General features: G+C 62.3%; 44 protein-coding genes and 1 pseudogene (2 of these 45 cut by a window edge). 18 read left to right on the top strand and 27 right to left on the bottom strand.

Annotated features, from left to right (window positions below):
- From G3N61_RS03600 to G3N61_RS03590, 3 genes are all read right to left on the bottom strand, one after another.
- On the bottom strand, positions 1–1,392 hold the 5' portion of the coding sequence (locus G3N61_RS03600; RefSeq protein ID WP_043185755.1) for a HAMP domain-containing sensor histidine kinase. The gene continues 114 nt to the left of window position 1, outside the view; 1,392 of the gene's 1,506 nt are visible here — the first part of the coding sequence; it begins with the start codon at positions 1,390–1,392; its stop codon lies off the left edge, out of view.
- Positions 1,392–2,111: a response regulator transcription factor gene (locus tag G3N61_RS03595; protein ID WP_039353478.1), complete on the bottom strand. Its 720-nt coding sequence runs from the start codon at positions 2,109–2,111 to the stop codon at positions 1,392–1,394. Before G3N61_RS03595 ends, G3N61_RS03600 begins: the two co-directional genes overlap by 1 nt.
- A 628-nt stretch (positions 2,112–2,739) precedes the next feature.
- On the bottom strand, positions 2,740–3,297 hold the full coding sequence (locus G3N61_RS03590; RefSeq protein ID WP_346778543.1) for a TetR/AcrR family transcriptional regulator: 558 nt from the start codon (positions 3,295–3,297) through the stop codon (positions 2,740–2,742).
- A gap of 163 nt (positions 3,298–3,460) precedes the next feature.
- Between G3N61_RS03590 and G3N61_RS03585 the strand changes: the two genes are divergently transcribed.
- The 7 genes from G3N61_RS03585 (at position 3,461) to G3N61_RS03555 (ending at position 13,216) form a co-directional block, all read left to right on the top strand.
- On the top strand, positions 3,461–6,652 hold the full coding sequence (locus G3N61_RS03585; protein ID WP_205821579.1) for a cytochrome P450: 3,192 nt from the start codon (positions 3,461–3,463) through the stop codon (positions 6,650–6,652).
- Between the two features lie 991 nt (positions 6,653–7,643).
- Complete coding sequence (locus tag G3N61_RS03580; RefSeq protein WP_205821578.1) at positions 7,644–8,519, top strand: phytanoyl-CoA dioxygenase family protein; 876 nt, start codon at positions 7,644–7,646, stop codon at positions 8,517–8,519.
- Positions 8,520–8,624: 105 nt separating this feature from the next.
- Positions 8,625–8,882 (top strand): hypothetical protein, encoded by a 258-nt coding sequence (locus G3N61_RS03575; RefSeq protein WP_205821577.1) that lies wholly within the window; start codon positions 8,625–8,627, stop codon positions 8,880–8,882.
- Positions 8,875–9,162, top strand: coding sequence for a hypothetical protein (locus G3N61_RS03570; RefSeq protein WP_155291988.1), 288 nt, complete (start codon positions 8,875–8,877; stop codon positions 9,160–9,162). The genes G3N61_RS03575 and G3N61_RS03570 overlap by 8 nt, the downstream gene beginning before the upstream one ends.
- Positions 9,163–10,493: 1,331 nt before the next feature.
- Entirely contained in the window at positions 10,494–11,762 is a 1,269-nt protein-coding gene (locus G3N61_RS03565) for an aminotransferase class III-fold pyridoxal phosphate-dependent enzyme (RefSeq protein WP_205821576.1), read from the top strand.
- A 335-nt stretch (positions 11,763–12,097) separates the two neighbouring features.
- Positions 12,098–12,277 (top strand): hypothetical protein, encoded by a 180-nt coding sequence (locus G3N61_RS03560; protein WP_205821575.1) that lies wholly within the window; start codon positions 12,098–12,100, stop codon positions 12,275–12,277.
- Between the two features lie 33 nt (positions 12,278–12,310).
- On the top strand, positions 12,311–13,216 hold the full coding sequence (locus G3N61_RS03555) for an NAD(P)-binding domain-containing protein (RefSeq protein ID WP_205821574.1): 906 nt from the start codon (positions 12,311–12,313) through the stop codon (positions 13,214–13,216).
- A 290-nt stretch (positions 13,217–13,506) separates the two neighbouring features.
- Here G3N61_RS03555 and G3N61_RS03550 read toward each other — a convergent pair whose 3' ends face one another.
- The 4 genes from G3N61_RS03550 to G3N61_RS03535 all read right to left on the bottom strand — a co-directional run bounded on the left by G3N61_RS03550 (position 13,507) and on the right by G3N61_RS03535 (position 17,550).
- Entirely contained in the window at positions 13,507–14,196 is a 690-nt protein-coding gene (locus tag G3N61_RS03550; protein WP_205821573.1) for a hypothetical protein, read from the bottom strand.
- Positions 14,197–14,399: 203 nt separating this feature from the next.
- Positions 14,400–15,548, bottom strand: a complete 1,149-nt coding sequence (locus G3N61_RS03545; RefSeq protein WP_346778542.1) for an MFS transporter — start codon at positions 15,546–15,548, stop codon at positions 14,400–14,402.
- A 244-nt stretch (positions 15,549–15,792) separates the two neighbouring features.
- Positions 15,793–16,671 carry a phytanoyl-CoA dioxygenase family protein gene (locus G3N61_RS03540; protein WP_205821572.1) on the bottom strand — a complete coding sequence of 293 codons (879 nt, stop codon included), beginning with the start codon at positions 16,669–16,671 and terminating at the stop codon, positions 15,793–15,795.
- A 21-nt stretch (positions 16,672–16,692) separates the two neighbouring features.
- On the bottom strand, positions 16,693–17,550 hold the full coding sequence (locus tag G3N61_RS03535) for an NAD(P)-binding domain-containing protein (protein WP_241017544.1): 858 nt from the start codon (positions 17,548–17,550) through the stop codon (positions 16,693–16,695).
- A gap of 778 nt (positions 17,551–18,328) precedes the next feature.
- Between G3N61_RS03535 and G3N61_RS03530 the strand changes: the two genes are divergently transcribed.
- Positions 18,329–18,958 (top strand): TetR/AcrR family transcriptional regulator, encoded by a 630-nt coding sequence (locus G3N61_RS03530; protein ID WP_043185732.1) that lies wholly within the window; start codon positions 18,329–18,331, stop codon positions 18,956–18,958.
- Positions 18,959–19,510: 552 nt separating this feature from the next.
- Positions 19,511–20,110, top strand: a complete 600-nt coding sequence (locus G3N61_RS03525; RefSeq protein WP_089454227.1) for a TetR/AcrR family transcriptional regulator — start codon at positions 19,511–19,513, stop codon at positions 20,108–20,110.
- A 175-nt stretch (positions 20,111–20,285) separates the two neighbouring features.
- Here the strand turns inward: G3N61_RS03525 and G3N61_RS03520 are convergent, their stop codons facing one another.
- Positions 20,286–21,746, bottom strand: a complete 1,461-nt coding sequence (locus G3N61_RS03520; protein WP_205821571.1) for an aldehyde dehydrogenase family protein — start codon at positions 21,744–21,746, stop codon at positions 20,286–20,288.
- Positions 21,747–22,315: 569 nt separating this feature from the next.
- Here G3N61_RS03520 and G3N61_RS03515 point away from each other — a divergent pair.
- The 5 genes from G3N61_RS03515 to G3N61_RS03495 all read left to right on the top strand — a co-directional run bounded on the left by G3N61_RS03515 (position 22,316) and on the right by G3N61_RS03495 (position 30,119).
- Positions 22,316–23,296, top strand: coding sequence for an aminotransferase class IV (locus tag G3N61_RS03515; RefSeq protein ID WP_089454225.1), 981 nt, complete (start codon positions 22,316–22,318; stop codon positions 23,294–23,296).
- 244 nt (positions 23,297–23,540) lie between these two features.
- Positions 23,541–24,998 carry a DUF1329 domain-containing protein gene (locus G3N61_RS03510; RefSeq protein WP_241017543.1) on the top strand — a complete coding sequence of 486 codons (1,458 nt, stop codon included), beginning with the start codon at positions 23,541–23,543 and terminating at the stop codon, positions 24,996–24,998.
- 16 nt (positions 24,999–25,014) lie between these two features.
- Positions 25,015–26,721 carry a DUF1302 family protein gene (locus G3N61_RS03505; RefSeq protein WP_051890094.1) on the top strand — a complete coding sequence of 569 codons (1,707 nt, stop codon included), beginning with the start codon at positions 25,015–25,017 and terminating at the stop codon, positions 26,719–26,721.
- A 7-nt stretch (positions 26,722–26,728) separates the two neighbouring features.
- Positions 26,729–29,128, top strand: a complete 2,400-nt coding sequence (locus G3N61_RS03500) for an MMPL family transporter (RefSeq protein WP_043185723.1) — start codon at positions 26,729–26,731, stop codon at positions 29,126–29,128.
- Between the two features lie 16 nt (positions 29,129–29,144).
- Positions 29,145–30,119: a YCF48-related protein gene (locus G3N61_RS03495; RefSeq protein WP_241017542.1), complete on the top strand. Its 975-nt coding sequence runs from the start codon at positions 29,145–29,147 to the stop codon at positions 30,117–30,119.
- A 124-nt stretch (positions 30,120–30,243) separates the two neighbouring features.
- Here G3N61_RS03495 and G3N61_RS03490 read toward each other — a convergent pair whose 3' ends face one another.
- The 13 genes and pseudogenes from G3N61_RS03490 to G3N61_RS03430 all read right to left on the bottom strand — a co-directional run bounded on the left by G3N61_RS03490 (position 30,244) and on the right by G3N61_RS03430 (position 48,220).
- Positions 30,244–30,933 carry a response regulator transcription factor gene (locus G3N61_RS03490; RefSeq protein WP_205821570.1) on the bottom strand — a complete coding sequence of 230 codons (690 nt, stop codon included), beginning with the start codon at positions 30,931–30,933 and terminating at the stop codon, positions 30,244–30,246.
- A 607-nt stretch (positions 30,934–31,540) separates the two neighbouring features.
- Positions 31,541–33,160, bottom strand: coding sequence for a GMC family oxidoreductase N-terminal domain-containing protein (locus G3N61_RS03485; RefSeq protein WP_205821569.1), 1,620 nt, complete (start codon positions 33,158–33,160; stop codon positions 31,541–31,543).
- 222 nt (positions 33,161–33,382) lie between these two features.
- Positions 33,383–34,333, bottom strand: coding sequence for an alpha/beta hydrolase (locus tag G3N61_RS03480; protein ID WP_205821568.1), 951 nt, complete (start codon positions 34,331–34,333; stop codon positions 33,383–33,385).
- Positions 34,334–34,366: 33 nt separating this feature from the next.
- Positions 34,367–35,857, bottom strand: coding sequence for an NAD(P)/FAD-dependent oxidoreductase (locus tag G3N61_RS03475; protein WP_205821567.1), 1,491 nt, complete (start codon positions 35,855–35,857; stop codon positions 34,367–34,369).
- A gap of 581 nt (positions 35,858–36,438) precedes the next feature.
- Positions 36,439–38,061, bottom strand: coding sequence for an AMP-binding protein (locus G3N61_RS03470; protein WP_205821566.1), 1,623 nt, complete (start codon positions 38,059–38,061; stop codon positions 36,439–36,441).
- Positions 38,062–38,228: 167 nt separating this feature from the next.
- A complete protein-coding gene (locus tag G3N61_RS03465; RefSeq protein WP_205821565.1) occupies positions 38,229–39,212 on the bottom strand; it encodes an alpha/beta hydrolase in 984 nt (327 codons plus the stop codon).
- 12 nt (positions 39,213–39,224) lie between these two features.
- On the bottom strand, positions 39,225–40,688 hold the full coding sequence (locus G3N61_RS03460; protein WP_205821564.1) for an NAD(P)/FAD-dependent oxidoreductase: 1,464 nt from the start codon (positions 40,686–40,688) through the stop codon (positions 39,225–39,227).
- A 52-nt stretch (positions 40,689–40,740) separates the two neighbouring features.
- The gene (locus G3N61_RS03455; protein WP_205821563.1) at positions 40,741–41,907 is read right to left on the bottom strand and encodes an iron-containing alcohol dehydrogenase; all 1,167 of its coding nucleotides are present in this window, start codon (positions 41,905–41,907) and stop codon (positions 40,741–40,743) included.
- 29 nt (positions 41,908–41,936) lie between these two features.
- Positions 41,937–43,430, bottom strand: a complete 1,494-nt coding sequence (locus G3N61_RS03450) for an NAD-dependent succinate-semialdehyde dehydrogenase (protein ID WP_241017552.1) — start codon at positions 43,428–43,430, stop codon at positions 41,937–41,939.
- A gap of 759 nt (positions 43,431–44,189) precedes the next feature.
- Positions 44,190–44,429: pseudogene (locus G3N61_RS03445) on the bottom strand (pyridoxamine 5'-phosphate oxidase family protein); the annotation flags it as partial.
- Positions 44,430–44,589: 160 nt separating this feature from the next.
- Positions 44,590–46,146 carry a long-chain-fatty-acid--CoA ligase gene (locus tag G3N61_RS03440; RefSeq protein WP_089454215.1) on the bottom strand — a complete coding sequence of 519 codons (1,557 nt, stop codon included), beginning with the start codon at positions 46,144–46,146 and terminating at the stop codon, positions 44,590–44,592.
- A 47-nt stretch (positions 46,147–46,193) separates the two neighbouring features.
- A complete protein-coding gene (locus G3N61_RS03435; protein WP_089454214.1) occupies positions 46,194–47,378 on the bottom strand; it encodes an acetyl-CoA C-acyltransferase family protein in 1,185 nt (394 codons plus the stop codon).
- Positions 47,379–47,407: 29 nt separating this feature from the next.
- Positions 47,408–48,220 (bottom strand): enoyl-CoA hydratase-related protein, encoded by an 813-nt coding sequence (locus tag G3N61_RS03430; RefSeq protein WP_089454267.1) that lies wholly within the window; start codon positions 48,218–48,220, stop codon positions 47,408–47,410.
- Positions 48,221–48,575: 355 nt separating this feature from the next.
- Here G3N61_RS03430 and G3N61_RS03425 point away from each other — a divergent pair, with 355 nt between their 5' ends.
- Positions 48,576–49,247: a TetR/AcrR family transcriptional regulator gene (locus G3N61_RS03425; protein WP_089454213.1), complete on the top strand. Its 672-nt coding sequence runs from the start codon at positions 48,576–48,578 to the stop codon at positions 49,245–49,247.
- 236 nt (positions 49,248–49,483) lie between these two features.
- Here G3N61_RS03425 and G3N61_RS03420 read toward each other — a convergent pair whose 3' ends face one another.
- On the bottom strand, positions 49,484–50,617 hold the full coding sequence (locus G3N61_RS03420) for a TIGR03364 family FAD-dependent oxidoreductase (protein WP_346778541.1): 1,134 nt from the start codon (positions 50,615–50,617) through the stop codon (positions 49,484–49,486).
- Between the two features lie 647 nt (positions 50,618–51,264).
- On the opposite strand from G3N61_RS03420, the gene G3N61_RS03415 reads away from it, so the two are divergent.
- The 3 genes from G3N61_RS03415 (at position 51,265) to G3N61_RS03405 (ending at position 53,821) form a co-directional block, all read left to right on the top strand.
- Complete coding sequence (locus G3N61_RS03415; RefSeq protein ID WP_043185706.1) at positions 51,265–52,434, top strand: porin; 1,170 nt, start codon at positions 51,265–51,267, stop codon at positions 52,432–52,434.
- 209 nt (positions 52,435–52,643) lie between these two features.
- Positions 52,644–52,814: a hypothetical protein gene (locus G3N61_RS39395; protein WP_241017540.1), complete on the top strand. Its 171-nt coding sequence runs from the start codon at positions 52,644–52,646 to the stop codon at positions 52,812–52,814.
- A gap of 356 nt (positions 52,815–53,170) precedes the next feature.
- Positions 53,171–53,821: a response regulator gene (locus G3N61_RS03405; RefSeq protein ID WP_051890081.1), complete on the top strand. Its 651-nt coding sequence runs from the start codon at positions 53,171–53,173 to the stop codon at positions 53,819–53,821.
- Positions 53,822–53,881: 60 nt separating this feature from the next.
- Here the strand turns inward: G3N61_RS03405 and G3N61_RS03400 are convergent, their stop codons facing one another.
- From G3N61_RS03400 to G3N61_RS03380, 5 genes are all read right to left on the bottom strand, one after another.
- Entirely contained in the window at positions 53,882–55,312 is a 1,431-nt protein-coding gene (locus tag G3N61_RS03400; RefSeq protein WP_205821561.1) for a cytosine permease, read from the bottom strand.
- Between the two features lie 17 nt (positions 55,313–55,329).
- Entirely contained in the window at positions 55,330–56,403 is a 1,074-nt protein-coding gene (locus G3N61_RS03395; RefSeq protein WP_244912163.1) for a porin, read from the bottom strand.
- A gap of 303 nt (positions 56,404–56,706) precedes the next feature.
- Positions 56,707–57,198, bottom strand: coding sequence for a nuclear transport factor 2 family protein (locus G3N61_RS03390; RefSeq protein WP_051890079.1), 492 nt, complete (start codon positions 57,196–57,198; stop codon positions 56,707–56,709).
- Between the two features lie 73 nt (positions 57,199–57,271).
- Positions 57,272–57,613 (bottom strand): hypothetical protein, encoded by a 342-nt coding sequence (locus tag G3N61_RS03385; RefSeq protein WP_205821560.1) that lies wholly within the window; start codon positions 57,611–57,613, stop codon positions 57,272–57,274.
- A 14-nt stretch (positions 57,614–57,627) separates the two neighbouring features.
- Positions 57,628–57,671, bottom strand: partial view of an aromatic ring-hydroxylating dioxygenase subunit alpha gene (locus G3N61_RS03380; protein WP_205821559.1) — the end only. The gene runs 1,159 nt beyond the window's last position; only the last 44 of its 1,203 coding nucleotides appear in the window; its start codon lies off the right edge, out of view; it ends in the stop codon at positions 57,628–57,630.

Here is a 57,671-nt window from a genome sequence, read left to right as displayed (position 1 = left end):
GTGCACGATCAGCAGCCCGAGCCCGCCGCTCGTCACCGCACCGCCGCTCATCGGCCGCTGCGGCCGCTGGAACAGCCCTTCGCGCCGCGCCGCCGGAATCCCTTCCCCGGTATCGGCCACGGTCACGACCACGCGGTCGCCGCGCGGCTCCAGCGCGACCTCCACCTCGCCGTGCGCAGGCGTGTGCCGCAACGCGTTGTCGAGCAGGTTGGTCAGCACGCGCTCGATCATCCCGAGATCGGCCGACACGACCGGCACCCGCGCCGGGATCCGCGCATGCAGCGCGACGCCGCGCGCCTGCGCGGTCAGCTCGAATTTCTGGAACACGTCCTGCACGAGATCGACGAGCGAGAACGGCTCGCGTTCGGCCTGCACGCCACCCGATTCGAGCCGCGCGAGCTCGAACAGCGCCTGCGCGAGCCGGCCGACCTTCGCGCTCTGCGCGAGCGCGATCGACAGGTAACGCCGCCGTTCGGTCTCGGCGAGCGTGTCGGCCTTCAGCGACAGCGTCTCCAGGTAGCCGTGCAGCGACGTCAGCGGCGTGCGCAGATCGTGCGAGATGTTCGTGATCAGTTCGCGCCGCTGCTGGTCCTGGTGCGTCAGCGCACGCCACTGGTCGCCGATCCGGTCGGCCATCTGCGCGAACGCGGATTCGAGCACGACGATGTCGTCGCCGCGCCGGCCGGGCCGCGAACGCGGCACCGGCGGCTGCGTGTCGGGCGTGCCATTCGCGTCGAAGCGGCGCATCGCGTCCGTCAGCCGGCGCAGCGGGCGCGTGATGAAGCTGAACGCGGTAAGGCCCGCGAGCAGGCCGAGCAGCGCGACCAGCGCCATCGACCACAGCGTCGTGCGCAGCACGTTGCCGGCGTCGACGCGCGCGGCCAGCCGGTCGTGCGCCTCGCCGAGCAGCACCACGTAGATGTAGCCCGACGGCGGCTGCCCCGCGCGCTGCAGCGGCGCGGCGCTGAACACCTTGCGTGCATCGGGGCTGCGCGGGTCGTCGCCGAGGATCGGCAGCGGCTCGCCCGCGATGAAGCGTTGCACGGGCGCGAGATCGACGCGGTCGCGCTTCACGTGGCCCGGCGGTGCATCGTCGCCCTTGATGCGGCCCGCGTTGTCGAGCAGATAGACCTCGACACTCGGGTTCACGCCCATCAACTGGCCGAACAACGTGCGCACGGCGTCCGGGCGCAGCCCGTTCGCGTCCATCAGCGGTGCGCTGTGGGTCACGCTGTCGACGATATTGGCGGCCAGGTCGCGCGACAGCCCCTGCACGACTTCCTGCTCGCGCATGTCGTTCGCTCGGATCTGCAGCCACGCGGACGCGCCCGAACACGCGAGCAGCAGCACCGAGAACACGAGCGACAGCCGCTGGGTGAGCGTGAGCTTCATCATGCGTCCCGCTGGCCCGGCGCGGCGAGCTTGTAGCCGCGGCCCCACACGGTGAGGATTCGCACGGGCTCGGCCGGATCGGCCTCGATCTTCGCGCGCAGCCGGTTGATGTGGGTGTTGACCGTGTGCTCGTAGCCTTCGTGCTGGTAGCCCCACACGGCATTGAGCAGATCCATCCGCGAGAACACCTTGCCCGGGTGCCGCGCGAAGAAATACAGCAGGTCGAACTCGCGTGGCGTGAGGTCGATGCGCGCACCGTCCACGCTCGCCTCGCGCGCGATCGGGTCGATCGCCAGCCCCGCGACGTCGAGCGTGCCCGCGTCGATCCGCGAATCGCGCGCGAGCGCATCGACGCGCCGCAGCAGCGCCTTCACACGTGCGACGAGTTCCAGCACCGAGAACGGCTTGGCCAGATAGTCGTCGGCACCGAGTTCGAGGCCGAGGATCCGGTGCACCTCGCTCGAGCGCGCGCTCGTGATGATGATCGGTGTGTAGCGCGTCATCGCGCGCGCGCGCCGGCAGATTTCGAGGCCGTCGACGCCCGGCAGCATCAGGTCGAGGATCAGCGCATCCCAGCCGCCCTGTTCGAGCAGGCGCAACCCCTCGGCACCGTCCGCGCTGTGCACGACCTCGTAGCGCTCGTCGCGCAGGTGCAGGCTCAGCACGTCGGCGATGTCGGCATCGTCTTCGACGATCAGGATGCGTTTCGGTTGGTCCATGGCGGCGGGCGGCGGCACGTCAGTGCCGTGGTCGGGTATCGGTTCGGGCCGGCCCCGGTCCGGCTGGCCGGGGTGCCGGGGGCGAATCGCGGCAACGGGCCGCGCTGCCGCCATTGTGCAAAATTTTGCGGCGGCGAGTGATCACATTTCATTTAACTTTGGCTGATGCGCGTGCCGGGAGTCAATACTGGCATGGCTCTCCGATCCAGCCCTTGAATGGCGATTTGTATCAGACGGTGCGAACGCTGCATAGACACAAAAAGCGGAAGCGATGAAGCGGAAATCGGTGAGCGCGGGCGACAGTGGGTGCAATGCCACGGCATGCCAGGCATGCAGCGCAAACGTGTCCTGCCATCTATCCCTTGCAGAGGATATAGAAGCGGCTCGATGACCTGTCGCATCCATCACGTCTACCACAAGTAGTCCAAACTACTTTTTGGACGTGAAGATCGCGCGCGACTGAGCGTCGCGACCATTGGCATGGGTCAATATCGATTGGCTGGCGACGCGACTTACGCCGGCATTCCTGCGGAGCGAGTTCGCACGCGTCACCCACGATGAGCGTTCGATTCGGCACATGAGGGAGGCACGACGAGAAAGCTGGCTAATTCCCCAGCCTCCCCTCCCGCTACGCCGAACCCGCCTGCGCGAACCCGAGCGTAAGACCGAAAGCGTCGAGGATCGTCGCCGCAGTCTTGGCCATCCGCTTCGCCATGACCTCCGAGGTCTCGCGCGTGGCGCCCTGGCGAAGCCAGTGCACCGCCGTCCACACCAATCCGCCGCCCAGCACCGTCAGGCAATCCTGCTCTGCTTCCGTGCGAACGCCTTCATAGGGTGGAAGGATGCGGCCGGCGACGAACGTAACCAGTTCATCGAAAAACGCCGATGTCGCCGCGTCATTGAATACGGTCAGATAGAAAGACTGATGCGCACGCAGATGCTCGAGAATCAGCCCGGTTTCCACCTCCATTGACGTGACGAAAGTGGCACTCGGCGGGTTCAGCAGTTTGCCCTGCTCCTCGACGAATGCGAACGCGTTGTCGAGCCTGACCAACGCCGCCCGCTGAGCGGCGGCCTGAAGATCGGGAAAGTGCTGATAGAACGTGGGACGCGCGACGCCCGCGCGCTGCACCAGTTGAGCAATGCTGAGTTTGTTCAGGGGCGCCTCGTCGAGCAGGTCGGTCACCGCGCGAACGAGAGCGTCGTAACTCCGTTGAAAGCGAGGATCGGCGGGATTAGGGCTTACATCAGGGGGCATAAAAAGCTCTGGACACGTGGTTTTGTCTATTTTACATTCGTTCAATAGATTGAGATGCGATGCGCCGACATACCTCTGAAAGGCTATTGAAATGAAATCCTCATCCCTCGTCCCCCAGCCGCCCCTGAAACCCGTCATCGGTCACTTGATGGAGGTCCTCGGGCCGTCTCCACTTGCAAAGATGATGGATCTCGCGCGCACTTATGGGCCGGTCTATTGGTTCGAGGTGTTCGGGCAAGGTTACTACGTTGTCAGCGGACAAACACTGGTGAATGAAGTGTGTGATGAAAGCAGATTTCAGAAGTGTGTCCACCAATCGCTGCTCGAACTTAGACCCGCGATCGGCGACGGGCTATTTACGGCATTCGGTGACGAACCGAACTGGGCCAAAGCGCATCGTGTGCTGATGCAGGCGTTCGGCCCGCTCAGTATCTGGTCGATGTTTGACAAAATGGTCGACATCGCCGACCAGATGTTTCTCCATTGGGAGCGGTTCGGCCCGGAGACGCCGGTCGATGTATCCGATCACATGACTCGACTGACGCTCGACACGATTGCCCTTTGTGCGTTTGATTGTCGTTTCAACAGCTTCTACCGTGAAGATCAGCATCCGTTTGTCGATGCCATGGTCAACACCCTCAGCGAGGCCGGAAAGCGCGAGCTGCGACCAAAACTTGTTTCGAAGTTGATGGTCAACCGCAGTCGAAAGTTCGACGCGGACATCGAAGTCATGCGGTCGCTCGCGACGAAAATGATCGAGGACCGGCGGAAGAACCCGCACGACAACGAAGCGTCGATGGACCTGTTGGACCGAATGCTGAACGGCATCGATCCGGTGACGGGAGAAAAACTTGATGATGAGAACATCGTCTTCCAGATGATTACATTTCTCATCGCCGGACATGAAACGACAAGCGGGCTCCTGTCCTTTGCCACCTATTTCCTCCTCAAAAACCCGGACATTCTGCAAAAGGCACGGGACATGGTCGACGAGGTCGTTGGCAGCGAGACACCCCGGATCGAGCATCTCGCACGACTTCGTTACATCGAACAAATCCTCATGGAGACGTTGCGAATCTGGCCGACAGCGCCGGCATTCGCCGTGTCACCGCTCGCTGACACCACGTTCGGCGGGAAATACGCCGTTTCTCCCGACGACATCATCATGATCCTGACTCCGATGTTGCATCGGGATGTGAGCGTCTGGGGCGAGGACGTCGAGGCGTTTCGTCCGGAGCGATTTGCACCGGAGAATGCGGAGCAACTCCCTCCCAATTCATGGAAGCCCTTCGGCAATGGTGCACGTGCCTGTATCGGCCGCCCTTTTGCCATGCAGGAAGCCCATCTCGTTCTGATCATGCTGCTTCAGCGATTCGATTTCTCTTTCGCAGATCCCGACTACGAACTGGACGTCGCCGAAACGCTTACGCTGAAGCCAACCGGTTTCCGGGTGAACGTGAAACCGCGGGCCCGAGGTGCGCTTAAAGTGCCCGATACGGCCGCTCACGCCCGCTCGAGCGCTCAAAGCCCCCGCGTCGCTCCCGTTCAGTCGATCCCTACCAGCGAAGATGCGTCGGATATGCTCGTCCTCTTCGGGGGCAATACGGGCTCCGCCGAATCCTTTGCAAGACGCATTGCAGGGGACGCAAGTCGTCACGGATTTCACGCCACCTGCGCGCCCCTCGACGACTTCGCAGGGAAACTCGACGGATATCCTGCAATCGTGATCGTCACCGCTTCCTACGAAGGACAGCCGCCAGACAACGCAAAATCATTCGTCCCGTATGTCGAGGCACTGGGCGTGGGTGCGCTGGACGGCGTCAATTTTTCGGTTCTTGGGTGCGGCAACAAACAATGGGCACGGACATACCAGGCGATTCCCAAGCGCGTCGATGAAGCGCTCGAGAAGGCCGGTGCTACGCGAGTGCACTTCAGAGGCGAGCTTGATTCCGGTGGCGACTTTTTTGGTGAATTTGACCGTTGGTACACCGAAATGTGGAATCGCTTTGCAACTAGTGCCGGTAAGGAAATCTCGGTTGTGCCACATGGCGACACCGCACTGAAAGTCAGTTTCGCCGAGAATACCCGTGAAAAATTGCTGAATTTCGGCGACATGGCGCACGCGTCCATCGTCGACAATAGAGAGCTGGTTGACATTAGCGTGGCTGGCAGCCGCTCGAAAAAGCATATTGAATTGAAACTTCCGGAAGCGATGACTTATCGATCGGGAGATTACCTGGCCGTTCTGCCCCGCAACTCGAAAAACAACGTCGATCGCGTCTTGCGCCGGTTTCGCGTGAGCTGGGACACTCAGGTCGTGATTGAAGGAACGTCAAGCAATCCACGCCTTCCGCTCGGCCAGGCAATGGGTTGTGGTGAACTGTTTTCGAGCTATGTTGAACTCGCCGTCCCCGCGACTCGATCACAAGTGTCCAGCCTGGCCGCTGCCACGCGCTGCCCACCCGAGAAGGTCGAGCTTGAACGCCTGAGCGCCGACGATTTCGAACGCGAGATTCTGGGAAAGCGGACAACCGTCATGGATCTGCTCGAACGCTTCGGGTCCGTCGATCTGTCGCTCGACAAGTTCCTCGATATGCTGCCCGCGCTGAAAGCACGCCAGTATTCGATCTCGTCTTCCCCGCTTTGGAAAGCAGACCATGTCACGCTGACGGTAGCAGTGGTCGATGCACCGGCGCTCTCCGGCAATGGTCGTCATGAGGGGGTGGCATCGTCGTATCTCGCGCGACTCAACACGGGCGACAGCTTGTCCGTTGCAGTCAGGCCATCGAATGCACGCTTTCGGCCACCAGCCGAACCCGGTCTTCCAATGATTCTCATCTGCGCCGGTTCCGGTATCGCCCCATTCCGTGGCTTTCTGCAAGAGCGCGCATTACAGAAACAGCTGGGGGAGAACGTCGGCACGTCGTTGCTCTTCTTCGGGATCGATGACCCCGACGTTGACTTTCTCTATCGCGACGAACTCGACGAATGGGCAAGCTGCGGTGTGGTCGAAGTGTTGCCGGCTTATTCAAACCGCCCGGAGGAAGGTGCTCGCTTCGTTCAAGACAAAGTCTGGCTGGAACGCGAGAAAATCGCCGCGCTGTTTGCGCAAGGTGCCACCGTCTTTGTCTGCGGGGATGGAAAGAATATGGCGCCCGCCGTACGTGCCACGCTTGGCCGTATTTATCAGGATGCAACCGGCGAGAACGATGAAAACGCCAGCGCATGGATCGACACGATGGAGCGGGAGCATGGCAGATATGTTGCCGACGTATTTGCATGACGGTGACAAGATTCATGCCGCTCCTGGTTGCTTCGGCGAACCAAAAGAAGTCTTGACCTGCCCCGCCACCGCGCGCTGGAACACGCTCGACTGATTCTTCGATTCCGTGCTGCGCCCTCGTGTCCTCGCTGCCTTCAATCCGGTTCCTGCCGATTTCCGGCCGGAACCGGATTGCTGTTTCCGCTCGATTCGAAAGGGCGCGCCTTGACGGTAAGGTGGCGTGTGAGCATGGCAATGAAGCCGCACGAAACATCAGGTTCCGATTCATAAAGCGATCAGAATTTCCATAAGAGCTGATCCGGCTCCATCGCTCGTCCCTGCCCCACTCTGCAACGCGTCGGTTTCCATCACCGCATCCGGATATTCAACGTTCCGCCCTGGATAAGCTGTTGTCGCGTCTGGTTGTCTCAAGAGTAAACGAGACGACAACGACCCACTCAGCACCCCTGCAGGAATCGCAGACGTCGCCTGGTCCACCAAGCTTCGCTCACACGCATCCGTCCAGGTCGAATTGCGTGCTTCACGCGATACGTCTGTCGACCCTGGTCCACGCCTCGCTTTTCAACTCACGGGGCGACCACATTTTCCTCATCCACGTCAGAACGGCCACGCGTCTTTCAAGACGCTACACCGTTCGGAAAGCGAACGGGTTAACCATGATCGACCGTCAAAAAACGCCATGTTAACTTCCTCGGTCATACGACTTGGTCATTTGACCTGATTCGTAACGAATACGTCAGCTCACCGGAAACCCCGGCGAGCGACTCCGCCCCTTCCGCCTCGGGAAACAGGTACTGGATCAGCCGGAGGCCGCAACAACGGCGGGAAGAACGTGCTCATTTCGTCAACTGGGTGAAAGGAATGGATGACAGAAAGCGAAACCATACGCGGTCATTTGACTCAGTCAAACATTCAACTTGATATCTGTATCCCCCGAATCAGAACGTGACGCCGCTTCTGATTCACCCGTCCACGCAACTTCGAGGCAAACATGAACGCAAACATTCAGAACATTCAGGGCTCCCTCCCCACCGTCTCCAAGCAGACCAGCGCACAAGAGATCGTGTCGCTCATGAATCAATACGGTGGAGTCCGGATCAAGAATTATCTGACCCAGGAGCAAGTCGCGAACATCAACCGCGAGGTCGATGCTCCGCTCGAGCGGCTTCGCGAGGGGTCGTCGCACGAAAACGAACTGATCAAGGAATTCCACGGCACCTATACCAAGCGCCTGACGAACATGGTCACGCACAGCAAGACGTTCGGGGACGTGCTGGACGACGAACTCTTTCATGAACTCGGCGAGGTGCTCTACCGGGAAGAGTCCGGCGACTGGTGGCTGTCGACCGCGCAGGTCATCGACATCGGCCCGGGCAACACAGCACAGATGCTGCATCGCGACGTCGGCAATTTTCCGCCCCTGTGCGCGCTCGGGATCAACGGGCCGACGGTGTTCACCAACCTCATGATTGCCCTGACGCGCTTCACCGAGGAAAACGGTGCCACCCGAATCATCCCGGGTAGCCAGAACTGGGATGAGGACTACTTCGACAGCAAGGGTACGCCGGAGATGACCATTGCCGCCGAGATGGATGCCGGCGACGCGTTGCTGTTCAGCGGAAAAGTGATCCACGGTGGCGGCGCGAACGTGACGAAGAACGAGCGCCGGCGCGGGCTCACGATTCCGATGCAGCCGTCCTACCTGACTCCGGAGGAAGCGTATCCCTTCATCGTCGACATGGACACCGTGCGACGCCTGTCGCACCGCGTTCAGCGAATCATCGGCTTCCGCTCGCAATACCCCGCTGGCACGCCGGGCCTGTGGCAAGTCGACTACGACGATATCGCCACGCACCTCGGCCTTTAAGCCGGGAACAGAAGCCTGCGGCGGTCCGGGATGCGGCAATGCCCGCCCGGATTCCGCCATGCACATTCGCAGGCCACGACAGCAACACCCGCAACGAGACAACCCATGAAGATCGACCTGACGAATCGCGTTGCGATCGTGCCCGGCGCCGGTGCCGGGCTCGGGCGCGAGCATGCGCAGTTGCTTGTCCGCATCCATCTCGGGACCGGCGACCAGGTCGCTCACCAGCTCGCCCAACACCTCGGCGAGGCGGCAAACCACAGCGGCGAGACGGTTCCCGTTTCCGGCGTTGCCCAGGGCGATCTCGAGATCAAGAAGGCCCGTATCGCCTCTGCGAACGCGAAGGAGCATTCCGATGCGTGACGAATTCGGGGCTGTGGCACGCAAACCCGAGCGCGATCCGAGCCGCTACTCGGCCGACGGGCAGCGCCATGCATGTACCCCGCTCGCGCAATCCCGGCAATCGGCTCTCGTCGGCCAGGCGCTGCGCGTGTCCGAATGGCGCCCCATCGACCGGCCTTCGATCAACGCATTTGCAGGCCGCACGGCTGACCGCCAATCGAACGCGGGGATCGCGCGCCTTTCCGCGGATGGCCCCCAAGAATCGACTTTCTATTGCACCTCATCCAACTCAGGAGCGTGATCATGGTGAAGCGTTTATTTGTCGCAATCTCTCTCGTTGCCGGAATCCTTCTTGTATTGAGCCCGGGATTCATGGTTCTGTACCACATTGAGCACTACGACTCGTCCCAATAGGCTCCACCCGGAAAGATCGAACATGCCGGCGTAGCCTTGCGCGGATCGTGTCGAACACGATCCGCGTCGTGCCTCGCTCGCGCTTCGGTCGGCGGGTTTCGGTCTTGAACCGGCCCGACAGTCTGCCGGTTCATGTGTCGATGACGCGCGAGCCCGCGCGCTTCGGCTACGGCTGCCTGCATCGATCAGTCTGCCCCTGCCATGCACGTACCTCGCGTCTGAACACGCCCGTACGCACCACGATCTCCCGTGGCGAAACCTTCTGGCGGAAATGCACCGCCGGACCCCAGTCCGCCTCCCCACCTTGATCGCCCCTGTATCCCTGCTCTAAGGATGAGCGGGGATTTCCATTATGCGGATCAGATGTCGACGAAACGCGACCCGCGTGAGCGGGACAAGTCTGGGTGAACGCCACCCATCAAAAACTGCGTTTCACTCGCGCGGCATCGGCGGGTGATGGCCGAAATCATGATCCCGCCCGCGCCTTCCAGGTGATCAGTGGAAGACGCTTGCCAGAAAGAAGCAGCGAGGATGGGTGCGACAGCTGTCCGCGGCCTTGCCCCGAACGGCGTTCCGCTCGCGCGCGTATTCGTCATCTTGAACCGCGTCCAGGTTTGACGAGAAGTCGCCGTGCGCGGGGTGGATCTCCTCACCACGGCAACGTGAGATCTCCCGGCTGTCGCTGCGCAACGACCTTCAATGACCATGCGTCTGACGCGCGGCCGCGTCGATCGCCGCGAGGTCGACATACGCCATCGACTCGCCCTCCAGCAAGTACCGCGCGTGCTTCCACGATCCTTGCCTTCCTGCAGTCCGAGTACGCAACCGTCGACGCCACACGGCGCACGCCGGCGAACGCCGCTGCTCAACTCGCCTCCTCCCCCACCGCCGTGGCATGCCTAGCGTGACGTTGATCCATTGCTGTGCGGGGCTAGTGGAAAACGCCAATGTCCGTCTGGACAACATTTGTAGACACTAGACTTGGTCAATTGACCAATTCGCATGAAGCGACGACAGACGCCCAAGTGCGTGACGCAGCGAGGCTGCATTCGCGACGCGGGGCTAGACCGCGCGTCGATCCAACGGCGAGACGCGATATTTCGGAAGCTGCATTCCCCCCAAAACGCTGGGATCCGATTAATTGGTCAAATGACTCAGTCAAAAGAATTGATATCGGATCTGACGTTCCGAGAACGAATTTTTCACAAGGAGTCGAGCATGGACAGGCTGGCAAAGAAGAACGAGTGGTTCGCAAGAGCCGAAAAGGTCATCCCGGGCGGGATGTACGGTCACCAGAGCGTCAAGTATTTGACGGAAGACTTCCCGCTGTACTTTGCAAAAGCGAAAGGTACCCATCTCTGGGATGTCGACGGCAACAAGTACATCGACTATGTGTGTGGTTACGGCACGAATCTGTTCGGCTACGGGAACGAGCGGATCGAACAAGCCGCAGCCCTCCAGTTGCAGAAGATCGACACGGCCACGGGCCCCAGCGAGGTGATGGTTCAGCTTGCCGAGGCGCTCACTCAACAGGTCAGCCACGCCGACTGGGCGATGTTCTGCAAGAACGGCTCGGACGCCACTTCCATGGCCATGGTGATCTCGCGCGCTTATCGTGAGAAGCGCAAGATTCTTGTTGCGCGAGGCACGTACCATGGCGCGTCTCCGTGGAACGTGCCCTATACGACGGGGATTACCAAGGAGGACCGCGCTCACGTCGTCTACTTCGAGTACAACGACATCGAGAGTCTCAATGCCGCCGTCAAGAGCGTCGAAGGTGACGTAGCGGCGATCTACGCAACGCCCTTCCGGCACGAAGTACTCTACGATCAGTTCTTCCCGTCGATCGAGTACGCGAAGGAATGCCGTCGCCTCGCGGATGAGCAGGAAGCGCTTCTGGTCGTCGATGAGGTCCGCACGGGGCTGCGCCTGTCGCGTGATTGCTCATGGTCGGACTGGGGTGTGCACCCGGATCTCAGCTGCTGGGGCAAGGCCATCGGCGGCGGCTATGCGATCGCTGCCGTGCTCGGTTCGGACAAGGCACGAGAGGCGGCGACGAACATTTTCGTCACGGGCTCCTACTGGCTCTCGGCTGTGCCGATGGCCGCGGCCATCGAAACGCTGCGCCTGGTAAAAGAAACGGACTACCTCGAACACACCAAGCGGTTGGCGGACAAGCTGCGCGCCGGCATCGCCGAGCAAGCCGAGCGGCATGGCTTCGAACTCAAGCAGACCGGGCCGAGCGTCATGCCCCAGATGCTTTTCGCCGGTGACGACGAGCTCGTGTCGCGTGGCCGGGCGTGGACCTCGGAAGTCATTAAAAATGGCGCCTATCTCCACCCGTGGCACAACATGTTCTTCACGGCGAGCCACACGGACGAAGACATCGTGCGTACGCTCGAGGCGACCGAAGCGGCGTTTGGCGCGATCAAGCAGAAGGCGATTGCAGTGAGCCGCCTGGATATTCTGGACACCGTGCAGCGTTAGTGCCGGATGCTCTTGATCGGCGTGGGTTTTCCACGCCAATCCAGAGCGAGTTTTACAGCGTTTCAGATCCGTCCGGCCCCGGCCAAGGCACCAGCTGACGAGCGAATTCGGCTGGTGCCTCCTCTTTGAGAGAACAGCCGGAATAACGCTCGTTGTATGTCACTCAGGGGCCGCGCCTCGACGATCGCCTTGGCTCCATCCACCGTCTCGAACCAATGTCGGTTAAAGCATTCGTCGCGGAATGATCCATTGTTGCCCGACGTCCACGGCCGGCGGCTCTTTCGTGAATACATCCCGGATCTACCGCATCCGCCAACGCGATCGAACCAGGCTTCATGGGCACCAAGACGACCGATGCGATGCGGGAAACCGACTATGGCAAGGTGCTGATCGCGCTCATCCCGACGCGGCAGCCGGGCAAACCGGAAGGGCGAAACGACAGGTTCCTGCCGCGTGCGATCGATGGCGGTCGACGGCCCCCTATTCCTCGCTGTGCAAAGCGAGTCCTCTTCTGATGTTTCGCATACCAGATTCGAAGGAGGTTTGTGATGGCAGATACCGTAACGGCGCAGGCAATATCCGTCATTGGGCTCGGCGCAATGGGAGCGGCCCTGGCCAAGGCCTTGCTTGCCGCCAATCATCGCGTCACTGTCTGGAACCGCACGGCGAGCAAGTCCGTGGCGCTTGGCGAGGTTGGCGCGCGGGTCGCGCATTCAGTCGCGGAGGCGATCGATGCGAGCCAGGTCGTGGTCGTCTGCGTGCTCGATTATGGCGCGTCCGACTCGTTGCTGCGCTCTGCGGACGTCGCGGCCCGTCTCAAAGGCAAAACGATCATCCAGCTCACGACGGGCACACCGGAGGACGCGCGAGATACTTCGGAGTGGGCCACGGAACACGGCGTGGCTTACCTCGACGGCACCATCGGCTGCTACCCCAAGGATATCGGCACGCCGGATGGATCGATTCTCTATGCCGGCTCGCGCTCGACCTTCGACACCCTGCGACCTACCTTGGCGAGCCTGAGTGGACATGCGTTGTTCGTTGGAGAGGGATTCGCGAATGCCGCTATTCTCGACGGCGCTGTGGTGGGTTCGTATTCCCTGGGGGCCGCGCTCGGGTTTCTCTACGGCGCCGCCGTGTGCGACGCCGAAGGCATCTCCCTCGACACCTACTTGTCGCTTGCCTTGGCACGTCGTCCCTTCGTTGAGGATACGCTTCAGACGTGCGTACAGATGATCCAGAAAGGGAATTACTCAGGGTCGCAGGCCACCCTGGACAGTTGGGCCGCGGGTATCGGACAGCTTGTGGCGTTCAGCCAGGAAAGTGGCACGGACAGCCGCTACCCGCAAGAAGTACTGGCGCGACTCCAGCAGGCCGTCGCCATGGGCCACGGTCAACACGAGCTGGCCGCCATGTTTGAATGTTTCAGGAAGCCGCTCGCGGACCGGAGTTAGATACAACCCGACTCGTCTCCCGTTCCGCCATTAACGGACCTCTATTCACGTAGCAGGCTGACGCCAACGGAACGGGAGACGTCAGCTTGACGATCGGACGACCGAAGGCAGAACGGGGGCCGAGCGAAGGCCAAACTCGCCCCACGCCACCCGTACAAGCGAGGCGTGGGTTGCGAGATAGTCCTGGCGATCAAATGCCTCGCCCTCTACAGCGGGATAGCTCACGATCGAAGTAGCCATATCCGCTCTCTTGCATGAAGATCCAGGGGCATTCCGGCGGGGCGGGGCAATCACTGCGGATTTCGTTCCAGGCTGCCGAGGGCGAAACCTCGATTGCGGTTCATTGCCTTTTCCTGCGCGCGCTCCAACGCACAATAGGCGTAGTACAACGAAACAGACATGTAAGACCACGACAGCAAAGCGAAGATGTAAAAGATCATATGATCGCTGTCGCCGGGTATATGGTAGAAGTCGTAGGTGCTCGCAATAATCTGCGTGGACACCAGCGCCAGGATCACGCTCACGGCGTTACGCTTCTCTCCAGCGCTCAGCAACCGCTTGACCACGTACGCAAGGTAGACCGAGAACAACGACCACATCACCAGATAGAAATAGGGCTTGGGTTCGATCATGAAATCCGCTGTCCACACGACAGCGGTTGCCGCCAGTGCGCCCACCGCATAAGCGACATCAGAGACAACCGACGGCTTGTATCGATGCGTAACAGCCATCATGCCGACGATGGTGATGACCGGCACGCCGAAGCCTCTGGAAAATGCATCGCAGAACAGCGAGACACTGAGAAAGACGTGCTCGCCGGTCAATGCATTGATCATCAGATTCGATGCCGAGAACGTCGTAACCAGCCACTCGAACCCGAGGAGGCCGTTGCGTTTCCTGAGAAGCTTCACGCCATAGACGAGTGAAGTCGTGATCAACGCGAGGTCGGCAAGACAATAAAGATAAAATTTGAGTTCCATGACAGATTCCAGTGATCGTCAAGAATTTGAGTCGCCATCACGCTTGCCCACGCAATATCCAACCTTGCGCCACCTCTCGACCTGAGATGGCGCTACCGATACAGGCTGGTTTTGCGCTGGCATGTCAGGCGGCCGGCACCGCCCCGGCACCCGCAAGGGCCGGGGCGCGTTCGCACAGCAAGCTGATCGCTTCGCCTCACGCGTCACGCGATAGCTGCTTCGGAATGTCGCGACTTGAACTGCCGGATCGCCACGCTGGTCAGAAAGATCGGCACCACCAGCAACCCGACGGACAGCCAGCCGACCGCGCGCAAACCGGCCACGCTGAACACCGTGCCGGCAATCGCGGGGCCCACTGCCAGGCCAAGATTGATTGCCGACGCACAGGTCGCGGTGCTTCTCCCGCTGGAATCCATCTGTGAAAGTGCCCCCACCATATAAGGGGCAACCAGCGTCGCACCGGCACTGACGAGGGCCGTCGACACGAGAAACGCCCACCTGCCGCCCACGCAATACATGCCCAGGCTGCATGCGATCAACACCGCAAGCCCAAACGCGATCGGCTTGAACAAGCCAAAACGATCACCCAGCCAGGTCACCGCTACCCCCACCGGCAACTGGAAGGCCGCATTGACCATGAACAGCATGCCGAGTTGCTCTGCTTCGACGCCCCGGGTTGCAGCGACCTCGGCGGCGAATCCCATGAGCGCCGTTTGCGAAACGTAGATGAAAAATGCGCTGGCCAGAATCCCTCGGACGCCACTGGATTTGATGGCATCCTTCGCGACTTCTTCCTCGCTTGCGTTGACGGCAGGATGCATGAATGCGCCGAAAAACAGTGCCGCCACGACAACGGCGAGCTGGACGGCATCCACACCGATATTGCCCAACTTCACATTCACGATCGGTACGACGTACATCGCACAGGAAAATATGATGGCCATCGCCACAGCGACTTGAGCAGCGACCTTCTCCGGGTGCTTGACGTGTGAAATCACCCCGTACGCGCAAACACAGCTGACGCCCAAGGCGACGCCGAGAACCAGTTTCGCGGCCACGAATACATAAAAATTATTTGAAAACATCGCGCACGTCGACAGAACGGCAAGCGCTGCTGCACCAAGCGCGCCCGTTCTCTTGTTCAACGTCGCCATGTGACGACCGAAAATGATGATGGAAAGCGACAGACAGAGAAGTACCGCGGATGCGAGCCATCCGGCGGTGCTTTCGGACAGCCCGAACCGCGCCATCGATTCTTCGATGTTGAATGGAAGCAGGTACGTTGGAGTCCAGACCACCGCCCCTGTATAAAGCAGGGCGATTTTTCGGATTCCCTTGATTTCGTAATTCACGATCGACTCCTTGTCGTTTGCACGCATGCGAGATCGCGACGAGGCATCGAATCGCCCTCTTGCTCGCATCCATACTGGCACTGTTTCGAAGACTGCTTCATCCAACCGAAAAATCGCAATTTCAAAATGGCTCGCTCGTCACCGACCTGACGTATCCCGTCGATCGACTACGATGCCGTCAGGTGATGGAATCGCCCGATTTCCACGTGAAAACCGGGCCGCGATCCATCACACATCCCGTCCGTTAATCGAAATGCCCGACCTCGAGGAAGTCCTTCATTTTCAGCAGGTCGTTCGGATCCGACATTTGACCGTTACGCTCGACAAAGCCGGCAAAGGTCGTGCCGTACGTCCAGCCGAGCAAGCGCTGCAGCTCTTCCGGGTAGCGCTTCACGCGTTCAATGGGCAACGTGAGGTACTGGTTTTCTTCCTGCCGGAGAATGGCCAGGTCAAACGACATCGTCAGGCCGGTTCTCGGTGCGTCGCTGGTGTTCTGCCCGCCGCCGTGATAAGTGGAGCCGATGAAGAACAGCGCATCGCCGGCGGACATGACCGCGGGAATGGCTTCCTCCTGCTTGGGCATACGCTCGTCGTCCCACTTGTGGCTCCCCGGAATGACGACCGTGGCACCGTTTGCCTCCGTGAAGTCGGATACCGCCACCATCACCTGGAACCGGGCCTCACGCCCATAGCTCGGGTGCCGCCAGAGCCATACGGAGTCGTCGCGATGCAACGGCTGCTGGCCTTGGCCCGGTCGAATCTGAATGGCTTGCGTCACCCCCACCTGGATATCCGGAGCGATATCGATCTGGTTTTCGCCGCTCCAGATCTTGATCGGCGTCTGCAGAATGCTGCGCGCCGCGCCCAGGTAGAGCGGATGCAACGCAACCTCGGCCATCCAGTCGGTACGCGCGAAGAGGCGTGAGACGCGACGCGTCTGTGTACCGGCGAAGTAGTCGTCTACGCCATTCGGAGCGGTCTCGAGCGTGTCGAAGAGCGTACGCTGGATCCGCGCGAGCAGGTCGGAACCGAGAAAGTTCTTGACGATCGCGCCACCGTCCTGCCGAACCGCGTTCGCAAGATCTTCAGGAGTGCTATTACTTGAAAGGCGTTGCAATGACATGGTGATTCCTCCAACAGGTTGTCAATGATTGAAAAGTGCCGCGTATCCTCGGTCACCACTGCCTTCCGCAATGGATGACAGGATCCGCTCGCGGAGTGCCTTCAGAATTCGGGGCGGCTGACCGATATCTTCCTGCGCCTGCTGGAACAGCCCGGTCGCTCGCGCGTAGATGTCCAGGTCTGCGCCCCTTGGTTGATAGTCTGACGCCGCCACGGATTCGAACAGGCCTTCGATGAAGTGAGTCTGACCGGCGATGTAAGTTGGGATCAGGTCGCGAATCTCGTCGATCGAAATGCCCGAATTCACCACGAATCTGAGACCTTCCAGGAAGGCTGCACCAGCACCAAACACGAAGGTGCCCGTCAAGCCGGCATCGAGCACGTTCGGCACGTCAGGTCTTGCACTGACGTAGGTGGATTGCGGCGCAATCTTTCGAAGCAGGGGCTCAACTTCGTTCCAGATCTTCTCGTCGGCACCCAAAAGGATGACGGCGCTCTCGCGGCCGATATCGGGCGGGAAGCACTGGATTGTTCCGCTGATGAATTTTGCGCCGGCGCCGCTCACGATCTGATCCAGCTTCTGGACCTCGGACGGCCGCCCCGTGGTCAGATTGACCACCGTTTTCCCTTTCAGGCGCTCGCCGAGCGCCTCGAAGTCTGCCGCGAGGTCAATCGGTGTTGCCGTCACGACGACGATGACGTCCGCCTGATCGCAAGCTGCCATGGCACTATCGGCAACGTGTGCGCCGAGCTCACGGATGCGCCGCGCCTTCTCCGCTTTTCTGTTCCAGACGACGACCTGCTCGCCATCCTCAATCAGGGAGGTGGCAATTGCAGATCCCATCGCCCCCAGGCCCAAGACAGCAATCAATTTGCTCATTCGCATTCCCTATCGTTGTCGTTGACCACATCACCAAGAGATATCCATCGCTCAAACCAACACACCAAATCACCCGACTTGGTCATATGACTACGTAGCAAAGCACATACCACCCGGATCCAGGCGTTTGCCTCCCCTGCATTGCGGCTGACACGCCCGGTGGCGAGACCCATGCCCCGAGGCTGGGAATCAGCCGCACCAAGTGATGCTCACAGTCACGTTTGCGGTGCAGACAAGCTGACTTGATCAAATGACCATGTAGCTACAGGCACGAATCTTATGCCTCGACAGGACATTTGGAATACGGAGTTTCCATTAGCCACCTCATGAGAGCACCGTACCAACCAACGCAGTGGCGCCCGTCCACGACACGCATGGGTGCTTTCTCGTGCACGCACGTCGGCCGCCGTATCTGCGCATCTCCGGGAACACATCATCGAAGCAGGAACGCAAGCACCGCTCGACAAACGGAGCGCCGCTTGATGAGGCGGGCCGATGCGTGATGAATGAGTGCGCCCCGTGATTCCCGAAGCATGCTGCCGAATCGCATCGGCATCGTGAAGTTTGACTGGCACCACGACGCACCGGCGCAGCGATCACGCCTCGCACATACCTGCGAACGGCATTTTTCGGGCCGCCATAGCGGCGCAACATCCGTGCAGGACAATGTCTTGCGTTGCTGTCGAAATGCCGTCCATCGTCATGCTAATATCCGAGGATTCGACTACCCTGCACGGGTAGCACCTTTGGACGAAGACATAAAACGGAGCTCTGGCCTATGCAGAGAGTACGGGCTGAAGTCCGCCGCCAGGACCTCGTAGCGGCGACTGTCGCGGTGATTGCAGAGCACGGTGTGAAGGGTGCCACGACCCGTCGCATCGCCGAGGCTGCAGGATGCCCACTGGCTTCCCTGCACTATGTCTTTCATTCAAAGGACGAGCTGTTATTCGCGGTCTACGAGTCCTTGATCGACTTGATCCGCTCGGATAGCCCGGAGGCGCCGGAGCACGGCACCCTGTCGGATCTGGCGGAGTTCAACCTGCGCTCCGTGATGGCCTGGTTCGAAGCAAACCCGACCTACGCGAAGACCCAGTCGGAATTGTTTACCTGGGCACTCAGACATCAGCCCGACGTGGCCATTGGCGCCTTTCGCATCTCCCTGGAAGGCGCCCGCGGCAACCTGTCCTCCGCCGAGCCTCGTGCTGACGCCAAGGCGCTGGATGCCATCGCACGGCTGACCATTATCCTGATCGACGGGCTGCTTTTCTCGTGGTTTGCCCAGGAAGACCCGAAACGTCTGGCGGCTGATGTGGACCACGCCAGCAAGATGCTGGCCTCCTATGCGGCGACGCTTTCGGAAGCTCGCCCTGCCGCCAAGACCGCTCGCAAGTCGGTACGGAAGCAGTAAGTTTCGCCACCTGCCCCGAGGCACCGGCTCCCCCGGTGCCTTCGCAGCGGCAGCGTCGCATCGCCTCTTCAAGAGGACCTCACGGCTCGCGGCGCATGACGTCTCCAACTTCGTCCCATGCGCGGCCCTGCTCGCCAGCGCTGCTCAACGGTGCTTTCAGGAACCATCGTTCGCGCCCGACCTCGACTCGGGCGACACAACGTAACGGGCACCGCCGAAACGCCACACAGGCTGCGACCTGGCATCCCGTTTCCATTCCCATGGAGACCTGACACTCCCGGCACGCAACCCTCGGTCTTAAGGTGCAGCGCTCACGGGTTTACCTCCATCGACAGCACACCTCTGTCTGCTTAACGTTGACCGATCATTTGATCAAGTCACACGATCATATTCCCCGGAATCGACTCGATCAAGTGAACTGGATAGTCGGGGCACCCGTGGCCCGGCCTGTCCATGGACAAACTTTCAAGAAGCCGACATAATTCACGAGCGTTATGGTCACTTGACCATGTATCACGAAGAAAAAGGGTTTTCGGGTACCGGAGTTTACCAATGACAAGAGTTCGCGCTGCGTTGCGGCGACAGGATTTTGTTGACGCCGCCGTTGAGGTGATCGCCGCGCACGGCGTCGCTGGAGCCACCACGCGGCGAATCGCCGAAGCCGCAGGCTGCCCTCTGGCATCGCTGCACTATGTATTCCATACCAAGGACGATCTGTTCGACGCGGTTTACGAATCCCTGTTTGATCTGCTCGCGACGAATGCCCCCGCCAATACTGAATTCCAGTCTTTCGGCGAACTCGCCGGATGGCAGCTGCGCAAGATGGTCGAATGGCTCGTGCAGCATCCCTCCTACGCTCGGGCACAGTCCGAACTGATCCAGTGGGCAGAGCGTCATCGCCCCGATTTCGCGTTGAAAACCTATGCGCAGACTATCGAGCGTACGATCGCTTACTTCGACAAGTGCGCGCCACAAGTCAACCATGACATGATTGAACCCGTCGCCAGAATGAGCATCATCCTGATCGACGGATTGCTGAACAGCTGGCACGCGGACACGAATATCCGCCAGCTCAGGGCGAACCTGGATAACGCAAGTTCAGCTTTGGAAGCGTTTGCCACCTCCGTCTCGAATTCGACGGTACAGATTTGAAAATCGATGCGGCGCGCCATTGCGCCAAAAGCCGGCAACCTCCCCGAGCCCATGCAATGCATGCTCGCTCAGCAACCCGCCCCATGCGAGGCTTCGCTCTTGTCATCGTTCCGTAGATGAACGACCACATACTGCCGGGCACCCACCCGAGATGGGCGCCCGGCGTCGCTTCCAGCTAGCTGGCGGCACCCGGCGCCGCACCGAACATGGATTTCGTCTCCAGGAACTCCTCGATACCGGCGTAGCCCCACTCTCGGCCATTGCCGGACTGCTTGTACCCACCGAACGGTGCCGCGATATCGACGGCCGCACCGTTCAAATGCACCATCCCGGTCCGCAATCTTCTTGCGACACGCTCCGCCTGTTCGATCGAGTCTCCATAGACGTAGCCGGACAAGCCGTACGGCGAGTCGTTGGCGATGGCGACGGCGTCTGATTCGTCCTGATACGGGATGATCACCAGGACGGGGCCGAAAATCTCCTCGGTTGCGATCTTCATGCGATTGTTCACGCGGCTGAAGACCGTCGGCTTGACGTAGTAGCCTCGTTCAAGCCCGGGAGGATTGCCCAGCCCGCCCGACAGGAGCACTGCGCCCTCGTCGAGGCCAACCCGGATCATGTCCTGCACCTTTTGATGCTGGCGCTGGTTCGCCATCGGCCCCATGGTGGTACCGGGATCGCGCGGATCGCCGACGACGACCTGCCCACACGCAGCGGCAGCAATCTTTTCCGCTTCTTCGAGCCGGTGCGCCGGCACCAGCATTCGCGATGGCGCGGTGCATGTCTGACCGGAATTGGCCATCATCTGCAGCACCCCATGCGTGACGCCTTGCTGAAAGTTTTCGCTATCGAGAATGATGTTCGCCGATTTTCCGCCCAGTTCCAGCGTCACCCGCTTGATCGTCGTCGCTGCCGCCTGAGCAACCTCTACCCCGGCGCTCGTCGAACCCGTCAGCGATACCATGTCGATCAGCGGGCTGGCAGCAATTGCCCTTCCCAGGCGCTGCCCGGCGCCCTGTACGAGATTGAATACACCAGGAGGGACGCCAGCCTTCTCAAGAATCTCGGCGAGAACAATGGCCGAGTACGGCGCATTCTGACTGGGCTTCAACACGATCGTGCAACCCGCCACCAGTGCCGGCGCGACCTTGCACATGACCTGGTTCATCGGCCAGTTCCAGGGCGTGATCAACCCGCACACCCCAACCGGCTCCTTCACGATCCGCGACGTGCCCTGGGTTCGCTCGAACGGGTACTGCCTTGCAACTTCCAGGGTCGTATGGAGGTGCCAGAGCCCCAGCGCCGCCTGAAGCGGACGGGAAATGGCATCCATCGGCGCGCCCATCTCGAGCGTGATGGCGTCCGCCATGTCCTGCAACCGCTCGGTGTATGCACCGATCACGCGCTCGAGCATCTTGAGCCGCTCAACCAGCGGCGTATTCGAGAATGCGGCGAAGGCTTCGCTCGCCGCCTTCGCCGCCAGATTCACATCCGCTTCGTCAGAGAACAGCAACACCCCGGAGACTTCGCCAGTCGCCGGATTGATGATCTCGTGCTCAACACCACCGTTCGCCGGCTCCACCCATCGCCCGCCGATGAACGCGCGGCGGAGATGATCTGCTTCAAAAATCGGCATCAGCTCGCTCCATGTCAGTTGGTCTCGAGGGCGAGTCTTCAGCCGCGGAATCGCCCTGGAAGATCCATACTATCGCCTTTTTTGATCATTTGGCCAAGTCACGTGACTCAGTAATAATCAGTATTGCCACCGGCACTTCAAAGTAAGACGCTCCAGGAAACGAATCGCAATGCTGTTGCAGAAAAGGTCTGCACTGCGTGCCACCGAACAGCAATGAAGACCGGGCCACAACGCGACTTCCCGTGATGCTCGCGACGCGACGGGCCACTTTTCCCGGACCGATCGGATGCATCTGGCGGCGCGAACGTTCGGCAATCAGTGGACGGCGATGACAGGTCTGCTCGCCGTCCGCGTACTCAAACGGGCATCACAGAGGGTTAACCTTCATCGACAAGGAATTTTTCGAGCAATATTTTTCTACTACACGGTCATTTGATCCAGTCACGTGACAGAATTCACGCCGGATAGCCAGGAAGTAAGCAATCCGCAAAGTAGCGCACCGCGATCCGGACGCTTTTTGACGTCACCGTCGAACGACAACTCTCCTTCAGGAGCGAAAGGTAATTACCATGGCAATCATTCAAGTCCAGCAGATCATGCATGAGAACCCGCTGCATGCTCGCGCTCCGCATGAACCCCGCTACGAAGATGGCAGTGCTTTCTGCGACGGCAACTATGTGCCCATCACCGAAGCGACCGTCCCGCTGGTCGACGCGGGATTCCTGCACGCCGACGCGGCCTACGATGTCGTCACCGTCTCGCGAGGCAACTTCTTCCGGCTCGACGATCACCTCAGCCGCATGGAAGAGTCGTCGGCCAAGTTCTTCCTCGAGAATCCGTTCAATCGCGAGCAGGTCAAGGAGATTCTCCACAACCTCGTGCGAAACGCCGGCCTGAAGGACGCGTACGTCTGGTGGTGCGTCACCCGCGGCCCGCTGAGCGTCGATCGCCGCGACCGCAGCGCAATGAAGAACGCGATGTTTGCCTTCGCCGTGCCGTTCTTCTTCCAGGCGGACGACGAGGTCCGCACGCGCGGCTCGAACCTGCTGATCAGCAAGCGGTACAACCGGATTTCCGCGAAGGCAGTCGATCCCACGGCCAAGAACTTCCACTGGATGGACATGAAGCTCGCGCTCTTCGAAGCCATGACGCAGGAAAAGGACTGGGCGATTCTCGTCGATGAAGACGACAACCTCACCGAAGCAGCCGGTGCGAACGTGTTTTTCATCAAGAACGGAGAGCTCCATACCCCCGCCGAAGGCTGCCTGCTCGGCATCACGCGCCAGAGCGTCTTCGATATCGCCACCGAGCTCGGCATCAAGGTGAACATCGGCAAGTACACCGCGACCCAGCTGCGCCAGGCCGACGAAGCGTTCACCTCGTCGTCGGCAGGCGGGATCATGCCGATCAGCTCCGTCGACGACCAGCCGCTTGGCAACCGCAACGGCCCCGGCCCGATCTCCGAAAAGATTCACAACCTCTATTGGGAGAAACGCTGGGCAGGATGGCACGCGCAGCCGGCTGAATACTTCTCGTCGGTCCCCGCATAAGCCGGACCTCACTCAAAAGCGGCGCGCGTATGGAGTCGGTCCGGCTTCGTCGAGTGCCCAGTAGCTTCATGTATTAGAAAGCCGTCCGGCACGCCACCAGCGTGCCGGGCAATACGAACGCCAGCGTAACGACGATGACCTGGCATTCGTCGATTCAAGAAAACAACATCAATAACGCACCTTCATTCATTTCGCATAGCTAACAAACGGACAGAACTTCCAGACCGTTCATCCGCATTCGCTCATGCACAACCCTTTGGCGGGCGCACGTTACCTGGTCAAGGTCAAGGAGATAGCCGTGGTCAAGACTCATGCTTTCAAGAAATCTGCTTCGCTCATCCGATCGGCAGCGAAATTGTCCGTCATCGCTTCCGCGGTCGCGATGACTTTGACCGGTGCGCTGGCGGAAGGTACGGATTCGGCTCATACGCCGTCGGGCGCCGAAGTCGCCGGCGCCGCGAGCGGGATTCCCGCATGGACGCCCGTCGGTAACGTCGGGGCGGGCTGGACTTACGGCAAGCGCCGCGCGGACTTCTTCAAATACAAGGCCGACAAGCCCTTGTACACGATCGACGCCAGCAATGTCGACAAATACGCGGACAAGCTCAACCCGGGTCAAATTGCGCTGCTGAAGAACCTGAAGGGCTTCACGATGCCGGTCTATCCGTCCCGGCGCACGTGTGGCGTCCCCGATTTCGTCGCGGAGAATACGAAGAACAACGTGGGCTTCGCCAAGATGTCTGCGGACGGATCGGAACTCGCCGATGCCCATCTCCCGGGCTACCCCTTCCCCGCACCCAAGACCGGCGCGGAGGTGATGTGGAACGCGAAGCTGCACTACCGAGGCGCCGGCGTCGAGATGCGCGACATCATCACCGTCGTCTCACCGCGCAAGGGCTCGTCCGACTGGATCAAGAACGTTTCCGACGCGTGGATCTACCAGCCGTGGGGTGACAAAGCCGGCACGACGTTCGAGAAGGTCAATCAGATCGAAGGCAACGCCTATTACGCCTACAAGTCCCCGGCGGCCATTGCGGGCCAGGCCGCGATCTTTACGACCTACGCCGGCAAGCCGACCGAAGTCTTCTACTACTTCCCGGGGCAGCGCCGCACCCGCCGCATGCCGTCGTACGCCTACGATGCCCCCCAGATTGGATTCGACAACCAGTACAACATGGATGAAGCGCTGGTCTTCTCCGGACAGACCGACCGCTTCTCCTGGAAGTTGCTGGGCAAAAAGGAAATGATCGTTACCTATAACGACCTGGGCATGTACGACTTCTCGGACAAATTCGAAGGCGCGTATGGCCCCGACTTCGTGAATCCGTCGAAGCGCCGCTACGAACTGCATCGCGTGTGGGTCGTGGAAGCCACGGTCAAGCAGGGGATGCGCCATACGGCTCCCAAGCGCTTGTTCTACGTCGATGAAGACAGCTGGAGCTACCTCGGCGCGGTGGACTACGACGCACAGGGCAACATCTCGAAGGTCCGCGAGGGTTACATCATTCCGGTGTATGAGACGGGCAGCTGCGACACGCTTGCATTCGCTCAATACAACCTCGTCGATGGCCGGTACCTCGTCGACGGTTCGATGCTCGCGGCCGGACGGGACGCGAAGTGGTCGGTCGACTCGTCGGCGGACCAACACTACAAGCCGAGCTTCTACAACGCCGATAATCTCCGTGCGTTGAGCGAGCGTTGACAGGTGCCGAAACCAAATGGCTACCACCTCCTCATTTCAGCCCCGATCCAGTGTGGCTTTCGTGCGCGCGGCGATCTCGGCGCTTGTCGCCCTCGGGTGCGGCAGCGCGCACGCCTTCACCTTCACGATCGGGAATGTCGAAGGTAGTTTCGACTCGACGGTGTCGGCGGGCGTCGGGATTCGAACCGCCTCGCCCAGCAGCAACCTCGTATCGCCGACCTACAACCAGGCTACCGGTGCGCAGACCGGTGGCGGCCGACTCGGTCAATTGAGTGGCCTCTCCGATCAGGGCGACATCAACTACGGCAAGGGAGATCCGTTCACGAGCTATCTCAAGGGCAGCCACGAGCTGCTCCTGAAGATGCCGTCCCAGGGGCTGACGTTCATGGCACGTGGCACCTGGCAATACGACTACTCGGGTACCCACACGACAGGTGCATCCAGCGGACAGGACCTTTTCTACAACCCTTCGCCGAACCTGAGCGGCGGGCTCACGTCCGACGCCCAGAAAAACATCCGCTTCAAGCCGCGCTTGCTGGACCTGTGGGTGAGCAAGCAGTTCAACGTAGGCGACCAGATTGCACGCATCCGTGTGGGTAATCAGGTCGTCAGTTGGGGCGAAAGTATCTGGGAAGTCGGGGGGGTCAATGCAACGAACGCGATCGACGTGAATCGCGCCTCGCAACCAGGCGCGCAGGTCAAGGAATTCATCCTGCCCGCACCGATACTGAGTGTCGCGTCTGGCGTGGGCCACGGCGTGAACGTCGAAGGGTACATCCAAAGCAACTGGAATCAGAATTACCTTCCGCCGGTTGGCAGCTATTGGTCCAATCAGATCGTGGGACCCGGCAACAACGCGTATGGCGTCGCGACCATCCATCCGAAAAACGGCGGGCAGTATGGTTTTTCCATTCGCTACCAGCCGGCGGGCACGGACCTGAATCTCGGTTTCTACACGATCGCGTACCACGACAAGTTCCCGCAAGTCTCGCTGAGTTCAACGGGTGGGACCGTCTTCAGATTTCCGGAAGACCGTCACATGATCGGTGTCAGCGCCAACTTCCCCGTAGGCGACTGGGCAATCGGCACCGAGCTCTCGTACCGCCCGCGCGATGCCGTTCCGCTGAATCCGGCCAGCGGATGCGTCGCGCAAGGCGGAAACTGCTGGGTCGACGAGAAGCGATTCCAGTGGCACCTGACTACCCTCTACTCGCTCCAGCCGGGCAATTCCGGCGCGTTCCTCAAGCTGCTCGGCGCGCAGACCGCCACGCTGACGACCGAGACGGTGATCATCGGTTATCCCGGGCTTCACAAGAGCTATGGCGGGTCGCCGATCTCTCCGGGTGCGCTTCTGTGGGGGAATGAGTTCAATGATCTGTTCGCGACCGGCGCACTCAACTCGCCGGGTAGTGCACAGGGGACGAAATACTCCGGCGGGATCGACGTCGATTTCAACTGGGTTTATGACGGCACCGTCATTCCCGGGTGGCAGGTCAATCCGGGGATATACGTCCGCTACGGCCTGTTCGGCAATACGCCGGACGTGAATGCCCAGTTCATGCGCGGCGTGACGGCCATGAACCTGTATGTGAATTTCATACAGAACCCGGCGAACTGGCAGGTCGCTTTGAACTACACCCGCTTCATGGGCCCGACCAACCCTCTGGCCAACCCGCTACGTGACAGGGACTTCGTGGCAATCGTCGCATCTCGAAATTTCTGAGGTCAATATGAATCAAACGCCTGTTTCCGACGCAGCCCGACCCAGCAAGCTGCTAAGAATTCTTCATTCGCTGGAAAACACGCTGTTCGGTCACAGGCGTCTCGTTCTGGGACTTCTGGTTATCTTCACGGTCGTCATGGCCTGCTTCGCGGTCAAGCTCCGCATGGATGCGGGGTTTGAGAAACAGCTTCCGCTTGGCCACGAATATACCCAGACATTCAATGAGTATCGCGGCGATCTGCTCGGCGCCAATCGCTTGATCGTCGTCGTCAAGGCCCGCAAGGGCAGCATCTGGACGCCCGCCGCGTTGAAGCGCCTGTATGACGTCACCCAGGCGGTCACGTTTCTGCCGAATGTGTCTCGCAGCAGCGTTCAATCACTCTGGACTCCGAATTCATTCGTCAACGAGATTACCGAAGACGGATTCCGGGCCGACCCGCTCATTCCCGGCACCGTGACGCCCGATCAGCTCGACAGCAACACGGTCGGTGCCATTTCGCGCTCGACCGCCCAGGGTGGTTTCGTCGGCAGTCTCGTGTCTCGCGACCAGAGCAGTGCCATGGTCACCGCCGACCTCAACGAGCTGGATGCGAAAGGCGAACGGGTCGACTACGTGGCATTCGATCAGGCGCTCGAATCGCAACTGCGATCCAAGTTCGAGGATTCGAACTATGAGATCCAGATCATCGGCTTCGCGAAACAGATCGGCGATATCGCCAACGGCGCGTCATCCGTCCTGAAGTTCTGCGCGATCGCCCTGCTCCTGACCGCGTTGGCTGTCTACTGGTATTGCCGCTCCGTCCGCCTGACGATTCTGCCGCTGACGTGTTCGCTACTCTCGCTCGTCTGGCAGTTTGGTACGCTGCACCTCCTCGGCTACGGGCTCGACCCGTTGGGCGTGCTGGTTCCGTTCCTGGTGTTCGCGATCGGCGTTTCGCACGGCGTCCAGCAGATCAATTTCATCGTGCGTGAAATCTCTCACGGGAAGTCGGTGGAGCAAGCCGCGCGATCCAGCTTCAGCGGGCTCCTGATTCCCGGGACGCTTGCCCTGGTGACCGCTTTCGTTTCGTTCGTCACGCTGATCCTGATTCCGATTCCGATGGTCCGCGAGCTCGCGATCACCGCTTCGCTCGGCGTGGCATACAAGATCGTCACGAACCTGGTGATGCTTCCGTTGGCGGCGTCCTTGCTCAAGGTCGACGGCAATTATGCAAAGAATGCCGAGCTGCATGCCGCTCGTCGTGGCCGTGTGCTCCGCGTTCTCGCCAAAGTCGCCATTCCGCGCAATGCCGCGATCATCCTGCTGGCGGCCGTCGTGGTGTTCTGCGTGGCGGCCTGGGAAAGCCGGGATCGCGTCGTCGGCACGCTGCAGGCCGGCGCCCCCGAGCTTCGTGCCGATGCCCGGTTCAACAAGGATTCGGTGTCCATTGCGTCGAGCTACGACGTCGGCCTGGACTGGATTTCCATCGTCTTCGAAGCGCCTCCCCAGTCTTGCAACAACGTGGAAGTCGGCGCCTATCAGGATCGCTTCGTCTGGTCGATGCGCGCCGTTCCCGGCGTACTGTCGGTCGTTTCGTTCTCGTCGTTGCTGCGGCAATACAACGAAGGCTACAACGAAGGGAATCCCAAGATGTCGGCGATCCCCATCGATCCCGACAACTATTCGTCGCTGGCCGGCGAGGTGGCCCGCACGCCCGGCGTCATGCGCAAGGACTGCAGCATGACCGCGGTGAACATCTATCTGGCGGACCACAAGGCGACCACGATCACCCAGGTGATCAACGCCGCGAAGCACTTCCGCGATACGAACAAACTGCCTGGCGTGAAGATCCGGCTCGCGTCCGGAAACGCCGGCGTGCTGGCCGCGGTCAACGACGAAATCGAGCGCAGCGAACTGCCGATGATGCTTTACGTCTATACGACGATCGTGTTGCTCGTCCTCGTCACGTACCGTGACCTGCGCGCCGTCCTCGCATGCTGCCTGCCGCTGACGATCGGCACGTTCATCGGGTATTGGTTCATGAAGGAGCTGCAGATCGGCCTGACCGTCGCCACATTACCCGTGATGGTGCTGGCAGTGGGCATCGGTGTCGACTATGCGTTCTACATCTACAACCGCCTGCAGCTGCATCTCGCGAATGGCGTGGGCATCGTCAAGGCGCTCGAACAATCGATCCTCGAGATCGGGACGGCCACCATCTTTACGGCGATCACGCTCGCGATCGGCGTCGCCACCTGGTCATTCTCCGAGCTCAAGTTCCAGGCTGATATGGGCAAGCTCCTGGCATTCATGTTCATCGTCAACATGGTCATGGCCATGACGGTTCTGCCCGCCTTCGCCGTCTGGCTCGAGCGCATCTTCCCGCGGCGTCGGCCCGCGCGCGCACCCGGCCTGCTCGCACATTGAAGAAGAAGAGGATTCCATGACCCTATATCACAAGGTTCGCTCCATTTCGGCGGGTACCTTCGTCCTTGGAGCGTTGCTGGGCGGCATGCAAAGCGCGGTAGCCGCACCGGAACTCAGGCCCGTTCCGGCCGTCCAGTCCAGCATTGCGACCCAGTCGCCCGTGCTGGATGCCACGTGGGCTGGCCAGCGGGTGGTCAGCGTCGGGGCGAACGGCATCATTCTTCTGTCCGATAACCGCGGTGCGACGTATCGTCAGGCCAAGGCCGTGCCCGTGAGCTCGACGCTGACGTCCGTCAGTTTCATCGACGCCAGGACAGGGTGGGCAGTCGGCCACTGGGGCGCGATCCTGAAGACGACCGACGGCGGCGAGACGTGGGAGATTCAACGTCTCGCGACGACCGAGGATCGCCCGCTGTTCGGCGTTCACTTCATCGATGCCAACCACGGCGTGGCCGTCGGACTCTGGTCGCTCATCCTGGTCACCGATGATGGCGGCAAGACCTGGACAAAAAGAGAAGCCGTTCTTCCGAACGGCAAGAAGTCGGACCTGAATCTGTTCGGTCTTTTTTCGAACAGCAATGGCGAGATCTTTGCTACGGCCGAGAAAGGGCAACTCTTTATATCCAAGGACAAGGGCAACACCTGGGAGAGCGTGGACACCGGTTACAAGGGGTCGTTCTGGTGCGGCGTGGCACTGCCCAACGGTGTGCTGCTGGTCGGCGGGCTGCGCGGCACGTTGATGCGAAGCGACGACAACGGCCATACCTGGTCACGCGCGACGCTCGATACCAAGAATTCGATCACCTCGCTTGCGTCCAGAGGCTCCACGGTATTGGCGGTCGGTGTCGACGGGTTACAGGCTCGGAGCACCGACGATGGAAAGACGTTCCAGCGCGTGCACACCGAAACCGGCACGACGTATACCGCGGCCCTCCCCTCGCTTGACGACAAGTGGCTGATTTTTTCTCGCGACGGGGTCGTCGCAAAGTAAGCGTCCGATGTTTGATTAACGCAGCGGGCCGTGATCGTGACGCGCGGCTCGCTGCTTCGAAGCCTTCCAGACCCGAGACGGATTCGAGGTTGTACGGCTCGACAGCACGATCGACACCCTCCTGTCAGCCGGGTTTTCTCAGGTGATAGCCGACGCCGTGCACGCTTTCCAGGATGCCCGACGCCCCTGCGGCCACCAGCTTTCTCCGTAGCCGGGTCATGTGGCTGTCGACGGTGCGTGGGGATGTACTCACGTCTGACATGCACGCATTGAGCAATTCGATGCGCGTAAAGGCACGATTCGGCAGCCTGGCCATGTGAGCCAGCAGGCGGAATTCGACGAGTGTCACGGATACCGGCGTTTCACCGGAGCACGTCCGCACGCACACCCTATAGCTTTCCGTATCGACTTCGAGCGCGCCCACCCGGAGACGACGTTCAGGTGCGAGCGCACCGGAGCGGCGCAGCATCGTGAGCAATCGCGCGACGACCACATCCGGGTTGAACGGCCTGACGATGTAGTCGTCAGCGCCGGCGTGCAGTGCGCGCAACCGCTCCCTGTCCAGATCACACGCCGAAACGACAACGATGGGGGTATCGCTTTGTCGTCGAAGCCTGGCCAGCATTTCCAGGGTATCCGCGCGCAGTTCACGGACGTCGAGAATGACCAGATCAGGCTTCAGGTTCAGTTGCGTGGCAAGCACGGTCTGGGAGGTGTTGGTCTGAAAGGTGCGAAACCCGTTGCGAGTCAGGCAGGTATCGAGCGTTGACGACATTTCCGGTGCGTCGTCCGCGATGAGTATGAGCGAGTGCATGATTGAATTTCCGAGTCGTCGCCTTGTGTGCGCGTGAACACCTTCCGGACAGCGTTCGACGCCGGATGGGGTCCAGGTTCACTGGCACGAACTGGCACGAATCGACGAGTTGAAAGCGGCGTTCGGCATGACGCACGCCGAAGCCATCGGGATAGAGGTTGGGGGAGAATATTTCCTGCACCCGGACAAGGCCGGACGCCGAGCGGGATCGATCGGCCGATTGGTTCGCTTGTTGCTGCGGCTCATCTCAGCAAGGCACGCACCGGTCTTCGTCCGGTGGTTGACGCATACAGGTCGCCACCCGGCAGCCCGGCCGCAGGTGACGACATCGCTGGCCTCGTGCTTGCTCTGCCCGCCAAGGAGCAAAGGTGCGCTCATGATCGGCGGTTGGCCGCATCACCCGACCTCACCGCTCGGGCGCCCGACACCAAACAGCTCACGATGCCCGGGGAGCATCCGGTTATGCGTCAACCGGCCAGCTGGCCCCAGGCTTCCGGCAGCGGACGTCGCGGCGCATATCGTGCTCGCAACGTCCCGGTACGGTTGAGGCGCCTACGCTGACGAGTACCAGCACGTGAAGCGGCCCGCTAAACCGCAATTCCGGCTTTCACGCCGGCGTCGCAGCCGGGAATCGCGAGATCCGCCGAATCAGGTCAGAGGCTTTCTCACCGATCATGATCGTTGGCGCGTTCGTGTTTGCACCCACCAGCGTCGGCATGATGGAGGCATCGACCACACGCAAGCCTTCCGTTCCCCGTACGCGCAACTGAGCGTCAACGACGGCGAGCGCGTCGTTCCCCATGCGGCACGTTCCTACCGGGTGGTACACGGTGTCGGTCCGCTCGCGCAGCAACGCACGAATGTCTTCGTCCGATCGCGACCGGGACTCGAGCAGATCCTCCGTCACGAACTCGGACATCGCCGGCGCCGCCATCAACCGCCGGGTCAGCTTGTATCCGTCGACCAGAACCTCGAGATCATCCGCGTGCTCGAGGAATGCCGGGTCGATCAACGGCGCATCAAGGGGATCCGCGCTTCGCAACTTGACCGATCCACGGCTTTTCGGCCTCAACAGGCACACGTGACAGGAAATGCCATGTCCGAGCTGCACCTTCCTGCCATGATCGTTGACGGGGCCCACGACGAAGTGCATCTGAACGTCCGGTCGTTCCAGATGGGGACGCGTCTTCAGGAAGGCGCCGCCTTCGGCAAAGTTGGTGGTCATCGTGCCGTCGCGCGAAGCCCGGTATTGCCGGATATCGCGCAACGTCTTGATCCCGCCGCGTAACGATACCCCCAGCGCATCCAGGCTGTTCGTCTTGTAGCTGACCACGAAGTCCGGGTGATCCTGCAGGTTCTCCCCCACGCCCGGGAGATCGGCGACGACCTTGATCCCGTGACGCTCGAGTTCGTCCTTCGGCCCGACGCCGGACAACATCAGCAACTGAGGCGATTGAAACGCTCCCGCGGAAAGGATCACCTCTTTCTTTGCCCAGACCGTCTCGACATTCCCCCCACGCGTGACCTCGACGCCAACGGCCCTTTTTCCGTCGAACACGATGCGCCTGACCTGCGCACCGGTCTCCACCGTCAGATTGTCGCGAACCTTCAGATGCGGAAAGAGATAGGCACGTGCCGCACTCCAGCGCTCGCCATTCCTCTGGGTCACCTGGTAGATGCCGACGCCCTCCTGCTCCGCGCCGTTGAAATCGTCCGTGATGGGCAAGCCGCACTGACGTGCGGCCTCCAGCCAACGGCCCTGAAAGGGATTACCGGTCCGCAGATCGCTGACCCACAGCGGGCCGCCGCGCCCGTGCCATTCATTGCCAAGGCGCTCGTTATGCTCGCTTCGCTTGAAATAGGGGAAGACGTCGTTCCAGGCCCAGCCATCGTTGCCAAGCGCGGCCCAATCGTCGTAGTCGGCATGATGGCCACGCGTGTACACCATCGCATTGATCGCCGACGATCCGCCCAACGCCTTGCCACGCGGCTGGTAGCCGCGTCGTCCCAGCAGCCCCTTTTGGGGTACCGTCTCGAACGCCCAGTTGTTCAGCCGGGACGGGACCATCAGCACCAAGGCGGCCGGGACGTTGATGGGCCATCCATCGCCGGTGCCGCCGGCTTCGAAGAGGCACAGCGTCACATCTGGGTCTTCGGTCAAACGCGAAGCCAGCACACTGCCTGCCGAGCCGCCGCCTACAACAAGATAATCGAATGAGTTCTTCACGGGTCTGTGTCCTGGATAGATGCTTGAACGCTTCACAAGCAACTACCTGATGCATTGACGCCACCACTCACGTCGCGGCCTCACCGAGCCGTTGCGCAATCGGCTTCATTCCGTCATGCATCAGAACTGCGTGGCCGCACCGGCAACGTTGGAGGTCATCCATCGAACCGCGTGCGGCCACGAAATGGCGAAAAGCGAAATCAGGTCGCTACCGCCAACGTATCAATGGTGCTGCGCGCTGCCGAGTACCTTTCGAAAACTCGCGATGCCCTTCTCGATCCACGCCTGGGCGCCCGGAGAGATCGCCCCCATGTCGAAGAATCCGTGAAGCATGCCGTCGCACCTGATCGTCTCTACCTTGACGCCGCTGGCGTGGAGCAAGCGACCGTACGCTTCGCCCTCGTCGCGCAGCGGATCGTATTCCGCAGTCACGATGACCGCGGGAGGCAACCCCGCAAAGTCCTTCGCATGGATCGGGGCCAGTCGTGCGTCCGCCCGGTCGGTACCGTCCAGGACGTAATGCCCGTCAAACCAGGCGATCGTATCGAGGTCGAGCAGATAGCCCTCGCCGTTTTCCGTGAAAGAAGGAAAGCCGGAGCGATCCTGTGCTACCGCGGGGTAGATCAGGAACTGAGCGGCAAGCGCAATGCCCTCGGCATGCAGTTGTTGAGCCGCGACGGCCGCGAGATTGCCGCCGGCGCTATCTCCGGCAACCGCCACGACGTCGTTTCCGCCCAACTCGCCTGCGTTTGCGATCGCCCATTTGGTCGCGGCAATCGCATCGTCGGCCGCGGCCGGATACCGATGCTCGGGCGCCAGCCGGTAATCCACCGAGACAACGACCGCATTCGCGCCGCGCGCCAGCTCTCGACAAATATTGTCGTGGGTATCCAGATCGCCAATGACGAACCCGCCGCCGTGGAGATAGACGACCGTCGGCAGATGACGCTCCTGGGTCGGGCGATAGACCCGTGCCCGCAGCGATCCAGTCGCGCCCGGCACGGTCAGGTCTTCCACGCTGTGAATGTCGACGATGGCCTCCGGTGCACGAACGGCGCGTGCCAGATGCTGCATCAATACGCGCCCTTCTTCCGGGGTGGACTGCGGTAGCGGTTTCGCGCCGGACCCGGCAAAGGATTCGAGAAAACCAGCGAGGTGCAAATCGAGTGCCATAACATCACCTTGTAATCGAACGTTGCTCGGAGATCAGCGATACACGAGGACTTCGGAATCCGGGCTCAACTCCGGAATGGTCTTGCGCTCCTCCTCGTACTCGAAGTGGTGCTGCCACGGCATGCGATCGCCACGCGAGTGCATCTGGTGTTGCGACCGCATCACGTACCCGGCATTGAAGTTGTTCGGATCCGTCCAGGGCAGCCGCTGCATGTCGGCGTCTTCGGCACGCAGGCACGGCTCCACCGTCTTCGCGCCCACCTTGTCCATGTGCGCAAGGACGCGGCAGGTGAACTCGCAGACGAGATCGGCGCGGAGCGTCCAGCTCGAACGGTAGTAGCCGTAGATGAACGCCATGTTCGGGATGCCCTCGATCATCATTCCTCGATACGAGACCCGCTTGGTCATGTCGACGGCATCGCCATCGACCTGAAAGGCGATCTGGCCAAACGCGCTCATGTCGAAGCCGGTCGCGGTCACGACGATGTCCGCCTGCAGGTGCTCGCCCGACGCCAACGTCATGCCGCTTTCGTCGAACGATTCGATGGTGTCCGTCACGACGGATGCTTTCCCGTCCCGGATGGCGGTGAAGAGGTCTCCCTCGGGCACCGCAGCCACGCGCTGCTGCCACGGGCGATAGCTGGGATTGAAGTGCTTGTCGACGTCAAACCCTTCCGGCAACTGTTGCCGGGTCTCGTTGATCAGCCAGTCGCGAACGGCGTCCGGGTTCGCTGAGGACAGGTTGATCAGGTCGAACGTCTGCTTCAGGTGCGCACGCCGCAGAATCTCCGACCGCCATTCCTCGGGAAGGCTCAGTTCGCGAAGCGTCGCGTCCAGCTGGTGCGTCCAGGGCACCGCCGTGAAGAACGTCGGCGACCGTTGGAGCATCGTCACGTGCGCCGCGGTTCCGGCCATCGCAGGAATCAGCGTCGCCGCGGTAGCGCCCGAGCCGATCACGACCACCCGCTTTCCGGCATAGTCGAGATCTTCAGGCCAGTGCTGCGGATGAACGACCGTTCCCTTGTAGCGATCGAACCCGTTCCATTTGGGCGTAAAGCCCTGACGATGGTCGTAGTACCCCGCCCCCAGCCACAGGAAGTCGGTGGTGATCGAAAAGCGTTCGCCCGTATCGTTGCGCGATACCTCGACCGTCCAGCGCTTCTGTTCGCTCGACCAGTTCACCGTTTGAACCCGATGCCCGTAGCGGATCTTCGAACCGAGGCCATATTCGTTGATGACCTCTCCCAGATAGCTGTGGATCTCCTCCGCCGTGGCGATCGAGCGGCCCTGCCACGGGCGGAATCCGAACGCATACGTGTACAGGTCGCTGTCGGAGCGCGCGCCGGGGTAGCGATGGGTCCACCACGTGCCACCGAATCCATCCATGGCTTCCAGGATCGCGAACGACCGGCCCGGCAAGTTCATGCTGAGATGACAAGCGGCATCGATCCCCGAGATCCCCGCCCCAATGATTAGTACATCTACGTGCTCAGGCGAACACGAATCTGTTTGTTTCTTAGTCATGAGATCCCTCCGATGACCAGTTATTGAAAATATCCGTAACGCCGCACGACTAGATCATTAGACTTGGTCATGTGACTACTAAGCAAAAAGGCGCCCACACGTATATGTCAGCGACTACGCTTCAAACCAGCCCGGGACAACCCGGGGAAGATCATCTCCGTACCCAACCTGACAGGCACGCGGGTTATTGGCGTGCGCATCCGGGTTTGACCAGCTACCTCGAACATGATCATTTGACCAAGTTCCATGGTTCCCAGTCTTATGCAGTCGAGAGACAATTTGAATAAGGGGTTTCCATTACCCAACCGGTTGCGAAGGTGGCGATGATCCGGACCGGTCGCATAGCGCGCTGAATGCATCGCCACGCCAGGCGATGTCGCGCCCCTCGCCTTCAGGCAGCCCTGATCCGGGCTGACGGGTAGCCCTCCGGACCCGCGCTGCTCATGAAGTGGGGGCAAGGCGCCTCGCGAAGCGGCCAGCCGATCTCGCAACGGACGTTTCCCGCCGTCGTTGCTGTTCCGGTTCGGGGACGTGCAAGGTGGGGCGGCTCGACCTCGCAGGCATCGGCCCTGACCATGACGTCAACCGTTCGGCGCCCGCAACTCGCGTCGAAGAATCTTCCCGACGTTGCTCTTGGGCAGGCTGTCGCGAAACTCGATGCTTTTCGGTCGCTTGTAGCCGGTCAGCTGGCCTTTACAGAACGCCATCAGGTCTTCTTCCGTCAGTTCCGGCGCTTTCCTGACCACGAACAGCTTGACCGCCTCTCCGGAATGCTCGTCGGGTACGCCGATAGCCGCGACCTCGTATACGCCGGGATGCTTGGCAACGACCTCCTCGATCTCGTTCGGGTAGACGTTGAAGCCGGACACGAGGATCATGTCCTTCTTGCGGTCGACGATGCGCACGAAGCCATCCGCGGAGATCGACGCGATGTCGCCCGATCGGAAGAAGCCGTCCGCGGTCATCACCTTCGCGGTCTCGTCGGGCCGCTGCCAGTAACCGGCCATCACCTGCGGACCACGAATGCACAACTCCCCTGCTTCTCCGGGCGGCAATTCGTTGCCGTCGTCGTCCCGGATCGACACTTCGGTAGAGGGCAGCGGCAGACCAATCGTGCCGTTGAATTCGCCACGGGCCACAGGATTGATCGTGACACAGGGCGATGTCTCGGATAACCCGTATCCTTCGATGATCGGCGCGCCAGTCATCGCCTTCCAGCGCTTTGCCACGACCTCTTGGGTGGCCATCCCGCCGCCGTTGGCCAGCAGCAGATTGGAGAAATCGAGGCGAGAAAATTCCGGATGATGAAGCATCGCGTTATAAAGCGTGTTCACGCCCGGAAAGCTCGTGACCTTGTATCCGGCGAGCGACTTGATCATCTCACCGATGTCGCGCGGATTCGGAACCAGTACGCAGAGCCCGCCCGTATGCATCGTCAACAGGCAGCACACGTTGAGCGCAAAGATATGATAGAGCGGCAGTGCCGCCACCGTGATGAACTGCGCGACGTCAGGCCGCCAAAGACGAGCAGGCTTGAGCCACACATCGGTCTGCAGAATATTGGCGACGATGTTCCGATGCAATAGGGTCGCCCCTTTCGACACACCGGTTGTCCCCCCCGTATATTGGAGAAAAGCGACGTCATCCGGCGACTGGGAGACCGGCACGAATTTGCCCCGACGTCCCTCTGCAATCGCGTCGTCAAATGTCGTATGCGCGCCCGGGATCCGCACCGCTGGCGCAGCGCCGTCCAGCGTGGCAACCAGAACATGCTTCACCTGCGTTTCCGCCCTGATCCCGTCAAACGTGGCAGCGCAACCGTCGAGAAGGACGATCGCCTCCGCGCCGCTGTCGTTCAGCTGGTGCTTCAGCTCGCGGGGCGTATAAAGCGGATTGACGTTGACGACCACGTAGCCGGCGCGCAGGACTGCGCAGATCGAGATCGGGTAAGACAGCACATTCGGCATCATGAGGGCGACACGCGCACCACGTTCGAGCCCCCGCGATTGCAACCACGCGGCCAGTGAGCGCGACATTGCGTCGAGTTCGCCATACGTGATCCGCTTGCCACCGCACGCAAACGCAGGATTCCCCTGAAACCTGCCGAAGCTTGCTTCAATCAACGCGCTGGCGGATCGATACGCATTGCAATCAATCTCTGCCGGAACCTCCGGTGGATAAGCATCAAGCCAGATCTTTTCCATACCCAATCTCCTCTGTCCCGTTTGAATAATTGCGCGACGCCACGCCCCTCGTCTGGCTCGTCAACGAGCCGGGCGCGTCGAACTACGCGAGATTCATCCCTGGCGAACGCGTCGATGGCACGACCGCATCACACGGCGATGCGCCGGTCTGCACGAAGGTCAAGGTGTCAATCATTGAAACCGTCTGTTTCGGCAAGCCGCCGAACAAAGGAAGCCGCGCGCCCCAGCAGATAGCGCGCTGCCGGGATAGTGCCGGCCGCGGTGACGATGCCGTGATGATGTCCGGGCAGATGGTGATGCTCGACCTCGCTCCCCGCACGTGCCGCGCACGACGCGTAGGCAATGCCTTCATCGCATAGCGGATCCAGCCCCACCGTTGCGATGAACATCGGTGGCTGCCGCCGCCCTTCCGCATGCAGCAGCGGAGACAGGCGCGGAAGGTCAAGCGGCGTGCCGGCCGGCACGTAGTGATCCCGGAACCAGAGCATCGACTCGGCGACGAGCGGAAATCCGCCTTGAATGCGCTGGTATGACGGAAGCGACGCCGTCAGGTCCGTCACCGGATAAAACAGGATCTGCCCGATGATCGCGGGTCCCACTGCCGATGCCGCATTGGCGATGATGGTCGCCATATTGCCGCCGGCGCTGTCGCCCGCCAGGACCACCCGTGACGCATCGATGGCGAGCGCAGAAGCGTTGGCCATCAGGTAGTCCAATGCCTGCTCGCAATCCTCGAGCGGGACCGGCCACCGGTGCGCCGGCGCTAGCCGGTACTCCACCGACGCGACGGCACACCCGCCATGCCGTGCGAGATGACGGCAGATGCCGTCATGCGTGTCCACGTTGCCGATCACCCACCCGCCACCGTGAATGAAGACGACAAGCGGGTTGCCGTCGGCACCCGCCCCGGCGGGCGGACGATAGAGCCGGACCCGAATGGTGCCGTCCGCGACGGGAACATCGATGTCTTCATGGACAACGGCCTCGTCGCCCGTGAGGCCGTTCAATTCGCAGGCACGCACGAAGTTCACGCGCGACTGGTCGACGGAAAAGCTGCCGTAGTGTCGTCCGCCCAGTTCGCGGAACGCCCGGACGGCGTCCCGGGCATCGTCAGCCACCTCCGTCAGCGGCAACCAGTGCACTGATGTCATGTGCCTCTCCGCTCAGATCGCAGCGAACACGCTTTGATCCCATTGCGTCGCCGCGCGGTACTCGTCCACCGTGCCCGGCCAGTTGTTGATCACCTTGCCTTGCGCGTTCTTGTACCAGCTCGAACAGCCCGCCGAAAATGCCGAGCCGGCCATCGCCGATTGCAGCTTGCCGTTGTATTCGTCAAACACGGCCCGGTCGACGCTGACTGCCTTCACGCCGGCCGACGCCATGCCGCCGATCGCGTCGATGATGTAGTTCTGCTGGATCTCGAGCATCGACACGATGGAGTTGTGGTTCAGGTTCGTGTTCGGCCCGTACAACATGAACATGTTCGGAAAGCCCGGCACGGTCATGCCCAGATAGGCTTCCGGGCCGTCTTCCCAGGCCTGGGCCAACGTGCGGTCCGTCCCGCGAACCTGCAGGCTGCCCTGGAATGCCTGACTCTCGAATCCGGTTCCGAACACGACCACGTCGAACGGGAGCAGACGGCCGTCGCGGGTCACGATGCCCTCGTCGACGAACGATTCCACCCCCGCCGTCTCCAGCGCGACGTTGTCGCGCATGAGCGCCGGATAGTAGTCGTCCGATCGCAGAATCCGTTTGCACGCGTATTCATAGTCCGGCGTCAGCTGCTCGCGCAGTACCGGGTCGGTCACCTGGCGATGAAGGTGTGCCAACGCGAGACTCTTGCCTTCCATCTGGGCGTTGGAACCCATCCGGGTACGCTCGAACCCGGACTCGCGGAATGCGTGCAGCGATTTCCTGCTTTCTTCGAAAAGATGGGGCTCGCGCTCGTAGGTATCGAGCTGCTCCTTCGAGAAGACGATCTGGTTGCGCGGCATGATCCAGTTCGCGCTTCGCTGGAATACCGTCAGGTGATCGACCTTCGGCGCGATGAGCGGCACATACTGCACGGCGCTGGCGGCATTTCCGATGCTTGCCACGCGCTTGCCGCTCAAGTCCACGTCGTGCCGCCACTCGGCGGAGTGGAAATATTCGCCGTTGAAATCCGCCAGGCCGCGAACCGCTGGAATCATCGGACGGTTCAGTTGCCCCCAGGCCGGCACAAAGAACCGGGAGGTCATCCGGGAACCGTCGTTCAGCTCGAACCGCCAGCGGCTTGCCTCCGCATCCCATTCCGCACTGCGGATCTCGCTGTTGAATCGCAGGTGTTCCGCCAGGTCGAACCGCGTGGCAAGCGACTTCAAATAGTGCAGCAGCTCATTGCGGCCGGCATACATGGCGCTCACGCGCAAATGCGGATGGAAACTGTAGCAGTACAGGTGCGATTCGGTATCGCATGCTGCGCCGGGATACGAATTGTCCAGCCAGACGCCACCGAGATCGGGACGCTTCTCCAGCACGACGAAGTCGTCGATGCCCGCGATTTTCATGCGAGCGGCCATGCCGAGGCCTCCGAAGCCTGCACCCAGGATAACGATCTCGTGGTGCTCAATCCTTTCTACATTGTTCACGGTGCACTCTCTATATTTGCGTTACGGCGACTGCGGATTTTCCGGCGTCGATTCAATAGGCCTGTTCATACAGGCGCAATGCGTCCGGCTCCGTGACGACGACCGGATTGTTCAACAGCAGGCGCTGCTGCTTCATCGCATCTGCGGCCAGGGTCGGCAGGCTCGAATGCGTGACACCCACGTCGCGGAGACGACGCGGCGCGCCGGATCGGTCCATCAGGTCTTCCATGAAAGCGATGAACGCCGCGGTGCGCTCCGTGGCGTCGCCTTTTCCACCCGCGCCTACGACGTCTGCCAGTTCCGCATATTGCGAAGCGGCCGCTTCGGCGTTGAAACGCAGCACCGGGGCCAGCATCAATGCGTTGGACAAGCCATGCGGGATATGGAAATGCCCACCCAGCGGATACGCCAGTGCATGGACCGCGGCCACCGGGGCATTGGCGAAGGCTTGTCCTGCCAGGGTGGCGCCCAGCAGCATGGCCTCTCGCGCGCGCCGGTCTTCGCCGTTTTCGCAAGCCGGAATCAGGTTGCTCACCAGCAATCGCAGCGCCTCACGTGCGAGCGCGTCGGAGATGGCATTCTTCTTGTGCTTGCTGGTATAGGCCTCGATGGCGTGAACCATCGCGTCGATGCCCGTCGCAGCGGTATGGCTGCGTGGCAGGCCGACCGTCAATTCAGCGTCCAGGATCACTTTGTCGGCATACAGCTGACGTGCGACGATGCCCATCTTGGTTGTTTCGTTAACCGAAACGATGGAAATGTTGGTGACTTCCGACCCGGTTCCAGCCGTTGTAGGGATCTGCACCAATGGCAAGCGCGCACCCTTAATGTTGCCAATTCCGTACATTTCCGCGAGCGATTGCCGCGAGACGGTGAGCACGGCGGCCAGTTTTGCAATGTCCATCGACGAGCCGCCGCCGAGGCCAATGACGATGTCCGCCTCTGCACGGCGCGCGAACTCGACGCAGCGCGAGACCACGATCTCCGGCGGGTCGGCCACGACCTCGTCGAAAACCGCCACACGGAATCCCTCGGCCGCCAACGACGCTTTCGCCGGTTCCAGCACACCGGCGTTGTGCAGTCCCGCGTCGGTAACGATCAGGACATGACGGCGCTCCGTCCACGCCGCCATCACCTGACCCAGGCGGCGCACACAACCCCATTCCTGGAGAATGGACGGAACAGTTTCGAAGAGCATCGATTGCGGGGACATTTCCATTGACGTTTCCTTGATGCAGACTTTGGCAGTTAGACCTGGGTGCACATGTACTTGATTTCCAGGTATTCCTCGATTCCATAACGGGAACCCTCACGGCCAAGGCCCGATTGCTTGACCCCGCCGAACGGCGCGACCTCGTTGGAAATCACGCCGGTATTCAGGCCAACCATGCCGTACTCGAGTGCCTCGCCGACGCGCCAGATCCGGCCGTGGTCGCGTGTATAGAGATAGGCGGCCAGCCCGTACTCGGTGTCGTTGGCCATCGCGATCGCTTCTGCCTCGTCCTCGAACCGGAACACCGGACCGACGGGCCCGAAGAGCTCCTCGCGCGCGAGACGCATGGCCGGCGTCGCATCGGCAATAACGGTCGGCTCGAAAAACGTGCTCCCGAGCTGATGGCCTTTCCCGCCGGTGACGATTCGTGCGCCCTTGCTGACCGCATCGTCGATCAGCTGATTCAGGTGGTCACAGGCGGACTTCTGGATCAGCGGCCCCTGCTGTACCCCCGGTTCGACGCCGTTCCCTACCTTGAGCGCCTGAACGCGCCGGGTGAGCGCCTCGACGAAACGGTCATGAATGCCTGCCTGGACAAGAAAGCGATTGGCGCACACACAGGTCTGGCCGCTATTTCGGTACTTCGACGCCATCGCACCTTCAACCGCTGCGTCGAGATCCGCATCGTCGAACACGATGAAGGGGGCGTTGCCGCCGAGTTCGAGAGAAAGCCGCTTGATCGTCCCGGACGATTGGCTCATGAGTACGCGGCCGACTTCGGTCGAACCGGTAAACGAAAGCTTGCGCACGATCGGGCTGGCCGTGAGGACCGCGCCAATCTCGCGCGACGGGCCACACACCACTTGAAGTACGCCCGCCGGTATTCCCGCTCGCTCGGCCAGGACCGCAAGCGCAAGTGCCGTCAGCGGAGTCAGGTCCGCCGGTCGCACGATGATGGAACAACCCGCAGCCAGTGCCGGCGCCACCTTGCGCGTGATCATCGCGGCAGGAAAATTCCACGGTGTGATCGCAGCGCATACGCCGACCGGCTGACGGATGACGAGGATGCGCTTGTCGCCTTGCGGGTGAGGAATGACGTCGCCGTAGATACGCTTCGCCTCTTCGGCGAACCACTCCACGAAAGAAGCTGCGTACACGATTTCGCCACGGGCCTCCGCCAGCGGCTTGCCCTGCTCGGACGTCATGATGAAGGCGAGATCGTCGGCATTCGCAACGATCAGGTCGTACCACGCGCGCAGGATCTTCGCGCGCTCGTGGCTGGTCCGTTTCTGCCAGCCCTGCTGTGCAAGCGCCGACGCCGCAATGGCTTGCTCCACCTCGGCGGCGCCGAGGCTGGCCACGCGGGCCAGGATGTCACCCGTGGCCGGATTCGTTACGGGAAACGAACGCCCCTCCGTGCCCCCCACCCATCCCGACGCCAGCCACGCACGCGTCTCCAGCAAGGATCCGTCTCGCAGTTGGGCGCGTAGCGCCGAGGGATCGATCGCTTGGTTCATCCTGCTGTGCATTTCATCCACGAGCACTGTCTCCAGAAATTTCTTTTCTCAACCCAGGCGCTTTCGCGCCGACCCGCGAAAACCGCCCAGGCCTGACTACAAGGACGCCCGCTCCATCTCGCGCGAATCCGTCTGACTTCGGGGAGCCGGCGCGCGCCAGTTTCCCCGCCACCCGGACGCTTTCGCAAAATATTGCCCACGCTGGGGAAAGTCCGCGCTATCGCGGCCACTTCCAATTGGGGATGAAACAGGTATGTAGGTCAAATGACATGGTCATTTGACCATAAACCATTTTTTGCGGCAACTCAGTAGTTGCACGGGCTACCGGTTCCCCCTGGAGAGCGGGTCACGCGAGGCTGGGGCGTCAGACGAGTGGATCGCTTGGGGTGGGTCGGATGGGTTCGTCGATGCGCTGCTGCAGGCGACGTCACTGCCCACCGCCTCCTCGGAACCGGCATGCTGCCGGCGTCGGATACGTCATCGCCTGCACGAACGCTGCCGCGGCGTGTACACCGTGCACAAATCGATGGCCGGCGACAACCTGTTCTGCGGCGAATGCGGGGCGCGCCGCCACGCGTGGCGGCAGCCTGATCGCGCGTCAAAGCGCGGGCGGTGGGCGTACAACGGGCGCGCCAGCGATTGAAGCCACCGTTCCGGGCCTCTGCCGGCGGTTCCCATACGAGTTCAGTCGCGCGATGCGACCGTCAGTTGCAATGTGCTCCCCGGGCGGGCGATCCGCACCGATGCGCGCGTGAATCCCCCCGTCGGCGCTCAGTACAGCCCGGCGACCGTGCGGGCCGGGAGATCGCGATCGTACGAATCGCCGTCAAATGTGCCGCCGCTCAGCCGCCGATGCATCGCACCCGCGCTCGGCAGCCGGTCGCGTTCGATCCGCGCACCCGGATCCAAGAGACGCGAACGCACGATGGCCTTCGAGCAATGGAAATAGGCGGCGTCGATGTGGATCAGCAGCACCGTGCGCGGCAGTTTCCTGTCGACGGCAAAGCGCGATCCTGGCCTCGCGCCGCGCGGCGGCGGCTGGTACCAGCATGGTTCCGGCGCGCCGTCCGACAGGTAATGTCCGCCTGCCGCGTAGCCATCACGCTCGTTGTACTGATTCCGGCAAACGTGTCTGAGCGGCCGGGGCAATCGCAGCAGGCACCCCGCAGCATCAACCCACCGACCGGCCGGCGCCTTTCCAGTACGCGTCGCGCAATACATACTTCAGCAGCTTGCCCGCACCGGACAGCGGCAGAGCGTCGCGGAATTCGATGCTGCGCGGGCATTTGTAGCCCGCGATGAGCGTCTTGCAATGCGACTTGATATCGTCTCCGGTTACGTCGGCACCCGGCTTCAGCACGACGGCCGCATGAACCGTCTCGCCCCACTTTTCATCAGGAATCCCGATGACGGCGCACATCGCGACCGCCGGATGCTTCGCGATCGCGTTTTCCACCTCGACCGAATAAACGTTCTCGCCGCCGGTCACGATCATGTCCTTCAGGCGATCCACGATGAACAGGAACCCGTCCTCGTCGAGATAGCCCCCGTCTCCCGTGTGCATCCATCCGTCGCGAATCGCCGCCGCGGTCTCCGCCGGCTTGTTCCAGTACCCCTGCATGACACCCGCGCCACGTGCGACGACTTCGCCGGGCGTGCCACGCGGCACCTCGACATCGTCGGCATCGACGACGCGGATCTCGGCGAAGAACGTCGACCGTCCCGCGGCGCGCAACTTGCCCGACTGGCGGCCCTCCGGGGTATGGCATGCAGGCGGCAGCACGGCGATCACCGGAGACATCTCGGTCATGCCGTAAAGCTGCATGAATGCCGCGCCGGGCAGTGCGTCAAACGCGCGATTCAGCACCGCCTCGCTGATCGGCGACGCGCCGTACTGGACCAGTCGGAGGCTGCTGGCGTCGTGCGTCTTCATGGCCGGATGATCGACCAGCATCTGGATCATGGTGGGCACCAGCAGCGTATCGGTCACCCGCTCCTTCTCGATGACCGACAGCGCCGCGGCCGGATCGAACGCGGGGAGGAACACATGCCGCCCGCCTCGCAGCAGTAGCGCCAGCATGAGCGTCACGTCGGCCACATGGAACATCGGCGCGGCGTGGAGCCCGACGCCGTCCTCCGCGATCACGCCTTCGGCAAGCATGTCGAGCGCGTTGCTGAACAGGTTGCGATGGCTCAGCATCACGCCTTTCGGCACGCCCGTCGTGCCCCCGGTGTAGAGAATGCCGGCCAGGTCCTCGCCCGAGCGCATCGCGTCGGGCACCGGCGCCGCGGCGGCCAGCAGCGCCTCGTAGGACAGCATGCCATCGGGCGTTGCGTCTTCGCCCGCATGAACGACCGCGCGCAGCGCCGTCGACCGGCTGCGCAACTCCGGCACCATCGCTGCGAACGCGTCGTCCACCAGCAGGATCGCGGTATCGCAATCGTCGAGTGAATACGCGATTTCGGCAGGGCTCCAGCGGATATTGACCGGATTGACGACGCCGCCCGCCCACAGGACCGCCAGGTAGTACTCCAGATAGCGGTCGGAATTCAGCGCGAGCATGGCAACGCGGCCGCCGGTATCGAGACCCAGCGTCTGCAGCGCCGATGCCAGCCGCGACACACGCTCGCCGAGTTCCGCAAAGGTCCGGCGCCGTTCGCCGAACACGGTCGCGATGGCATTCGGTTTCTGCTGTACCGCGCGATGCAGCCCAATGGTCAAATGCATGACGTCTCCTGACTGGTGATCGATCTCGAACCGGCCGTCGAACGGATTCAGGCCCGCTCGAAGATGGCCGCGATGCCCTGCCCGCCGCCGATGCACAGCGTCACCAGCGCGTAGCGGCCGCCCGTCCGGTGCAGCTCGGCGATCGCCTTCGTGGTGATGATCGCGCCCGTGGCGCCCACCGGGTGGCCGAGCGAAATACCCGATCCGTTCGGATTGACCCTGGCCGGATCCAGGCCCAGTTCCTGAATGACGGCACAAGCCTGGGCGGCGAATGCTTCATTGGCTTCGATCACGTCCAGGTCCTGCGTCCTGAGCCCGGTGCGTTCGAGCACCTTGCGCGTGGCCGGAACCGGCCCGATCCCCATGTACGCGGGCTCCACGCCGGCGTGCGCATAACCGACCAGACGCGCGAGGGGCCGCAGGCCCAGCGCGTTGACGCGCTCCGCCGTCGCCAGCACGACCGCACCCGCACCGTCGTTGATGCCCGACGCATTGCCGGCGGTCACGAGGCCGTCCTTCCTGAAGACCGGCTTCATCCCGGCCAGCGTCTCCACCGTGGTATCGGCCCGCACGTGCTCGTCGGTATCGAACCGGACCACACCCTTGCGCGTGCCGATCTCGACCGGCACGATCTGCTCGTCGAAGCGCCCCTGCGCAATCGCCAACGCGGCACGCCGCTGGCTCTCCGCGGCAAGGCGATCCTGCGCGTCGCGCGAAATGCCGTAACGCGCGGCGACGTTCTCCGCCGTGATGCCCATGTGCATCTTTTCCCACGGGTCGTGCAGGATGCCGACCATGTAGTCGATCAGCGCGGCGTTGCCCATGCGCGCGCCGTAGCGCGCCGCGGTATCGAAGTACGGGCCGCGGCTCATCGACTCGGAACCGCCGCCGATCGCGATATCGCAATCGCCGTGGCCGATAGCCTGCGCCGCCGACACGATGGCCTGCAGGCCCGAGCCGCACAGGCGGTTCACGTTGAAGGCCGGCGTCTCGATCGGGCAGCCCGCATCGAGGGCGGCCACGCGGCTCAGGTACGCGTCGCTCGGTTCGGTCGGAATCACGTTGCCCATCACCACGTGGCCGATCGCATCAGGCGCCACGCCGCTGCGTTCGATGGCCGCCTTCACGACCGTGGTTGCGAGCTGCGTGTTCGGCACGTCCTTGAGCGCGCCGCCAAAGGTGCCGATCGCGGTGCGCGCGGTGCCGACGACATAGATGTCACGCTGGGTCATATCGATCTCCGGAAGATGAACGGAAGGGATCAGCAGCCCGCAAACCGGGCAGCCTGCCTGGCATGGAACGCGTCCAGCCCGGCACTGAAATCCTGCGTCGCCGCGCAGGCGCGGAACGCCTCGGCTTCGACGTCGAGTTGCGCGGGCAGGCTGCGGTCGAACGACTCGCGCATCAGGCGCCGGATCGCGCCATAGGCCAGCGTCGGGCCGGACGCGAGGCGCTGTGCCAGTGCATCGACCTCCTCCTGAAGCCGCTCCGCCGGCACGACCCGGTTGATCAACCCGAGCCGCTCGGCATCGGCAGCCCCGAACGTCTCGCCCAGCATCGCGATTTCGAGCGCGCGGCGCAGCCCCACCAGGCGCGGCAACACCCACGTGGTGCCCGAATCGCAGCTCGCGCCCAGGTTGATGAAGGCCGAGTTGAAGCGCGTCCCCTCCGCCGCCAGCACGAAGTCGGCCTGCAGCATCAGGCTCAGGCCCGCACCCGCGGCCACGCCATGAACCTGGGCGATCACGGGCGCGTTCAGCCCGGCCAGGATCGTCACGGCCTCGTGAATCGGCGTGATCAGATCGACGGCCCCTTGCACGGGATCGGCGCGCAGCGTCGCCAGATCGCCGCCCGCCACGAACCCCTTGCCGGCGCCGCGCAGCACGACGGCCCGCACCGAAGGGTCGGCCGCGAGATCCTTCGCGGCGGCGAGCAATGCGCGGGCCATCGGTACGTCCAGCGCGTTGAGCGCGTGCGGCCGGTTGAAGGTCAGCGTGACGACTGCGGCGGCGCGCTGCACTTGCAGTTCGGGGGCGCCCGGGACGTCCCGCGAAGGTGAGTCGGTCGTATTCATCGGCATGTCAGGAAGAGACGCAAGTGATGGGCAGGCCGTCGATCACACCGGATGCCCGGTCGATCGGGCGATGGGTCACCGCAAGCGCCCCGATCGCGGCGGCCGGTTTGCGCGAGCGCCCCTGCCGCGCGCCGCGCGCTGTCGCGTCCGGCGTTCGACGACATGCCGGCTCGCGCACCGCCGCTCGATGGCCCTTCGGCCGCCGGAACCCGAACCGAACACGTCCCGGTCATCGTGACCAACGGGTGTTTCACGGATTTTTCCATGAACCTACTTTCGAGTAACATAGTTACGAATCGGTAGATTCTAGGTTTTGAACGATACTTCACCATCCGTACTTTCCCGCGTTTGCCTCATGTCCAATCCCCCTTCGGCGCCCAAGTCCCGACGCCCCGCCGACCCCGCGTCACCCTGGGCGCCCGCCACCGAGCGCGAACAGCAGCGCGAAGCGAAACGCAACGCGGTGCTGTCGACTGCCGCCCGGCTCTTCAACGAGCGGGGGTTTCACGCCACTTCGCTCGACGACATCGCGGCCGAGCTGCACGTCAGCAAGCCGACGCTCTACTACTACGTCAAGAACAAGGACGACATCCTGTTGCAGTGCGTCCGCAAGGGCCTGGAGATGGTGCTGGAAGGCATCGAGCAATCGCGCAGCGCCGGCGGCAAGGCGGTCGACCAGCTGGTCGCGTCGATGAACGTGTATGCGCGGATCGTCACGATGGATTTCGGCATGTGCCTGATCCGCGTGGGCGACGACGAGTTGCCGCCCGACAGCCGCGCGGCGCTGCGGCAACTCAAGGCATCGATCGACCAGCAGTTCCGCCGGCTCGTGGCGGAAGGGATCGACGAAGGTTCGCTGGCGCCGTGCGATCCCAAGATGGCGGCCTTCGTGATCGGCGGCGCACTGAGCTGGATCGGGCGCTGGTACCAGCCCGGCGGCGAATACACGCCCGAGCAGGTCGCGGAGCACTGCATTGCGACGCTCACCGGCGGCTTGTTGCTGCGCCCGGAGGTGGTGGTCAAGTAAAGGAGTAATCGGGCCGCGCTCGGCGGAGCGACAGGATCGGGGCGCCGCGCCGGACGGCCTTGGTCGGCTGTATGCCGTGTCGCGGGTAGCCGGCACGCTGGCCGACCCGCATGTCAGGGACGGGCGTTATCGATACGCTCGACCAGCACGCCGCGGGCGGCCCCATCGATCATCGGCCGCGCGCGTCCCGCGAGTCCCGCCAATCCGTCGAATGCGCGACCCGCATGCCCACGACATCACCACGCGGCAAATACGTCCTGCGCGATCCCGAAGCCCGTGCTCATCCCGGCGCCGCTCGTCACGACGACGACGCGCGTGCCGTCGTCCGGCGCCTCGATCACGCAATCGGCATCGGAGGCCGACGGATAGCTGCCGGTCCAGCGCTCGATGATGTCCAGTTCCGGCACATCGAGCGTCTCTTGCAGCAGGCGCAGGATCTGCGCATCGATCTCCTGCGTCGCGAACGGCAGCGGCGCGGCGCCGTATTCGTGCGAGTCGCCCACGACGAGACTGCCGTCGGCGCTCTGCACCGCAATCAGGTGGATGCCGTAACCGAGGCACACGGGCTCTTCCGCCTTCAGGCGCGTACGCAACGCGTCGGCCGCGGGCAGCGCCGCGAAACCCGCGTAACGCAGCAGGCTCAGGTCGCTCATTACCGCGGCGCGCAGCGCCATCGGGCGGTGCGGCCGCACGCGCAGCATCTGCAACTGGCACAGCCGGACCTCGTGCCGCGCGAACCAGTCGCCGTACAGGTGACGGCTGTCCGCATTGCCGCAGACGATCACGCGCTCCGCGTGCAGCACCCCGCGTGACGTACGCACGGACGGCGTGCGCACCTCGTGCACCATCTCGCCGTAGCGGAACCGCACGTCGAAGCGTTCCGCCAGCCACGCCGCCAGCAACCCGATCGCGGTACGCGGCTCGATGCGCAGTTCATGCGGGCTATGCAGCACGCCTTGCGCGCCGTCCAGCCGCAACGCCGGCGCGACGGCCGCCGCTTCGCCGGGCGTCATGACCCGGCAGCCGTCGGCCATGCCGGTCTGCATGAAGGCGTCGATCAGGTGCAGCGCCTCGGGGCGACGCGCAATCAGGTGGAGGCCCTGGTGAAGCACGTCGATGCCGGCTTGCGGCGCCACGTCTGCCCAGACTTCGCGGCTCGCGCGCGCACGCCGCCAGCTATGTTCGGCGTGCTGCCCCGTGACGGTGACGAACCCGAAATTGCGGATCGACGCACCCACGCAAGCGGCATCGCGCTCGATCACGCAGACGCGCAACCCCTTGCTTGCCGCCGTATAGGCATGTGCGAGGCCGACGATGCCGGCGCCGACGACGATCACGTCATAAGAATCTGCCGCTGCGATGGCGTTCACGATTGCACGTTCCTTTTGTCGAGATGACACGCGCCGCCCGTCGGGCCGTGCGCATCGGTTGCCGCTCGCCGCGCCCCATCGACGGCGCCCCGGGAGCAGAGCGAACGGGCCGGTCGCCCGATCACGCACTATCGCGACGCAAAATGACATCCGAATGAAAAACCGCAAATTCGCATGAATTGACATATTTTGCCACTACATGACTTGGCGGAAATCCGTGCCGATCCGTCGGCTCACTGCATTCGCATCTACCGCATTCGCGTCGATCGAATCCGCTTTCGGAGTAGAGATGACATGCCGAAATATCACACCCGTATTGCGCGAATGCGATTTTCACGCGCGTAGGAACAGCATGCCACGCAACACGCCCCCGTCCTCGCCGCGCGCCCACGTTCGATCGCCCGGGCCCGCCATGCTTCGTGGCAATTTCAGCCAATTCATGCTGTTTTGTGGTTTTTCATGTGCATGTCACCGAGGGCCGCAACACTGCCGTGTCTCCGGAAAACGCGTCGCCGGGAATCCGGGTGACTCCGGCTGACGGACACAACGAAGGGTCGACACACACGATGCTAGCGCTCGGATCGACCTTTCAATTTATTAACAGTCCTTAGTTAAACAAGCATCGCTCTCGCATGGGAAATTCAACGATGAAGAAGTTCGCACTGTCCGCCCTCTCGCTGTCGCTGCTGGGTGTCACCGGCGTGGCGCACGCACAGTCGAACGTCGCGCTGTACGGCGTGATCGACACGTCGATCACGTACGTTCACGGCAACAGCGGCACGGGTAACAATCTGTGGCAAATGGGCAGCGGCAACCTGTCGGGCAGCCGCTGGGGCATGAAGGGCAGCGAGGATCTGGGCGGCGGCCTGAAGACCGTGTTCCAGCTCGAAAACGGCTTCAATTCGGGCACGGGCCGCCTCGGCCAGGGCGGCCGCATGTTCGGCCGTCAGGCGTTCGTCGGCCTGCAGAGCAGCCAGTACGGCACCGTCACGCTGGGCCGCCAGTACGATCCGGTCGTCGACCTGGTTCAGGGCGTCACCGGCGACAACTATTTCGGCGGCATCTTCGCGACGCCGGGCGACGTCGACAACAACGACAACAGCCTGCGCGTGAACAACACGGTCAAATACACGTCGCCGGTGCTGGCCGGCCTGCAGGTCGAGGCGATGTACGGCTTCGGCGGCGTCGCCGGCTCGACGGGCTCGGGCCTCACGTACGCGATCGCGGCCGCGTACAACAACGGCCCGCTGGGCATCGCCGGCGGCTACTTCTACACCAACAACGTCAGCGGCGCCGCACGCGCCGCGGGCTGGAGCGGCTCGTCCGACGCGATCTTCGACGGCCCGATCAACAGCGGCTACCTGAGCGCGAAGAGCATCGGTATCGCGCAGGTCGCAGGTCAGTACGCGATCGGCCCGGTCACGCTGGGCCTCGGCTACAGCAACGCACAGTACCGCCGCGACGGCGATTCGCTCGCCGGCTTCGCCAACACGCAGAAGTACAACACCGGCCGCGCATTCGCCACGTATCAGGCATCGGCGCCGCTGCTGCTCGGTATCGGCTATGCGTACACGAAGGCAAGCGGCAACGTCGACGCGAAGTATCACCAGGTATCGGTGGGCGCTGACTACGCGCTGTCGAAGCGCACCGACCTCTATCTGATCGGCGCGTACCAGCACGCGAGCGGCCAGCAGCAGGTCGTGAACGCGAGCGGGCAACTGGTCACGCAGGATGCGCAGGCGTCGATCGGTTCGTACGGCTACGCCGGCACGAAGTCGCAGGAAATCGTCGCGCTGGGCCTGCGTCACAAGTTCTGATCGCGATGTTGTTTGCCCCGGGTGCGTGCCTGCATCCGGGGTCGCCGCCGTCGGATTATGCTGTGCGTCACCGATACGTGACCATCCGCTCATACGGGTACGGCTGCGCGCCGCACAGACACTCGTGCGCGGCGGGCCGCTGGTCGTGATGTTGGCACTCGCCGCACTTGCGTTCGTCGTGCCGCAGCAGCCCTCGGCCGAGGCAGCGGTTGGTGTGGCAAATCGGCGCCGCGCTCGGCGGTCTCGTCGCCAATCTCGCCGGTTTCTCGACGCTCGGCGGGCTCGCCGATGCGCAGCATGCGGCCGTGTGGTTGTCCGCCACATTCGCTGCCGCGCCACTGCTGGCCGCTGTCGTCGCACGCCGCGTGGTTGTTCGATGAAGGCCGGGCGGGTCGCCATTTCGGCTGCTTCTCTCGAAGCGACAAATCGACTTGACCGTGAACCGGCCGCGACGCACGTGATTGCGTCATCCTGACTCACGGCCGACCACCCACCGTCGGACCGTCCCGCATCCGACGCGGAAAGCACGCCTCACTGCGTGGAGATCAACGCCCGGTGAGGACTTTCCCGGCTGTCCCGGCCAATATTGAAACGCTAGAATTCCCACGGTTTCCGCACCGGAATCCAGCTGCGCCCCGCAGACTGCGACAGGTTCGAATGCGATTCAATCCTGAATCCGGATCTCGAACGACCCGAACGACCTCACCGAAAAGCAGCAACGAAACAGGAAACGCACATGGACAGCCGTCGATCGAGTCCCCCCCAACACGACCGCGCGCCCAGGATCTACGTCGTGGACGACGACGAAGCGGTACGCGTGTCGCTGCGCTGGCTGCTCGAATCGGTAGGACACCAGGTGGATGTGTTCTCGAACGGGCGCGAATTTCTGTCCGGCGCCGATCCGGAGATCCCCGGCTGCCTGCTGCTCGACATTCGCATGCCGTACATGGGTGGATTCGAATTGCAGGAAAGCATGCGCGCCGCCGGATTCCGGCTTCCGATCATCTTCCTGACCGCGCACGGCGACATTCCGATGACCGTTCGTGCGATGAAGGGCGGCGCCTATGATTTTCTCGAGAAACCCTATAACGACCAGGATCTGATCGACAAGGTCGCCGACGCGCTGAAGGTCGGCCTGCGCGAGTACCGACAGGCCCAGGCGGACAGCCAGACGCAAGACCTGCTCAAGCAGCTGTCGGCACGCGAACGCGAAGTGTTCGACCTGCTGATCGAGGGCAAGGCATCGAAGGTGATCGCGGCCGAACTGAACATCAGCTACAAGACGGTCGAAGTGCATCGCGCGCACATCCGCGAGAAGCTCGGTGCAACGTCGCTCGCCGAGCTCGTGCGGCTCGGGATGCGCGGCACCCCGCAGCACGAAGAATGAACCGCGGCTGGTCCGGCCACCGTCCGTGTGGCGGGACCGGCCGGCCGGATGTCGCGCAGGTCAGCCCTCGACCTGCCCGCGCGCCGGTTTCGTGCGCTTCAGCATGCCGACGCGCAGCACCGGATACAGCACGAACGACGTGATCAGCGACGTAAAGAACTCGATCGGCACGACGCGTTCCAGCACGTAGTGCGCCAGCACGAAACCCGCCGCCACCGTCACGACGCCGGCCCAGTTGATCTCCTCGTCCTCCGGTGCGGCGCAGCCCGGCATGCGGCCGACGAGCAGATAGTCGGCGATGACGATCCCGGCGAACCCGGTGGTCAGCACGCCCAGCACCGTGATGAACGAGTTGAACCACGCGAGGATCGAGCCGACCAGCATCAGGCAGGCCAGCACGTTGGCCAGCACGACGAACGTGAAGCGGCCGGGCCGCCAGTCGAACAACGCGTCCGCGAGATTGGTCAGCGAGAGCGACGCGCTGTACGTATTGAGCACCTGTGCCTTCGACTGCGCAAACACCATCAGCAACGTGCCGAACAGGCCGCCGAACACGATGAACGCGACGGCGACGCTGTCCGGGCTTTGCAGCGCAAGTGTCCGTGCGGCCGCCTCGGTCATCCCGCCGGCCTTCATGTGATGGGCCACGATCTGGTCCATGCCCGCATACATCACGATCCCGCCGACGGCGACCATCACGACATCCATGAAGACGTTGCCGATCACCGCCGCAATCGCGATGTCCCGCGACGATTTCGCATAGCGCCCGAGATCGGCGTCGATCAGCGCCAGCGCGCCGGCCGATCCGATCATCACGTTCACGCAGAAAGTGAACTTGCCGATGTCGGTATCCGCACCGAGCGCGTGAAGCGCGGCGACCGGCATCTGCGCGCCGAACTGCGTGACCGACGCCCACGATTGTCCGGACGCGGCGATGACTTCGACCATCATGTAGGCCAGCACGGCGAGGAACGCGAGCAGCGCCAGCGACGACACGCGCGCGACCAGCCTGAAGCCGAAGGCCGTCAGCAGGATCCACGCGACCGACAGGATGCCGTACACGAGCAGGCGCATGTCGAGCGTATCGGGCCGGTCGAGATAGAACAGGAAGCCCTTGTAGAGCAGCGCATTTTCGAGGGCGATGAAGCCGGTGATCATGAAGCCGAACACGAGCGCGAGCAGCGCCGAGCCGCGCGGCCCGAGGCCGTGCCGGCGCGACAGCACCGTGCTCGACAGCCCGGTGCGGTACGCGATATGGCCGGCGCCCCAGCCGAGCAGCGCACCGGCGATGGCGACGAACAAGCCGGCGAGCAGGCCGATCCGGATGCCCGCGACGAACGTGACGAGCGCGCCGACGAACAACTGGATCAGCGTCGTGACGATGCCCGCGGTACTCCACGACAACTGCAGCCAGTTCTGGCGCTCGTTGTCCGGCACGGCCTCCAGCGCGTGATCGTCGGTACGCGAGGTGAGATTGGATTCGCTATGCATGATGACGTCCTCCGGGCTCAGAAAAGGTGGCGCATGCCGATGCGCACGGCCGTCTGGTTGCCGCCGGCGGCAGGCGCCGACAACCCGGAGATCCATGCGTTCGCGTCGGCATTTCCGCTCGCGCGCTGGTACACGAGATTCGTGTAGATATCCGTACGCTTCGACAGCCAGTAGTCGAGCGTCACGCCGAACTGATGCGCCTTGTTGTTGCCGAGCTGCGCATTGCCCTTCATGTACTGGTAGTCGCCATGCACGATCGTGAACGGCGAAAACATGTAGTCGAGGCCGGCCTGATAGACGTCGACATGCGCGTTGCTGAACGTGTTGCGCGTGTTGGTGTACATCGCGTCGAGCTGCAGCTTGCCGATCGTGTACCGGCCGCCGAGCCCCCAGTTGCGGATGCCGTCGCGTCCGTTGTTGATCGACGGATCCTTCGCATAGGTGTAGGCCGCATTCAGCCCGAGCGGCCCGTTCGCATAGTTGATGCCCGCGCTGATCGTGCTGTCGGTCCCGAACGAGCCCGCGACGCCGCCGAAGCCGTACATCACGCCGGCATTGAGCCCGCGATAGTCCGGCGTCAGGTACTTCACCGAGTTGGCGACCCGGAACGCACCGGCGACGCGGTTGAAATCGAGGCCGCCATACGGCGTGCCGAGCCCCTGGAACGGCCCCTGCTGCAGGTTGTACAGGCTGACGTAGCCGAGCGACTGACCGAGACGCTGCGCGGACAGCGACTCGAACATGAACTCGTACTGGTTGCCGAACGTCAGCGTGCCCCACGGGCTTGCCAGTCCGACATACGTCTGCCGGCCGAACGTGCCGCCGCCGATCGACTGGCCGTTCTCCAGGCCGAACTGGCCTTCCAGCTTGAAGATCGCCTTGAGCCCGCCGCCCAGATCCTCGCTGCCTTGCAGGCCGAACAGGTTGGGCACCTGCATCCCGGTCGACATCACCGTGTTGCGGTTCCCGCCCTGATTGCTGATGAAGGTCACGCCGGCATCCAGCACGCCGTACAACGTGACGCTGCTTTGCGCGGCGGCCGCCAGCGGCACGCCCATGACGGCCATCGCCATCCATCTGGTTTTCTTCACTGTGTGTCTCCCGTGGTTTCGGTCGTTCGATTCATGCCTGCAGACGCTTGCCGGAAACGGCCTGCCCGATGCATCGACGCACCGGCCGTTCCGCTCGCGAATCCTGCGAATTCGCAGCGACTCCAAGTTAAGAAGCCGAAATTGCTGCCGACATTCGGTCGCGCACGTAAGAAACTAGATGGGAATACTTATTTGTCTTCTGATTCGATACGGCAACCGGGCGGCGCGGCGGCACACGAAAAAAAAGCCGCGTTTGCACGCGGCCGGATGAAGCACCCTGTCGTCGCGGGTCTGCCGATCGGGTCAGGAAGACGGACGAGGCAACCACGCCGCGTCGTGTCGATGAATGAGCCGCAGATCGAGCAACACGCTCTGGAAACGCCACTGCCCTTCGTCGATCGTGACGCGGCTGTCATACGCGCCGCCGATCCAGTGGGCGGCCGGCGGCTCGGCATCGTCGCGGCTCTGGCGGATCTGCGCCAGCTCCCACAAATGCCATCGACATCGCCCGCTCAGCAACGTCTCGTCGATCTCGATCACCGGCGCGGCCATGTAGTGCAGGCTCCAGACGATCTGCTCGCTGCCGATCCGCGCGAGTTGCTCCGCAATGACGTCGCGGCCTTCATGACGCCCGAATCCCCTGGCTTCCCACACCGCGTCGCGACTGAAGAGCGGCGCCATCAACGCGGGATCGTTGCGCCGATCGGCCCCATAGGCGTAGCGGCCGACGAGTTGGCCGACGTCGGCGATTGCCTCGAGGCGCGCAATGCGCCGGGCGAGTGTCGATGCGGCCATCGGCCGGTCTCCTTGCAGAAATGCGCCCGAGGTCCGGCGGGACCTCGGGCATGCACCGAGATGCGTCGGCGGCTCAGTGCCGCGCGTCGCCGTGCTCGGCGACGAAGCGTGCTTCGTCGAAGCTGTACGGCACCTTCGGATCGCCGCGATACAGTTCGATGTGCGGTGCGACCTCGGCGAGCGACAGCGCGAGCGACAGCAGCCGTGCGGCGTCCGCCGGCAATTCGCCGATCGGATAGCGGTCGAGGTACATCAGGATCGACGGCAGCCGCGGCAGCATGTTGTCGTAGAAGTAGCGCAGCTCGCCGCTCGACGAGCCGATGCGGCGCTGCTGCCGTTCGTTCTGGGTCGGAAGGGCCCACGCCGCGACGAGCGGCTCGAGCATGTCGAATTCCTTCGGAAGCAGATTGTCCATTGCGTGCGTCTCCGTCATTGATCCATGTATTGTTCGAGGACCTTGTACCCATGTCGCA

This window comes from Burkholderia sp. Ac-20349 (genome assembly GCF_017104865.1).
Classification (GTDB): Bacteria; Pseudomonadota; Gammaproteobacteria; order Burkholderiales; family Burkholderiaceae; genus Burkholderia; species Burkholderia aenigmatica.
This window is presented reverse-complemented; position numbering and strand designations above follow the sequence as displayed.

Excerpts from the sequence above, each read along its gene's own strand:
- G3N61_RS03390 (WP_051890079.1), bottom strand. The coding sequence starts at position 57,198 with ATGGCCGCATCGACACTCGCCCGGCGCATTGCGCGCCTCGAGGCAATC.
- G3N61_RS03565 (WP_205821576.1), top strand. The coding sequence starts at position 10,494 with ATGGACAGGCTGGCAAAGAAGAACGAGTGGTTCGCAAGAGCCGAAAAG.
- G3N61_RS03525 (WP_089454227.1), top strand. The coding sequence starts at position 19,511 with ATGACAAGAGTTCGCGCTGCGTTGCGGCGACAGGATTTTGTTGACGCC.
- G3N61_RS03510 (WP_241017543.1), top strand. The coding sequence starts at position 23,541 with ATGCACAACCCTTTGGCGGGCGCACGTTACCTGGTCAAGGTCAAGGAG.
- G3N61_RS03515 (WP_089454225.1), top strand. The coding sequence starts at position 22,316 with ATGGCAATCATTCAAGTCCAGCAGATCATGCATGAGAACCCGCTGCAT.
- G3N61_RS03505 (WP_051890094.1), top strand. The coding sequence starts at position 25,015 with ATGGCTACCACCTCCTCATTTCAGCCCCGATCCAGTGTGGCTTTCGTG.
- G3N61_RS03540 (WP_205821572.1), bottom strand. The coding sequence starts at position 16,671 with ATGTCATTGCAACGCCTTTCAAGTAATAGCACTCCTGAAGATCTTGCG.
- G3N61_RS03450 (WP_241017552.1), bottom strand. The coding sequence starts at position 43,430 with ATGCACAGCAGGATGAACCAAGCGATCGATCCCTCGGCGCTACGCGCC.
- G3N61_RS03470 (WP_205821566.1), bottom strand. The coding sequence starts at position 38,061 with ATGGAAAAGATCTGGCTTGATGCTTATCCACCGGAGGTTCCGGCAGAG.
- G3N61_RS03465 (WP_205821565.1), bottom strand. The coding sequence starts at position 39,212 with ATGACATCAGTGCACTGGTTGCCGCTGACGGAGGTGGCTGACGATGCC.
- G3N61_RS03440 (WP_089454215.1), bottom strand. The coding sequence starts at position 46,146 with ATGCATTTGACCATTGGGCTGCATCGCGCGGTACAGCAGAAACCGAAT.
- G3N61_RS03520 (WP_205821571.1), bottom strand. The coding sequence starts at position 21,746 with ATGCCGATTTTTGAAGCAGATCATCTCCGCCGCGCGTTCATCGGCGGG.
- G3N61_RS03595 (WP_039353478.1), bottom strand. The coding sequence starts at position 2,111 with ATGGACCAACCGAAACGCATCCTGATCGTCGAAGACGATGCCGACATC.
- G3N61_RS03415 (WP_043185706.1), top strand. The coding sequence starts at position 51,265 with ATGAAGAAGTTCGCACTGTCCGCCCTCTCGCTGTCGCTGCTGGGTGTC.
- G3N61_RS03435 (WP_089454214.1), bottom strand. The coding sequence starts at position 47,378 with ATGACCCAGCGTGACATCTATGTCGTCGGCACCGCGCGCACCGCGATC.
- G3N61_RS03385 (WP_205821560.1), bottom strand. The coding sequence starts at position 57,613 with ATGGACAATCTGCTTCCGAAGGAATTCGACATGCTCGAGCCGCTCGTC.
- G3N61_RS03580 (WP_205821578.1), top strand. The coding sequence starts at position 7,644 with ATGAACGCAAACATTCAGAACATTCAGGGCTCCCTCCCCACCGTCTCC.
- G3N61_RS03490 (WP_205821570.1), bottom strand. The coding sequence starts at position 30,933 with ATGCACTCGCTCATACTCATCGCGGACGACGCACCGGAAATGTCGTCA.
- G3N61_RS03530 (WP_043185732.1), top strand. The coding sequence starts at position 18,329 with ATGCAGAGAGTACGGGCTGAAGTCCGCCGCCAGGACCTCGTAGCGGCG.
- G3N61_RS03425 (WP_089454213.1), top strand. The coding sequence starts at position 48,576 with ATGTCCAATCCCCCTTCGGCGCCCAAGTCCCGACGCCCCGCCGACCCC.
- G3N61_RS03575 (WP_205821577.1), top strand. The coding sequence starts at position 8,625 with ATGAAGATCGACCTGACGAATCGCGTTGCGATCGTGCCCGGCGCCGGT.
- G3N61_RS03570 (WP_155291988.1), top strand. The coding sequence starts at position 8,875 with ATGCGTGACGAATTCGGGGCTGTGGCACGCAAACCCGAGCGCGATCCG.
- G3N61_RS03455 (WP_205821563.1), bottom strand. The coding sequence starts at position 41,907 with ATGGAAATGTCCCCGCAATCGATGCTCTTCGAAACTGTTCCGTCCATT.
- G3N61_RS03405 (WP_051890081.1), top strand. The coding sequence starts at position 53,171 with ATGGACAGCCGTCGATCGAGTCCCCCCCAACACGACCGCGCGCCCAGG.
- G3N61_RS03430 (WP_089454267.1), bottom strand. The coding sequence starts at position 48,220 with ATGAATACGACCGACTCACCTTCGCGGGACGTCCCGGGCGCCCCCGAA.
- G3N61_RS03550 (WP_205821573.1), bottom strand. The coding sequence starts at position 14,196 with ATGGAACTCAAATTTTATCTTTATTGTCTTGCCGACCTCGCGTTGATC.
- G3N61_RS03500 (WP_043185723.1), top strand. The coding sequence starts at position 26,729 with ATGAATCAAACGCCTGTTTCCGACGCAGCCCGACCCAGCAAGCTGCTA.
- G3N61_RS03585 (WP_205821579.1), top strand. The coding sequence starts at position 3,461 with ATGAAATCCTCATCCCTCGTCCCCCAGCCGCCCCTGAAACCCGTCATC.
- G3N61_RS03480 (WP_205821568.1), bottom strand. The coding sequence starts at position 34,333 with ATGGCACTCGATTTGCACCTCGCTGGTTTTCTCGAATCCTTTGCCGGG.
- G3N61_RS03555 (WP_205821574.1), top strand. The coding sequence starts at position 12,311 with ATGGCAGATACCGTAACGGCGCAGGCAATATCCGTCATTGGGCTCGGC.
- G3N61_RS03400 (WP_205821561.1), bottom strand. The coding sequence starts at position 55,312 with ATGCATAGCGAATCCAATCTCACCTCGCGTACCGACGATCACGCGCTG.
- G3N61_RS03495 (WP_241017542.1), top strand. The coding sequence starts at position 29,145 with ATGACCCTATATCACAAGGTTCGCTCCATTTCGGCGGGTACCTTCGTC.
- G3N61_RS03475 (WP_205821567.1), bottom strand. The coding sequence starts at position 35,857 with ATGACTAAGAAACAAACAGATTCGTGTTCGCCTGAGCACGTAGATGTA.
- G3N61_RS03560 (WP_205821575.1), top strand. The coding sequence starts at position 12,098 with ATGGGCACCAAGACGACCGATGCGATGCGGGAAACCGACTATGGCAAG.
- G3N61_RS03535 (WP_241017544.1), bottom strand. The coding sequence starts at position 17,550 with ATGAGCAAATTGATTGCTGTCTTGGGCCTGGGGGCGATGGGATCTGCA.